The 56,510-nt window shown below is 68.2% G+C and carries 55 protein-coding genes and 1 pseudogene (2 of these 56 only partly in view); 26 read left to right on the top strand and 30 right to left on the bottom strand.

The genetic code is table 11. The annotated features are described in order from the left end of the window. From AC5Y5V_RS05610 to AC5Y5V_RS05600, 3 genes are all read right to left on the bottom strand, one after another. Positions 1-947 carry the 5' portion of a LuxR C-terminal-related transcriptional regulator gene (locus tag AC5Y5V_RS05610; RefSeq protein ID WP_499931794.1) on the bottom strand. The gene continues 172 nt to the left of window position 1, outside the view, so the window shows 947 of its 1,119 coding nt (coding positions 1-947); its start codon is at positions 945-947; its stop codon lies off the left edge, out of view. A gap of 68 nt (positions 948-1,015) precedes the next feature. Continuing rightward, complete coding sequence (locus tag AC5Y5V_RS05605) at positions 1,016-2,056, bottom strand: phosphotransferase family protein (protein WP_499931793.1); 1,041 nt, start codon at positions 2,054-2,056, stop codon at positions 1,016-1,018. After that, positions 2,053-2,988, bottom strand: coding sequence for a DUF7064 domain-containing protein (locus AC5Y5V_RS05600; protein ID WP_499931791.1), 936 nt, complete (start codon positions 2,986-2,988; stop codon positions 2,053-2,055). Before AC5Y5V_RS05600 ends, AC5Y5V_RS05605 begins: the two co-directional genes overlap by 4 nt. 261 nt (positions 2,989-3,249) lie before the next feature. Here AC5Y5V_RS05600 and AC5Y5V_RS05595 point away from each other — a divergent pair, with 261 nt between their 5' ends. Further along, the gene (locus tag AC5Y5V_RS05595) at positions 3,250-4,188 is read left to right on the top strand and encodes an alpha/beta hydrolase (protein ID WP_499931790.1); all 939 of its coding nucleotides are present in this window, start codon (positions 3,250-3,252) and stop codon (positions 4,186-4,188) included. Next, positions 4,185-4,982 (top strand): SDR family NAD(P)-dependent oxidoreductase, encoded by a 798-nt coding sequence (locus tag AC5Y5V_RS05590; RefSeq protein WP_499931789.1) that lies wholly within the window; start codon positions 4,185-4,187, stop codon positions 4,980-4,982. The genes AC5Y5V_RS05595 and AC5Y5V_RS05590 overlap by 4 nt, the downstream gene beginning before the upstream one ends. A gap of 16 nt (positions 4,983-4,998) precedes the next feature. On the opposite strand, the gene AC5Y5V_RS05585 is transcribed toward AC5Y5V_RS05590, so the two are convergent. The 4 genes from AC5Y5V_RS05585 to AC5Y5V_RS05570 all read right to left on the bottom strand — a co-directional run bounded on the left by AC5Y5V_RS05585 (position 4,999) and on the right by AC5Y5V_RS05570 (position 8,530). Next, positions 4,999-5,901 carry a 1,4-dihydroxy-2-naphthoyl-CoA synthase gene (locus AC5Y5V_RS05585; RefSeq protein ID WP_499931787.1) on the bottom strand — a complete coding sequence of 301 codons (903 nt, stop codon included), beginning with the start codon at positions 5,899-5,901 and terminating at the stop codon, positions 4,999-5,001. Continuing rightward, entirely contained in the window at positions 5,898-6,983 is a 1,086-nt protein-coding gene (locus AC5Y5V_RS05580) for a LuxR C-terminal-related transcriptional regulator (protein WP_499931786.1), read from the bottom strand. Before AC5Y5V_RS05580 ends, AC5Y5V_RS05585 begins: the two co-directional genes overlap by 4 nt. After that, a complete protein-coding gene (locus AC5Y5V_RS05575; protein ID WP_499931784.1) occupies positions 6,980-8,134 on the bottom strand; it encodes a LuxR C-terminal-related transcriptional regulator in 1,155 nt (384 codons plus the stop codon). Before AC5Y5V_RS05575 ends, AC5Y5V_RS05580 begins: the two co-directional genes overlap by 4 nt. A 222-nt stretch (positions 8,135-8,356) precedes the next feature. After that, on the bottom strand, positions 8,357-8,530 hold the full coding sequence (locus AC5Y5V_RS05570) for a hypothetical protein (protein WP_499931783.1): 174 nt from the start codon (positions 8,528-8,530) through the stop codon (positions 8,357-8,359). A 233-nt stretch (positions 8,531-8,763) separates the two neighbouring features. Between AC5Y5V_RS05570 and AC5Y5V_RS05565 the strand changes: the two genes are divergently transcribed. From AC5Y5V_RS05565 to AC5Y5V_RS05535, 7 genes are all read left to right on the top strand, one after another. Beyond that, on the top strand, positions 8,764-8,910 hold the full coding sequence (locus AC5Y5V_RS05565; RefSeq protein ID WP_499931781.1) for a hypothetical protein: 147 nt from the start codon (positions 8,764-8,766) through the stop codon (positions 8,908-8,910). A gap of 76 nt (positions 8,911-8,986) precedes the next feature. Beyond that, complete coding sequence (locus AC5Y5V_RS05560) at positions 8,987-9,967, top strand: quinone oxidoreductase family protein (protein WP_499931780.1); 981 nt, start codon at positions 8,987-8,989, stop codon at positions 9,965-9,967. Positions 9,968-10,050: 83 nt separating this feature from the next. Then, positions 10,051-10,797 (top strand): enoyl-CoA hydratase/isomerase family protein, encoded by a 747-nt coding sequence (locus AC5Y5V_RS05555; protein ID WP_499931965.1) that lies wholly within the window; start codon positions 10,051-10,053, stop codon positions 10,795-10,797. Positions 10,798-10,911: 114 nt separating this feature from the next. Further along, positions 10,912-12,594: an AMP-binding protein gene (locus tag AC5Y5V_RS05550; protein WP_499931778.1), complete on the top strand. Its 1,683-nt coding sequence runs from the start codon at positions 10,912-10,914 to the stop codon at positions 12,592-12,594. Further along, positions 12,594-13,781 carry an acyl-CoA dehydrogenase family protein gene (locus tag AC5Y5V_RS05545; protein ID WP_499931776.1) on the top strand — a complete coding sequence of 396 codons (1,188 nt, stop codon included), beginning with the start codon at positions 12,594-12,596 and terminating at the stop codon, positions 13,779-13,781. Before AC5Y5V_RS05550 ends, AC5Y5V_RS05545 begins: the two co-directional genes overlap by 1 nt. Positions 13,782-13,795: 14 nt before the next feature. Then, complete coding sequence (locus AC5Y5V_RS05540; RefSeq protein ID WP_499931774.1) at positions 13,796-14,542, top strand: CoA transferase subunit A; 747 nt, start codon at positions 13,796-13,798, stop codon at positions 14,540-14,542. Between the two features lie 40 nt (positions 14,543-14,582). Beyond that, entirely contained in the window at positions 14,583-15,233 is a 651-nt protein-coding gene (locus AC5Y5V_RS05535) for a CoA transferase subunit B (RefSeq protein WP_499931772.1), read from the top strand. Here AC5Y5V_RS05535 and AC5Y5V_RS05530 read toward each other — a convergent pair. From AC5Y5V_RS05530 to AC5Y5V_RS05500, 7 genes are all read right to left on the bottom strand, one after another. Continuing rightward, on the bottom strand, positions 15,223-15,984 hold the full coding sequence (locus AC5Y5V_RS05530) for a FadR/GntR family transcriptional regulator (protein ID WP_499931771.1): 762 nt from the start codon (positions 15,982-15,984) through the stop codon (positions 15,223-15,225). The two genes, AC5Y5V_RS05535 and AC5Y5V_RS05530, sit on opposite strands and share 11 nt — an antisense overlap. A gap of 92 nt (positions 15,985-16,076) precedes the next feature. Further along, the gene (locus AC5Y5V_RS05525; protein ID WP_499931769.1) at positions 16,077-16,550 is read right to left on the bottom strand and encodes a MaoC family dehydratase; all 474 of its coding nucleotides are present in this window, start codon (positions 16,548-16,550) and stop codon (positions 16,077-16,079) included. A 6-nt stretch (positions 16,551-16,556) separates the two neighbouring features. Beyond that, positions 16,557-17,450: an SDR family oxidoreductase gene (locus AC5Y5V_RS05520; RefSeq protein ID WP_499931768.1), complete on the bottom strand. Its 894-nt coding sequence runs from the start codon at positions 17,448-17,450 to the stop codon at positions 16,557-16,559. Further along, positions 17,447-18,580, bottom strand: coding sequence for an acyl-CoA dehydrogenase family protein (locus AC5Y5V_RS05515; RefSeq protein WP_499931963.1), 1,134 nt, complete (start codon positions 18,578-18,580; stop codon positions 17,447-17,449). The genes AC5Y5V_RS05520 and AC5Y5V_RS05515 overlap by 4 nt, the downstream gene beginning before the upstream one ends. Before the next feature lie 18 nt (positions 18,581-18,598). After that, positions 18,599-19,393, bottom strand: a complete 795-nt coding sequence (locus tag AC5Y5V_RS05510) for an enoyl-CoA hydratase-related protein (protein ID WP_499931766.1) — start codon at positions 19,391-19,393, stop codon at positions 18,599-18,601. A gap of 112 nt (positions 19,394-19,505) precedes the next feature. After that, entirely contained in the window at positions 19,506-21,350 is a 1,845-nt protein-coding gene (locus AC5Y5V_RS05505) for a 1-acyl-sn-glycerol-3-phosphate acyltransferase (RefSeq protein ID WP_499931764.1), read from the bottom strand. Beyond that, entirely contained in the window at positions 21,347-22,849 is a 1,503-nt protein-coding gene (locus AC5Y5V_RS05500) for an HAD-IB family hydrolase (RefSeq protein ID WP_499931763.1), read from the bottom strand. Before AC5Y5V_RS05500 ends, AC5Y5V_RS05505 begins: the two co-directional genes overlap by 4 nt. A gap of 334 nt (positions 22,850-23,183) precedes the next feature. On the opposite strand from AC5Y5V_RS05500, the gene AC5Y5V_RS05495 reads away from it, so the two are divergent. The 8 genes from AC5Y5V_RS05495 to AC5Y5V_RS05460 all read left to right on the top strand — a co-directional run bounded on the left by AC5Y5V_RS05495 (position 23,184) and on the right by AC5Y5V_RS05460 (position 32,118). Beyond that, positions 23,184-24,284 carry an NAD(P)-dependent alcohol dehydrogenase gene (locus AC5Y5V_RS05495; RefSeq protein WP_499931761.1) on the top strand — a complete coding sequence of 367 codons (1,101 nt, stop codon included), beginning with the start codon at positions 23,184-23,186 and terminating at the stop codon, positions 24,282-24,284. Between the two features lie 22 nt (positions 24,285-24,306). Further along, positions 24,307-25,305, top strand: coding sequence for an alpha/beta fold hydrolase (locus tag AC5Y5V_RS05490; RefSeq protein WP_499931760.1), 999 nt, complete (start codon positions 24,307-24,309; stop codon positions 25,303-25,305). Continuing rightward, positions 25,292-26,707, top strand: a complete 1,416-nt coding sequence (locus AC5Y5V_RS05485; RefSeq protein WP_499931758.1) for a wax ester/triacylglycerol synthase domain-containing protein — start codon at positions 25,292-25,294, stop codon at positions 26,705-26,707. Before AC5Y5V_RS05490 ends, AC5Y5V_RS05485 begins: the two co-directional genes overlap by 14 nt. 54 nt (positions 26,708-26,761) lie before the next feature. Then, a complete protein-coding gene (locus AC5Y5V_RS05480) occupies positions 26,762-27,091 on the top strand; it encodes a hypothetical protein (RefSeq protein ID WP_499931756.1) in 330 nt (109 codons plus the stop codon). A 101-nt stretch (positions 27,092-27,192) separates the two neighbouring features. Continuing rightward, positions 27,193-28,524 (top strand): cytochrome P450, encoded by a 1,332-nt coding sequence (locus AC5Y5V_RS05475; protein WP_499931755.1) that lies wholly within the window; start codon positions 27,193-27,195, stop codon positions 28,522-28,524. An 11-nt stretch (positions 28,525-28,535) separates the two neighbouring features. Further along, positions 28,536-29,996, top strand: coding sequence for an aldehyde dehydrogenase (locus AC5Y5V_RS05470; protein ID WP_499931753.1), 1,461 nt, complete (start codon positions 28,536-28,538; stop codon positions 29,994-29,996). 32 nt (positions 29,997-30,028) lie between these two features. After that, a complete protein-coding gene (locus AC5Y5V_RS05465) occupies positions 30,029-31,024 on the top strand; it encodes a PDR/VanB family oxidoreductase (protein ID WP_499931751.1) in 996 nt (331 codons plus the stop codon). Continuing rightward, a complete protein-coding gene (locus AC5Y5V_RS05460) occupies positions 31,021-32,118 on the top strand; it encodes a Rieske 2Fe-2S domain-containing protein (protein WP_499931750.1) in 1,098 nt (365 codons plus the stop codon). Before AC5Y5V_RS05465 ends, AC5Y5V_RS05460 begins: the two co-directional genes overlap by 4 nt. 10 nt (positions 32,119-32,128) lie before the next feature. On the opposite strand, the gene AC5Y5V_RS05455 is transcribed toward AC5Y5V_RS05460, so the two are convergent. Next, positions 32,129-32,527, bottom strand: coding sequence for an SCO2097 family morphological protein (locus tag AC5Y5V_RS05455; RefSeq protein WP_499931748.1), 399 nt, complete (start codon positions 32,525-32,527; stop codon positions 32,129-32,131). Positions 32,528-32,801: 274 nt separating this feature from the next. Between AC5Y5V_RS05455 and AC5Y5V_RS05450 the strand changes: the two genes are divergently transcribed. Together AC5Y5V_RS05450 and lppM are read left to right on the top strand one after the other, a co-directional pair. Then, positions 32,802-33,401, top strand: coding sequence for a GNAT family N-acetyltransferase (locus AC5Y5V_RS05450; protein ID WP_499931747.1), 600 nt, complete (start codon positions 32,802-32,804; stop codon positions 33,399-33,401). Between the two features lie 140 nt (positions 33,402-33,541). Then, positions 33,542-34,186 carry a lipoprotein LppM gene (gene lppM / locus AC5Y5V_RS05445; protein ID WP_499931961.1) on the top strand — a complete coding sequence of 215 codons (645 nt, stop codon included), beginning with the start codon at positions 33,542-33,544 and terminating at the stop codon, positions 34,184-34,186. A gap of 88 nt (positions 34,187-34,274) precedes the next feature. On the opposite strand, the gene AC5Y5V_RS05440 is transcribed toward lppM, so the two are convergent. After that, positions 34,275-35,171, bottom strand: a complete 897-nt coding sequence (locus AC5Y5V_RS05440) for a mycobacterial-type methylenetetrahydrofolate reductase (RefSeq protein WP_499931745.1) — start codon at positions 35,169-35,171, stop codon at positions 34,275-34,277. A 197-nt stretch (positions 35,172-35,368) separates the two neighbouring features. On the opposite strand from AC5Y5V_RS05440, the gene idsA2 reads away from it, so the two are divergent. Together idsA2 and AC5Y5V_RS05430 are read left to right on the top strand one after the other, a co-directional pair. Next, on the top strand, positions 35,369-36,418 hold the full coding sequence (gene idsA2, locus AC5Y5V_RS05435) for a bifunctional (2E,6E)-farnesyl/geranyl diphosphate synthase (RefSeq protein ID WP_499931959.1): 1,050 nt from the start codon (positions 35,369-35,371) through the stop codon (positions 36,416-36,418). Between the two features lie 4 nt (positions 36,419-36,422). Further along, positions 36,423-37,976, top strand: coding sequence for an alpha-(1->6)-mannopyranosyltransferase A (locus AC5Y5V_RS05430; RefSeq protein WP_499931744.1), 1,554 nt, complete (start codon positions 36,423-36,425; stop codon positions 37,974-37,976). Here AC5Y5V_RS05430 and AC5Y5V_RS05425 read toward each other — a convergent pair. Next, entirely contained in the window at positions 37,963-38,367 is a 405-nt protein-coding gene (locus AC5Y5V_RS05425; RefSeq protein WP_499931742.1) for an Rv2175c family DNA-binding protein, read from the bottom strand. The two genes, AC5Y5V_RS05430 and AC5Y5V_RS05425, sit on opposite strands and share 14 nt — an antisense overlap. Before the next feature lie 117 nt (positions 38,368-38,484). On the opposite strand from AC5Y5V_RS05425, the gene AC5Y5V_RS05420 reads away from it, so the two are divergent. Then, on the top strand, positions 38,485-39,756 hold the full coding sequence (locus tag AC5Y5V_RS05420) for a protein kinase domain-containing protein (RefSeq protein WP_499931957.1): 1,272 nt from the start codon (positions 38,485-38,487) through the stop codon (positions 39,754-39,756). Between the two features lie 72 nt (positions 39,757-39,828). Here AC5Y5V_RS05420 and AC5Y5V_RS05415 read toward each other — a convergent pair whose 3' ends face one another. The 3 genes from AC5Y5V_RS05415 to AC5Y5V_RS05405 form a co-directional block, all read right to left on the bottom strand. Then, the gene (locus AC5Y5V_RS05415; RefSeq protein WP_499931740.1) at positions 39,829-41,217 is read right to left on the bottom strand and encodes a class II 3-deoxy-7-phosphoheptulonate synthase; all 1,389 of its coding nucleotides are present in this window, start codon (positions 41,215-41,217) and stop codon (positions 39,829-39,831) included. Positions 41,218-41,250: 33 nt separating this feature from the next. Continuing rightward, the gene (locus AC5Y5V_RS05410; protein WP_499931738.1) at positions 41,251-41,736 is read right to left on the bottom strand and encodes a polyadenylate-specific 3'-exoribonuclease AS; all 486 of its coding nucleotides are present in this window, start codon (positions 41,734-41,736) and stop codon (positions 41,251-41,253) included. A 64-nt stretch (positions 41,737-41,800) separates the two neighbouring features. Then, positions 41,801-42,676, bottom strand: a complete 876-nt coding sequence (locus AC5Y5V_RS05405) for a hypothetical protein (RefSeq protein WP_499931736.1) — start codon at positions 42,674-42,676, stop codon at positions 41,801-41,803. Between the two features lie 92 nt (positions 42,677-42,768). On the opposite strand from AC5Y5V_RS05405, the gene AC5Y5V_RS05400 reads away from it, so the two are divergent. Then, complete coding sequence (locus tag AC5Y5V_RS05400) at positions 42,769-44,076, top strand: glycosyltransferase 87 family protein (protein ID WP_499931734.1); 1,308 nt, start codon at positions 42,769-42,771, stop codon at positions 44,074-44,076. A 7-nt stretch (positions 44,077-44,083) separates the two neighbouring features. On the opposite strand, the gene AC5Y5V_RS05395 is transcribed toward AC5Y5V_RS05400, so the two are convergent. The 5 genes from AC5Y5V_RS05395 to AC5Y5V_RS05375 all read right to left on the bottom strand — a co-directional run bounded on the left by AC5Y5V_RS05395 (position 44,084) and on the right by AC5Y5V_RS05375 (position 47,455). After that, positions 44,084-44,824, bottom strand: coding sequence for a lysophospholipid acyltransferase family protein (locus AC5Y5V_RS05395; RefSeq protein ID WP_499931732.1), 741 nt, complete (start codon positions 44,822-44,824; stop codon positions 44,084-44,086). 81 nt (positions 44,825-44,905) lie between these two features. Beyond that, positions 44,906-45,289 carry a hypothetical protein gene (locus AC5Y5V_RS05390; protein ID WP_499931730.1) on the bottom strand — a complete coding sequence of 128 codons (384 nt, stop codon included), beginning with the start codon at positions 45,287-45,289 and terminating at the stop codon, positions 44,906-44,908. Then, a complete protein-coding gene (locus tag AC5Y5V_RS05385) occupies positions 45,286-46,557 on the bottom strand; it encodes an ArsA family ATPase (protein WP_499931955.1) in 1,272 nt (423 codons plus the stop codon). The genes AC5Y5V_RS05390 and AC5Y5V_RS05385 overlap by 4 nt, the downstream gene beginning before the upstream one ends. After that, the gene (locus tag AC5Y5V_RS05380; protein ID WP_499931729.1) at positions 46,554-46,988 is read right to left on the bottom strand and encodes an SRPBCC family protein; all 435 of its coding nucleotides are present in this window, start codon (positions 46,986-46,988) and stop codon (positions 46,554-46,556) included. Before AC5Y5V_RS05380 ends, AC5Y5V_RS05385 begins: the two co-directional genes overlap by 4 nt. 77 nt (positions 46,989-47,065) lie before the next feature. Further along, positions 47,066-47,455 carry a polyketide cyclase / dehydrase and lipid transport gene (locus AC5Y5V_RS05375; protein WP_499931727.1) on the bottom strand — a complete coding sequence of 130 codons (390 nt, stop codon included), beginning with the start codon at positions 47,453-47,455 and terminating at the stop codon, positions 47,066-47,068. Between the two features lie 186 nt (positions 47,456-47,641). Between AC5Y5V_RS05375 and AC5Y5V_RS05370 the strand changes: the two genes are divergently transcribed. Beyond that, complete coding sequence (locus tag AC5Y5V_RS05370) at positions 47,642-49,444, top strand: AMP-dependent synthetase/ligase (protein WP_499931725.1); 1,803 nt, start codon at positions 47,642-47,644, stop codon at positions 49,442-49,444. A gap of 59 nt (positions 49,445-49,503) precedes the next feature. On the opposite strand, the gene pimB is transcribed toward AC5Y5V_RS05370, so the two are convergent. The 4 genes from pimB to AC5Y5V_RS05350 form a co-directional block, all read right to left on the bottom strand. Beyond that, positions 49,504-50,664: a GDP-mannose-dependent alpha-(1-6)-phosphatidylinositol monomannoside mannosyltransferase gene (gene pimB, locus AC5Y5V_RS05365; protein ID WP_499931723.1), complete on the bottom strand. Its 1,161-nt coding sequence runs from the start codon at positions 50,662-50,664 to the stop codon at positions 49,504-49,506. Between the two features lie 92 nt (positions 50,665-50,756). Continuing rightward, positions 50,757-51,548 carry a hypothetical protein gene (locus AC5Y5V_RS05360; protein ID WP_499931953.1) on the bottom strand — a complete coding sequence of 264 codons (792 nt, stop codon included), beginning with the start codon at positions 51,546-51,548 and terminating at the stop codon, positions 50,757-50,759. Positions 51,549-51,576: 28 nt separating this feature from the next. After that, positions 51,577-52,671 carry a peptidoglycan hydrolase RipC gene (gene ripC, locus AC5Y5V_RS05355; RefSeq protein ID WP_499931721.1) on the bottom strand — a complete coding sequence of 365 codons (1,095 nt, stop codon included), beginning with the start codon at positions 52,669-52,671 and terminating at the stop codon, positions 51,577-51,579. Between the two features lie 236 nt (positions 52,672-52,907). Then, positions 52,908-53,162: a hypothetical protein gene (locus AC5Y5V_RS05350; protein ID WP_499931719.1), complete on the bottom strand. Its 255-nt coding sequence runs from the start codon at positions 53,160-53,162 to the stop codon at positions 52,908-52,910. Here AC5Y5V_RS05350 and AC5Y5V_RS05345 point away from each other — a divergent pair. Next, positions 53,143-55,113: pseudogene (locus tag AC5Y5V_RS05345) on the top strand (DEDD exonuclease domain-containing protein); the annotation flags it as partial. The gene AC5Y5V_RS05350 and the pseudogene AC5Y5V_RS05345 sit on opposite strands and share 20 nt — an antisense overlap. Here the strand turns inward: AC5Y5V_RS05345 and trpD are convergent. Continuing rightward, positions 55,051-56,118, bottom strand: a complete 1,068-nt coding sequence (trpD, locus tag AC5Y5V_RS05340) for an anthranilate phosphoribosyltransferase (RefSeq protein WP_499931951.1) — start codon at positions 56,116-56,118, stop codon at positions 55,051-55,053. The pseudogene AC5Y5V_RS05345 and the gene trpD sit on opposite strands and share 63 nt — an antisense overlap. Positions 56,119-56,312: 194 nt before the next feature. Between trpD and ctaE the strand changes: the two genes are divergently transcribed. Then, positions 56,313-56,510, top strand: partial view of an aa3-type cytochrome oxidase subunit III gene (ctaE, locus tag AC5Y5V_RS05335; protein ID WP_499931717.1) — the 5' end (the start) only. 414 nt of this gene lie beyond the right edge of the window; the window shows 198 of its 612 coding nt (coding positions 1-198); it begins with the start codon at positions 56,313-56,315; the stop codon falls past the right edge of the window.

Below are 56,510 nucleotides of genomic sequence, written 5' to 3'. Positions count from 1 at the left end.
TCACGTGCGGTCAACACATCCCGTATCGAACGCGCCACCCGGATAGTCGTTCGCGACGGCGCCAAATTCGCACTGCTTTCGTCGGCTGAGGCGTCCAAGGTGAACGTGTGAGCGCCCTGGGCGGTCTCACCGCAGTCGTTTGCCGCCAGGCGCAGCGCCGACCCGATGGACTCCAACCGTTCCACCGCACGCGCCCGGCTGAACGCCAGCTGCAGGCCGCGGGCAAACGATGCCAACGCCTCACAATCGGCAGCGTCAGTGTCACGGCCTTGCAGATAACGGTCGGCATGCAGGAGTCCGACGACCTGGTTGCCGGCGATGACGGGTGCGGCGGCGTAGGAGGTCGACCGCGAAGCATCCGCAATCGGCCGGTGCACCCGCAACTCATGTTGGACGTCAGTAACGTTCATCGCTTCCTTGCGGCGTGCGATCTCCGTCTCGAACAGACCAGGCACCAGTGGCTGCGGCTGCTCCTGTCCAATCCGGTTGATTTCGTGCGCCCATTGCGGATTGCCGGTCACGTACACCGATTGCGATATCCACAAGCCGTCGACGATTCGAGAAAAGATCGCCCGATCGAAGCCGAGTTCGGCGACCAACTGCGGGGCCAGGTCCATCAGATCCGGAAGAGCGCACGGCGCCGCCTCCAACCTGGCCAGCGCATCCCGGATCCGGCGCGATACGGCACATGCCTCCTGCAGCGATCCGTCGGCGCTGGTCAGTGCGCGCAGTGTCGCGAGCAGCTCGGCAGCGGCGGGTTGGTCGCTGAGCGCGTCGGCGATGGCCGACCAAGCATCGTCAACGATCGCCCGGGCATCGGCGACCCGTGGTTGCCAGCACGGATCGTCCGGATCTGCGATCGACCGCAGTCCATCGAGGACCGCATGCAGCCGTGCGTCCGCCTCGTGGCGTGACGGCGCTGCGGCGCGGCCCGTTGGGTGATCCACACCATAACTGTAGGCGAGGCCGCAACCCCCGTTGCGGGTTTGACGGCCGCGCGAGGACGGTGCGTCCGCTATCGCGATCCACCGACGGTGCAGCCGGCCGCAGCCGCGCAGCGGACCCCGGCGCGCAGAAACGACGCGACGAACTCCGGATCACGGAAGTAGGGGTCCCCGCCCGCCGTCTCGGCCCGCCGGCGGCCGTATTCGTAGAGTGCCGCAAGCTTGAACTGCGCCATGGCCGAATACCATTCGATGTTGCCGGGCGCAGTCCCGCTCCGCCGGCAGTAGCGGTCAAGCAGCTCGGCGCGGCTGGGATAACCCGGCTCCAGCACAGCCACACCCATGGCCGCCGTCGGCGTCAGCTCGTCACCGGGGGCCGGATACGACGACAGGAAATAGCCCAGGTCGAACAGGGGGTCGCCGATCGTCGCAAGCTCCCAGTCCAGCACGGCGGCGACCCGCCCAGAGGCGCTGATCATCAGGTTGCCCAGCCGAAAATCGTTGTGCACCAGAGACGCGGCGGATTCTGCCGGAGTGTGCCGGACGAGCCAGTCCGCCAACCGCTCGAACGCGGCGGGCAGCCGGCCGCCGGCGTCTTGGACAAGTGCCCGCACGCGGCGCAGGTGGCGCGCGTTGAAGCCGTCGGGCTTACCGAAGTCGGCCAATCCGATTGCGGCCCAGTCGACCGCGTGCAGGTCGGCCAGCGTGTCGATCGCCGACTCGGCGATCTGGCGTCTGACAGCCGGATCGTTCAGCGGCTCGGGTGTCACCTCGGTGATGACGACGGCATCGACGAACTCGGTCACCACCACTGGGACGTCCAGGATCTCCCCCGGCTCGGCCACCGCGAGGACCCGCGGTACCGGTACCGGAGTGGATGCGAGCGCGGTCAGCAGGCGGGCCTCCCGCACGACGTCGTGAGCGCCGGTCGGCAGCGGCGGAGGTGGCGGTCGGCGGACCACAACCCTGCGATCGCCGTCGGACACCACATAGGTCAGGTTGGAATGACCGTCCCCGACGGCGTGAGCGCGCACCGTCGGCCCGCATTCCGCACGGTCCGCCAGGAAGCGGCCCAGCCGAGCCAACTCGCCCGGCGACCACTCCCACGTCACCGCCAGCTCCCCGACTCGACCAGGTGCTCTAGATAGGAACCGACCCAGTGCGTTTCGAACTGGCCCGCGCCCGGCTCACCGTCGATCGTGGCGCGGCACGCGGCTTCCCGGATGACGGTGAGCATCGGGTCGTGGCTGGGCAGCTCGACCACCCCGAACGCTTCGAGTTCGACGCGTGTGCGCCCACCGGCGACATCGATCAACGTGGCCTGCAGGCGTTGTTGGCGCATCTGGCCGTCGTATTCAGCGTGATGATCGATGCTGCGCACCGCGACGGCGACACCGTCGCGCGCGACATATCCACCAAACCCCCACTCACCCTTCGCTATCCAGATCCAGCCGTTGACGGCGACTCCGGCGGGCGTGTACGCGACGAACCACTTCCAGTGCTGCGGCACGCCCCAGTCGCGCACTCCCCACGAGTGGTCCCGGTGCCCGGGGCAGTCCAACTCGACGCGGCGATCGCCCGCGTGGACGAAGCCCCGAACCCGCCCGCTCTGCTCGAACCGATTCTCGGCGAACCATCGCGGCAGCCCGTCCGGGTTCGCGTGATAGCTGAAGGCGTCGTGTAACCCGCTGAATTCGAACTCGATGGCCACGTCGTCACGGCGGTAGCCGAGGACACACGATTGCAGCGGCTCCGGCTGTCGCAATGTCAGTCCGTCGAATTCGAAACGGTCCAGGTCGGCATCGTCGGCAATCCGTCCCGAATTCACGTGCAGCGCCAGCGGATCGGGTTGAGCCCCCCACACGACGACGTTGTAGCCCGCGCGACCGCGCTCGGTGAGGTAGAGGTAGACCTGCACGCCCAAGTCCTCTTCCGGCACGACCATTTCCCAGAACAGGCTGTCGCGCATCCGCTTGCCCGGTGCGGGGCGGTGGCGCAAATCGTCGGCTGCGCCGAGAGTCGCCACGATATTGCCGACAGTCATGTCCTCACTCTTCTCCGGGAAACCGCGCAATCGCGCTGGCGGCCAAGGCCATTGGATGGCCACGACGCCACGGCTCACAACTGTGGCGTCGCCGCCAGACGCTCATAATATAATGGTCAGACCAAAAATTCAAGACGCGGAACACGAGCGCCGGGAGCGCCGAAATTGGCTTGACTATTCGGTCTGACCATTTTAATGTTTGTCTGTGTCACTGGTCTTGCTTCCACGGGTTCGCGGGCGCCGCCAACCGGGCGGACCCTCATGATGGACGTCGAGTCGCTGACCTACCGCTGCGCGGACGACCGGGAACTCGTCGGCTATCGCTGGCTGCCTCAGGATGGCGGCCCGCCCGCGGGCGTCGTCGCGCTGGTGCACGGCATGGGCGAGCACATCCGCCGATACGACCACGTTGCCGACGCACTCACCTCGCACGGGTTCGTGGTTTACGGTCACGACCACCGCGGACACGGCGCATCGCTGGGGCCCACCGATGAGCCCGGTCGCCTGGGACCCAATGGGTGGCCGGCGCTGGTCGAAGACCTGGCTCTCGTGATCGCGCGGGCGCGCTCCGACTACCCCGGCCGGCCGGTGGCTCTGCTCGCGCACAGCATGGGTTCGTTTGCCGCTCAGCAATTTCTGCTCGATCACGGCACCGATGTGGATGGGGTCGCCCTTACCGGAACCGCGGCGGTGGACCTTCTGGAACCGGCCCTGGACCTGTCCGCCGAGCTGGAGCTGTCGGCCTTCAATGCCGGATTCGCGCCGGCACGGACGGACTTCGACTGGCTCTCCCGTGACGAGTCGATCGTCGACGCCTACATCGCCGACCCGTTGTGCGGCTTCGGCCTCGACACCGACTCGCTGACAGGGATGTTCGCCGGCGCGCGCCGAGCGGCCGACCCGGCGCAGGTGGCACGCCTCCCCCGCACTCTGCCGATGTACCTCGCGGTGGGATCGCAGGACCCGGTCAATGCCGGGCTCACGCTGCTGTGGGCGCTGGTGGACCGCTACCGGGCCGCCGGCCTCGACGACATCACGGTGCGCGTCTACGAACAGGCCCGCCACGAGATCCTCAACGAGACCAACCGCGGCGAGGTGATCGACGACCTGGTGCGGTGGCTGCAGCGCGTGTCGGCGCCCGGCGTGGTTCACGCCACCGAAACTCCATTGCAAGCCAAAACCGTAAGGACACAACGATGACCGATGACCGCCCCGGGACGCCCGCGCCCAAGAACCTGGACGCATCGACAGCGCTGATAGTCGGCGGGACGGCCGGCATCGGACTGGCGTCGGCGCGCGCCCTGGCGGATGCCGGGGTGCCGCGGATCGTGATCGTCGGCCGCAATGCCGAACGCGGCGAGCTTGCCGCGAAGTCGGTGGGCGAACTCGGCGCGGCCGCACACTTTCTGCCAGGTGACGCAACCGATCCCGCTTCCGCGGCCGCCGTCGCGGCAGAGGCCGAGCGAATCCTGTCGGGCATCGACATCCTGATGTGCACCACCGCCGCCGATGTCCGGCCCGAACTGTTCGTCAACATCCCCGCCGCCGAAATCGGCCGCATCATCACCCAACTGGCCCTGCCTTCGATGCATATGGCGAGCGCCGTGCTGCCGGGCATGCGTGAGCGGCGCGGCGGGGTGATCGTGAACGTGGCGTCGGATGCGGCCAAGACTGCCACCCCCGGCGAGGCGGTCATCGGTGCCGCGAAGGCCGCGATCGTGATGTTCACCCGGACGATCGCCATCGAGGAGAAGCGCTACGGCATCCGCGCCAACGCGCTGACCCCGTCGCTGGTCCACGGCACCGCATCGACCGAGCGCATCACCGCCGACGGGTTCAGCGGCAAACTGTTCGCCCGGGCCGCGCAGCAGGCTCAGCTCGGCGTGCCGACTGCCGACGATATCGCCGCTCTGACGGTGTTCCTGTGCGGGGCGGGAGCGGCACGCCTTACGGGACAGGCGATCAGCGTCAACGGCGGCATCTCCGCGGCGTAGCCGCCTTTACCGGGCCTTAGAAATACCTGGGGAACGGCGTCCAGTCCGGTGGCCGCTTCTGCAGAAACGCGTCGCGGCCCTCGACCGCCTCGTCGGTCATGTACGCCAGGCGGGTTGCCTCGCCGGCGAACAACTGCTGGCCCACCAGCCCGTCGTCGAGCAGGTTGAACGCATACTTCAACATTCGCTGGGCCTGAGGCGATTTCGCGTTGATTTCGGCCGCCCACTGCAGGCCCACCGCTTCGAGTTCGGCGTGGTCGACGACCTCGTTGACCGCCCCCATGCGATGCATCTGCTCCGCCGTGTAGGGCCGCCCCAAGAAGAAGATCTCGCGGGCGAATTTCTGACCCACCTGACGGGCCAGATACGCACTGCCGTAACTCCCGTCGAAGCTTCCGACGTCGGCGTCGGTCTGCTTGAAACGGGCATGTTCGCGGCTGGCCAAGGTGAGGTCACAGGTCGAGTGGAGGCTGTGCCCGCCACCCGCGGCCCACCCGTTGACCAGGCAGACGACCACCTTGGGCATGAACCGGATCAGTCGCTGCACCTCGAGGATGTGCAGCCGTCCGCCGCGTGCCGCATCGACCGTGTCCGCGGTGTCGCCGGAGGCGTACTGGTAACCGCTGCGGCCACGAATGCGCTGGTCACCACCTGAGCAGAACGCCCAACCACCATCCTTGGGCGATGGCCCGTTCCCGGTCAGCAGGACGACCCCGACATCGGGCGACATCCGCGCGTGATCGAGCGCACGATACAACTCGTCGACGGAGTGCGGGCGGAACGCGTTGCGGACCTCGGGCCGGTTGAAGGCCACCCGTACGGTGGGTTGGGTGACGTGGCGGTGATAGGTGATGTCGGTCAGGTCGGCGAATCCATCCACCAACCGCCATGCCGATGGATCAAAGGGATTGTCGCTCATGGCGTCCGGTGGTGGCGCCGCCTTGACGCGGTTTTGGCCTCGTCCATGTAGAGGGCGATGGCCTCCGAGCGGTTGATGGCGCCGACCTTGCGCAGGATCCGTTTCACATGAGTCTTGACGGTTTCGACGGTGATGACCAGTTGGTCCGCGATCTCGGCGTTGGAGGCGCCCATCACCAACCGTTCGAATACTTGGCGTTCCCGGTGCGACAAGGTGGCCGCCAAGTCGGAGTCCGCCGCAATGTTCGGCGTCTCGACGGGAGTGTCGTATTCGACATCGAAAGTTATCGCCGCCGCCGCGATCCGGTCCGCTTCCTCGGTGAGCCGCGCCGCCGCCCGGGCAATCGAGGTCCGTTGTTGCTGCACGCGTTCGGTATTCAGCATTCTTTCGTGCAGCAGCGAATATGCCGACGCGAACGAGTCGAGCACGTCGACATCGCCGTCGGACACCCCGTCCTCGCCGTGCCGGCCGACGTGAATCAACGCGACCACCCGCGATTTCGCGATGACGGGGGCGACGAGGTAGTGCACCGAGCCGAGCAACTCGCGGTAGCCGGCCGACGCGGGCAGATCGGAGTCGTTGGTGCGGGTGGTGTCACGCAGGCGAATGCAGGCACGCTCGGCCGCACATTCACGACGCGGAATCGCGGTGGGCCCGCCGTGCGCGGATTCCTCGACGACGAAGCCGTCGTCTTCGACATAGGAGAGCAGGGCGCTGTCGAATCCGAGCACGTCGCACAGTTCCGTACAGGCTTGGCGGCCAAGCCCCTGCATCGATCCGGCCTTCTTCATGCGACGGACACCGGCGGTCAGCGACCGCACCACGTCGACATGGTCACCGGCCCTCAACTGACGCGCTTCGACCTGCGCCTGCAGGAAGTCCGTCAGGAGACCGCGTTCGCCCCGCGGCTCGGAATCGCCACGGGCGTCGGGCTTTCGGCTGACCAGCCGCTCCGTGGTGGCGGCCGACATGGCGATCGCCTCGTCCAGGGTCGTCGCGTCGCCGGATCGGGGAATGCCGAACTCGGCACACAGATCCGTGTCGAGTTGGTTGAGCCGGGCCACCATCGCCCGAGTGCTCATCGTGACGCTCCCGCGTTGGTGCCGGCGATGCCGGCATAGGTCGCGACGGCGGCGGCCCGGCTGGACGTATTAAGCTTCTTGGCGATGTGTTTCAGGTGCGACTTCACCGTTCCTTCGGAGATCACCAGGCTGCGGGCGATCTGGCCGTTGGTGGCCCCAGTCGCGACGTGCGACATGATCTCGTGCTCGCGAGACGTCAATTCTGCGGCCCCGGGTTGGTCGCGATGACGGTAGGCGTCGTGTCGCGGTCGCGACGGCCCGTCCGGCAATGCCCACAGCGGCGATCGGCCCGACCGGCCGAGTAGGTCGTCGACGTTGGCGCACAGGGTGTCGACTTCGACCCGCTGCTGGGCGGCCTTCTCTTCGAGTGCCGCGGTCTCGAACGCGACGGACAGGCACTCGGCGAAAGCCTCCAGTTGCTCCAGATGCTCCATAGTGACGATTCCGTGGGGCTCCGGACGGTCGGTGTGGATGATTCCGATCACCCTGCCCTGGACGGTGATTGGCGCGCCGATATAGCCGAAGCACCCCGAGGCCTCCATGATCTCCCGGAAAACACGTTTGTCGTCGCGCGGCGACGGCGCGAACACGCCGCACCGCTTGCGGACGAGTTCCGTCTCCAACGGAGCCTCCGCCAGCTGGATCTGGCGGTCCGATATGTACTCGAGGAGAGAGCGGGAATGGGGATCGGCCGCCTCGTCTTCGATATACAGGTGTCGCGGCAGCCACAGCGAACCACGGACGGTGGAGATCATGGTCCGCGCGAACGCGAACTCCCGGCTCAGCACGGCCGCGGCGGCCTGGATCATCTTGTGGGGCGGCAGGCCCCGGAGGTATCCCAGCGCGTGGCGGATCTCGGACATGGTCCTGACCCGGCGGGCGAGATCGTGGTCGAGGAGCTCGCACTGCAATCGCAGAACCGACACCAGAATTTCAGCGGTTGCGGCCCAGTCCTCCGTCGGATCGGAGGGCAGCGCGATCCGTTGCTCGAGCCGCTCCCGCAGGCGGGCCAACTGGTGTCCGAGCGCGGCCGGCGTGAATTCGGGGGGCGGCACTTTGAGATGCTCCGCGGCCGCAGCAACGGTTGCCTCCGCGCGGGCGACCACCTCGCGATCCTCGGCTATCGAGGCTATGAGCACTCGTGAGTCCATCTCCACTCCTCCACCCATTCGGGAGCGTCCACCAGAATCGGTCATACCATTGAACCAAACTATAGATCAGATGTAAGGCACGCCACAATGGGGTCGATGAAAGTCGGCGATCACACGGGAACGGGAGGATCTCGAATCTGGGGGCGGCCACGGCAGGGCCACGCGGGCGTCAAGCGCCTGCGGCACGAATTCCGTTGCCCGACAGCAAAATACCTCGACGGGTCACAACCAGCGAGCGATCTGCTGGTGGACGGCCTCGTCGGTGCCGACGACTTCTTGGGTGATGACACGGGCCGGCGAAAACCTTGTCGCAACCCATCGGCCGGCGATGACGTCCACCCGCAGTAGGCAACCGTCTTGAGCCATCACATGCCCTGTTGCGTGCGGCCGGATCATGACGCTCTCCTCGGGAATAGCCCTGTTCACTAGATGCAATCACCGCAGGTCAACGAGGTCAGCACCCCAAAGGGGATGACTTGCTCGTCCAAAAGGGGGATACGCGCGCCGGCGATCGCCCGATATTCCCCCTTCGGGGGACCAAATACGTCTCCTTTGGGTGCTGACCACCACTGACCTGCGGTGATTGCATGTGGCATCGCAATTACAACCGCCCAGAAAGTGAGCCAACAGTGTTCGCAAGCATCGCCACGTTGATCGGAATGTTGATGATGGTCCTGTTCCCCGTGCTTATCCCGGCGGTGATCACGGCAGTTCACGCCGCGGTCGGCTGGCGCCGCAACAGGACGCTCGTGACGGCCGGGGCGGGGGCCGGATAGCGCCCGCCGAGCAGTGACGTTCCTTGCGCAGCCTAATGGGCCAATGGTCTAATGGTCAGGCCACAGGAGGTCTTTCTTGCACGCTGTGATCATGGAAGAGTTCGGCCCCGCCGCCGTCTTGCGGCCGGGCGAGTTCCCCAATCCGACGGCGCGGCCGGGCTGGGTGACCGTGGCGTTGCGCGCCAGCGCGCTCAACTGGCACGACGTCCTGGTCCGCCAGGGCCGCTACCGCTCGCCGCTGCCGCACGTCATCGGCGCCGACGGCGCCGGTGTGCGCACCGACAACGGCGAGCAGGTGGTGCTGCTGCCGTCGCTGAACTGGGGCGACGGCGACGACGCGCCCGCCAGCGGCTGGGAGATCCTGGGCGACTACACCGCCGGCACCTACGCCGAACTCGTCAGCGTGCCCGCCGAGTGCGTCGCCCCCAAGCCCGCCGGCTTCAGCTGGGCGGAAGCCGCGGCCCTGCCGCTGGTCGGCCTCACTACATACCGGGCCCTTTTTGTCCGAGGGCGGCTTCGGGCCGGCGAATCGATGCTCGTCATCGGCGCGGGCGGCGGCATCGCCACGATGGCGATCGCACTTGCCGTCGCCGCCGGCGCCCGCATCACGGTCACGTCGTCGTCGGTCGAGACGATCGAACGCGCCGTGGCCGCCGGAGCGTACGCCGGTGTACTGCACGGCGAGTCGGACTGGCCCGAGCAGGCCCGGGCGGCGTCACCGCGCGGCCGCGGATTCGACCTCGTCCTGGACCCGGTCGGCCGGTGGGGCGAGTCGGTGCGCGCCCTGCGGCCGGGTGGCCGGCTGGTGGTGTTGGGCGCCAACGCCGCACAGACCGCCCAACTGGACATCCGCAGCTTCTATTTCGGCCAGTTCGATCTGCTCGGCACAACCATGGGCAGCGGCAGGGATTTCGCCGGCCTGCTCAACATGCTGGATCGGTGCTCGGTGCGCGCTCCGGCGATCGACCGGGTGTTCGCGCTGGACGAGGCGGCGCAAGCGCACGAATACCTCGAGCGCGGACGCGTCTTCGGCAAATGCGTGCTGACACACGAATAGGAGGCGCCGTGAACCACTCCCCCGAACTGGTGACCTACCGCCTCGAGGAGGCCGCCCCGACCGACCCTGACGACGGTCCGGCGCTGGCCGCCTACCTGACACTGGATGACCCCGAGCGGCGCAACGCTCTGTCCGACGCCCTGCTCGATCAACTCGAAGCCCTGCTGCGGCGCGCGGCGTCGGACCCGCAGGTGAGGGTCATCGTGCTGACGTCGTCACATCCGCGGGTCTTCTCCTCGGGCGGCAACCTCGACGCCTTCGCCGACGATCGCGCGACCATCGCCAAGTACGCCGGCCTGGCCCGTTTCCCCGCCCTGTTCCGGACGCTGACGGGCATCGGGAAACCGGTCGTCTGCGCCGCCAACGGCGACGTGCTGGCCGGCGCGCTGGGCCTCGCGCTGGCGTGCGACCTCGTCATCGCCAAGGCCTCGGTCCGGCTGGGCTGCCCCGAGATCAACGTCGGCGCCTTTCCATTCATGATCTCGGCGTTGATCTTTCGCGCGACGGGCCGTCTGGTCGCCAACGAACTGATGATGACCGGCCGGCTGATCACCGCTACCGAGGCGGCCGCCGCCGGGTTGGTGAACAAGGTCGTTCCCGACGGGGAGTTCGACGACGTCCTGCGCCAATGGGTTGCAGACATCGCCGCCAAATCGCCGCTGTTGCTCGGCATGGGCAAGCGGGCGCTCGCGGCGACCCGTGACCTGTCGCTGGACGCGGCGCTGGACTACCTGCAGGCGCAGCTCGCCTTGGCCTTCACCACCGAAGACCTGGCCGAAGGGGTGCGGGCCTTCAAGGAGAAGCGGGCCCCCCGGTGGCGCAATGCGTGAAGATTTCGCCGTCCGGAGTTATTGCCCTTTTCGGTCTGACCATTATATGATTCGGAGGGTTACGCCTCCTCGCCCCTGCCGCAGGGCGGATCCCCAGAACCGAGGAACTGCGCGATGAAACCGAGTCCGCACACGGTCCGTTACGGCCCGCAAGAAATCGACGAGTACTACCGCGCGGGGCTGTGGAGCACCGACACCTTCCACGACTTGCTCCTCCGGCGCGTCCAAGAAAGCCCCGACAAGGTTTTCGCCACCGACGGAATCCGGTCGCTGACCTATCGGCAACTGTTCGACTCCGGGCAGCGGTTGGCCGTCGGACTGCACCGCCGCGGGTTTCGGCGCGGCGACACCGCCGCCGTGCAGCTGCCCAACTGGGTGGAGTTCATCCAAGTTCTGACCGCGTTGTCGCGGCTCGGCGTCGTCATGGTCCCGATCATGCCGATCTACCGGCGCGAAGACGTCAGCTACGTGCTGTCCAACTCCGGCGCGCGGGCCGTGTTCACGCCGGCGAACTTCGGCAAGTTCGGCTACCTGGACATGTATCGCGCTCTGCGCGAAGAGCATCCGGAGCTCACGATCGTCGTCGCCCGGCCCGAAGGCGCCGCCGACGACGTGCTCACCCTGGAACAGCTGGAAGCCGGCATCGACGATGACGGAGCGCGCGCGGAACTGGGCGCACCGCCCGACGCGGACGATCCGTTCGTCATCGTCTACACCTCCGGGACCACCTCGCGGTCCAAGGGGTGCGTGCACACGTTCAACACCTACTGCGCGGGCTCGCGCGCACTGATCGCCCCATTCGGCTACACGTCGGACGACGTCCAGTTCGGCCCCTCCCCCGTCGCCCACACCACCGGTCTGGTCACCAGCGTGCTGCTGCCCCTGCTGACCGGAGCATCGACGCACCTGATGGCCAAGTGGGATCCGGCCAGCGGGATCGAGGAGATCCGGCGCTTCGGCTGCACCGCGGCCGTCACCGCCCCTACCTTTTTGCACACGTTGCTGTCCGAATACGACGCCGAACGCCACGACCTGTCCTCGTTGCGCATGTGGACCTGCGCCGGCGCGCCCATCCCTGCCGCGGTCGTCGAGCGCGCCGCCGCGAAGCTGCCCAACGTCAAGGTTCTCAGCCTTTATGGGCGCAGCGAAAACCTGGTTACCACAACCTGTTCGGTCACCGACGACGTGTCCCGCGCCCTGACCTCCGACGGCACCGCGGTCCCCGGGTCAGAGGTCAGGATCGTCGGCCCGGACGGCACCGAAGTGCCGCGGGGTGTCGAGGGCGACATCGCCTACCGCGGTCCCGCTCACATGATCGAGTATTTGGCCAACCCCGCCGAGACCGAAGCCCTCTTCACCGACAGCGGCTTCTCCAAGTCCGGCGACCTGGGCACGATGACTGACGACGGATATGTGCGGGTTACCGGCCGGACCAAGGACATCGTCATTCGCGGCGGCATGAACATCAGCGTCCGGGAGATCGAAGACCATCTGGCCCATCATCCGCAGCTGCACGCCTCGTCCGTCGTGGGTATGCCCGACGAGCGCCTCGGCGAGAAGGTGTGCTGCTTCGTGGTCGCCGCGCCCGGCCGCACCCCCCCGACCGTCGACGACATCCGCGAGTTTCTGCTGGAGAAGGGCATGCCGATCCAGAAGACACCCGAACGCGTCGTCGTCGTCGACTCCCTGCCGATGACAGCCACCGGAAAGGTACTCAAGCACGAGTTGCGCAAAGACATCGAACGCCGCGTCCAGGAGGAATCCGCTCAGGCGCACGAAGTGGCGGTCACCCCCTGATGGAGCTGAAAGACAGTGCCGCGGAAGCCCAATTCCGCGCCGAGGCCCGCGCCTGGCTGCGGGACACGCTGCCCCAACTCGGCGGACCCGAACCCGCGCGCCTCGAAGACAAACTCGACTACTGGCGCAACTGGCAACGGCGGCTCTACGACGCCGGGTACGCCGGCCTGTCCTGGCCGAAGCAGTACGGCGGGGGTGGGGCGGATGCCAAGCTGCGGGCGGTCTTCAACGAGGAACTCGATCGCGCGGGCGCCCCCGAGCGGCTGAACATCATCGGCGAGGACTTTGCCGGGCCCACGATCATCGAGTTCGGCACGCCCGCCCAGCAGCAGCGCTACCTCCCCGCGATCCTCGACGGAGACGAGATCTGGTGCCAGCTGTTCTCCGAACCGGAAGCGGGTTCGGACCTGGCGTCGTTGCGGACTACGGCCACCAAGGTGGACGGCGGATGGCGAATCCAGGGCCAGAAGATTTGGACCAGCCGCGCCCAACTGGCCGCCCACGCGATCCTGCTCGCCCGCACCGGCGGCGGACCACGCCATCGCGGGATCACCTATTTCCTGTTGGCCATGGACAGCCCCGGTGTCGAGGTCCGTCCCCTGGCGCACATGCTGGGCGAATCCGAATTCAACGAGGTATTCCTCGACGCGGTGTTCATACCCGATGACCACGTCGTCGGGGAGGTCGACGGCGGCTGGCGGGTCGCGATGGGCACGCTGGCCTTTGAGCGGGTCGCCATCGCCACCGGCCGGGTCAACACGACCGGCGCCGTCAACGACCTGATCCGCCAAATCGCGGGCTGCACAACAGATGACGGGACCCCGTTGGGTGCCGACGCGCTGGTGCGACAACGGATCGCCGACCTCTACGGGCGGGCCCTGATGCACTACCTGATCGGGCAGCGGGTCATCACCGGCGCCGCCGGCGACGGGCCACCGGGCCCGGTCACCTCGATCGGGAAGCTGTTCTTCTGTCCGCTGGTGGAGGACATCGCCGATTTCGGGTTGGAGCTCGACGAGATGGGCGGACAGTTCGCGCTCGACGAGAAGGGGTCCACGGATCCGTCCGCGTCGCAGCGGTGGCTGCGGCTGGCGTATCAGGCGCGCGGCACCGCCATCGCCGGCGGCTCGACATTCATTCAGCGCAACATCGTCGCCGAGCGCATCCTCGGCATGCCCAAGAGCTGAGGAGGCTGGTGACGATGGACAAGGTCGTGGGGACGGCCGCCGACGCTGTCGCCGACGTGGCCGACGGGTCGTCGCTGGCGGTCGGCGGGTTCGGGCTGTGCGGCATCCCCCAGGCGCTGATCGAGGCGCTGCTCGAACTCGGGGCCCGCGACCTCGAGACGGTGTCGAACAACCTGGGCGTGGACGGGATCGGTCTGGGAGTGTTGTTGCAACACAAGCGCATCCGCCGGACGGTCAACTCCTACGTCGGGGAGAACAAGGAATTCGCCCGCCAATACCTCGCCGGTGAGCTGGAGCTGGAGCTGACCCCGCAGGGCACGCTGGCCGAACGGCTGCGCGCGGGCGGGGCCGGGATCCCCGCGTTCTACACGCCCGCGGGGGTCGGGACCCAGGTGGCCGACGGCGGCCTGGCGTGGCGGTATCACGCGGACGGGACGGTGGCGGTTGCCTCGCCGCCGAAGGAAACCCGCGAATTCGACGGGGTCACTTACGTTCTCGAGCGAGCCATCCGCACCGACTTCGCCCTGGTGCACGCCTTCAAAGGCGACCGGCACGGCAACCTCGTCTACCACGCGGCGGCCGCCAACTTCAACCCGGACTGCGCCGTGGCGGGCCGGGTCACCATCGCGCAGGTGGAGCATCTGGTCGAACCAGGCGAGATCGACCCCGCGCAGGTGCACACCCCCGGGATCTTCGTGCAGCGGGTGGTGCATGTGCCCAACCCGGCCAAGCAGATCGAAAAGGAGACGGTGCGGCGATGAGGTGGGGGCATGTCCCGCTTGCGGGGGAGAGTGGCGCCAGATGACTTGGACTCGAGACGAGTTGGCCGCGCGGGTGGCCGCCGAACTGCACGACGGGCAGTACGTCAACCTCGGCATCGGGTTGCCCACCCTGATCCCGAGCCACATCCCGGCCGACATCACGGTCGTCTTGCATTCGGAGAACGGAATTCTCGGCGTGGGGCCCTACCCGCGGCGCGAGGACCTCGACGCCGACCTGATCAACGCCGGCAAAGAGACGGTCACCACGTTGCCGGGCGCGGCGTTCTTCTGCTCGTCGTCCTCGTTCGGGGTGATTCGCGGCGGACATCTGGACATCGCGGTGCTGGGTGCGATGCAGGTTTCGGCCGCGGGCGACCTGGCCAACTGGACGGTCCCCGGCAAGATGATCAAGGGCATGGGCGGGGCGATGGACCTGGTGCACGGCGTGGAGAAGGTCTTCGTGATGATGGAGCACACCGCGAAGGACGGCAGCGCGAAGATCGTTGAGCACTGCACGCTGCCCCTGACCGGCAAGCGCTGCGTCAAGCGCATCTTCACCGATCTCGCCGTCATCGACGTCACCGACGACGGTCTGCGCCTGATCGAGACCGCACCCGGCGTCAGCATCGACGAGGTCGTGGCGAAAACCGAACCGCCGCTTGTACTTCCCGCCGCGCCGCTCAGTCGTTGACGGTGATCTCGTTACGCTCGTCGACGGCCAGCGCGGCCTTCGCGTAGCTGTGCACGTGGCGCTGCATGCGCCGACTGGCCGCCTCGGCGTCGCGGTTGCGGATCGCTGTCGTGATCGACCGGTGCGCGCGCAGGGTGACACTTCGCACGTTGTCGTCGACGAACGACGCATTCTCCGTCCCGGCGTAGATCGCCTGCGACAGGGCCGTCATGAAGCCGATCAACAGTTCGTTGTGGCTGGCTTTGGCCACCCCCACGTGCCAATCGAGATTGGCCTGCAGGAACGCCGACAGGTCCGCGTCGGGATTCGCGATGTCGGTGTTGGCGCGATCCAGCACCGCCAGGTCTTCGTCGGTGCGTTTGCGCGCGGCCAGCTCGGCGCAGAACGGCTCCAACGCCTCGCGCGTCTCCATCAGGTCGGCCAGCTTGATCTGCTGACCCCTGATCAGCAGGCTCACCGAGCTCGCCATCGACTTGGTCGTCGGGCGCTGCACGATCGCGCCGCCGGCCCGGCCCGTCCGTACCCGGACCAGGTTTTGGACCTCCAGGATCCGCAACGCCTCGCGCACTGTCGCGCGGCTCATCTGCGTCTGCTTCACGAGTTCGCGCTCCGCGGGAAGTGCGAAACCCTCCGCCAGTTCACCGCTGAGTATCCGCTCACGCAGCTCGCGCGCCAGCACGTCGGACGCCTTGGGGACATCCACGGGCTTGAGTAAGACATTCGAACGTGTTGGAGCCGACTCCGTCTCCATCACCCCTCCGTCCAGCCACGCTTTTGGTGTAAAGGCTTAATGGTAAGGCCTATTCTACGGTTATCCTATTATCCGCGGCCAGACACGGCGGACTAGAAAACCATTCGGGCTATGAGTTCGGCCACGGCGGCCGGCTTCGCCGAGCCGTCGAGCTCCACCGTATGACGCACGGTCAGGTCGACGGTGCCCTCGTTCACCTTCTCGGCGCCCACCAGCTCGGACCGGACCCGCACCCGTGCGCCGGCCGGAACGGGCGCCAGGAACCGTACCCTGTTGAGTCCATAGTTGATGCCCATTTTCGCGTTCTCTACCCGGTAATTGGCCTTGCTCAGCGCCGGAATCAGGGACAGCGTCAGGAAGCCGTGCGCGATCGTGGACTGATACGGCGTCTCGGTCCGGGCCCGCTCGACATCGACGTGAATCCACTGATGATCGCCGGTGGCGTCGGCGAATGCCTCGATGCGGTCCTGATCGACGGTCACCCACTCCGACACGCCGAAGTCAGCGCCGACGGCGTCGACGGCTTCCTCGATCGAGGAGATTATTCGCGCACCATCTGTCGCCATGGCCGGCTAGACCGACCGGTCGGACTTGGCCGCGGCCGAGGCGGCCTTGCTGAGTTCGCGCGCCTGCGTCCAATCGTCGTCGCTCATCGCCGACAGGCCGGCGAACGTGTTGGGCCCGGCGAGCCGCTGGGCCCCGTCCATCGCGATCGTTTCACCGGTCAGGTAGTCACAGGCGTCGGAGAACGCGAAGATCGTCAAGTTGGCCAATTCGTCGATGGTGCCCGCCCGGCCCAACGGAATCTGATCGGACTGGGTCGCCCCGACCGCGCTCTTCTGTGTCGGATTGAGCATCTCCCACGCGTAGTCGGTCGGAATCGGCCCGGGCGCAAGCGCGTTGAGACGAATTCCGTAGCGGCCCCACTCGACGGCCAACGACATCGTCATCGCATGTACCGCGGCCTTCGCCATCGCCGAAGGCACGACGAAGGCCGAGCCGCTCCACACCCAGGTGGTCAGGTTCGACAACACCGATCCGCGCAGGCCCTCGTCGATCCAGCGCCTGCCGACGGCCAGAGTCGTGTTGAACGAGCCCGTCATCACCGTCGAGGTGACGGCGTCGAACGCGCGCGGGCTCAAACTCGCCGTAGGCGCAATGAAATTCGCGGCGGCATTGTTCAACAACCCGGTCAGCGGGCCGTGCCGATTCCAGATCTCAGCGACGGCGTCGTTGACCGCGTCGAAGTCTCGAACGTTGACCGGCTGATAGTGGACGCTGCCGGGCCGGCCGACGGAAATCTCCGCGGCCGCCTCTGCGAGAACCGTCTCCCGCCGCCCCCACAGGTGTACCCGGGCGCCGTGGGCGACCAGGCGGGAAGCCACTCCGCGGCCCAGGCCGGTGCCGCCTCCCGTGATCAGGATGCGCTTGCCGTCCAGCACCTTCGAATCGAATATGCGTGTCATAGTCCCAGACTCTTGCCGATGATGTCGCGCTGAATCTCGTTGGCGCCGCCGTAAATCGGTGGGGCCAGCGCCTTGCGCACCTGGGCTTCCATTCCGAATTCGACGGTGTACCCGTTGCCGCCCATCAGCTGCACACCTTCCAGGGCAGCGGTTTTGGCCACCTCGGTGCATTTGAGCTTGGCGATCGAGCCCTCCCGCGCAAGCTGATGCTCCTGTCCGGCATCGATCTGAGCCGCCACCTGGTAGACGTATGCGCGGCAGCATTCGATCTCGGCGACCAGGTCCGCAAGCCGGTGCCGCACGGCCTGAAAGCTACCGACCGTGCGGCCGAACGCTTCGCGGCTGCCCACGTAGGCGATGGTGTCCTGCAGCGAGCGGCGCGCCGCACCCAGCGACATCGCCGCGATGATGAGCCGTTCGACGTTCAGCCCGCGCATCAGCCGGTGCCAGGCGTCGCCGATCCCGCCGACGACGTTGGCGACGGGAACGGCGACGTCGGTGAAATAGACGTCGTTGACGGTGTGACCGTCCATGGTCTGGATCGCTTTAATGTCCAGTCCGGGCGTCGAAGTCGACAGGTACAACAACGTCAGGCCGTGGTGTTTCCCCACATTGGGGTCGGTGCGGGTGAGTACCAGCAGGTGATCGGCCAGATGCGCTGCCGTGATCCACGTCTTTTGGCCGTTGACGATGAACCGGTCGCCGTCGCGGACCGCGCGGGTTCGGACGGCACCGAGGTCGGAGCCGGCGCCGGGTTCGGACAACGCGATCGCCTCGAACCGCCCCGCACACAGATTCCCCAGTACCTCGGCTTTCTGCGGCTCCGCACCGTGCCGCAGATAGGTCTGGGCGGCGGTCAGGCCGGTGCCGTAGGCATGGATGGGCGCCTGACCGCGCGCCGTCTCCTCGAGGAAGATGCACTCTTCGACCATGCCCGCGCCGCCGCCGCCGTATTGCGCGGGTATCGACACGCCCAGCCAGCCGAGGCCTGCGAGTCGCCGCAACAGGTCCGGGCTGTTCGATAGCCGCCCACCCTCGGTCAGTTGCGCGCGTTGCTCGGCGGTGCCACAGGTCTCGGCGCAGAAATTCTCGATGGCGCTGGCGAACTCGCGCTGTTCCGCCGTGAACATCCCGCTCGGCGACATGGCTCAGTTGCCCCGGTACGCCGCGAATTCCGGGCTGCGCTTTTCGTTGAACGCGGTGATCCCCTCCTGCGCTTCGGGTGTCTCGCCGAACATCTTCAGCGTCGAGTAGGCCATCTGGCCGACAGACGCGAACTGCTCGGTGTCGGTGTTGAACGATTGCTTGAGGACCTTCAACGAGGTCGGCGACAGCAGCAGGATTTCGTCGGCCCAGGCGCGTACCTCGGACTTGAGCTGGTCGGCCGGTACCACCTTGTTGACCAGACCCCAGTCGTAGGCCTGCTGTGCGGAATACCGGCGGCACAGGAACCAGATCTCGCGCGCCCGCTTCTCACCGACCACGCGCGCCAGGTAGCCGGTGCCGAAGCCGGCGTCGAATGAGCCGACCCGAGGACCGTTCTGGCCGAACACCGCGGTTTCGGCGGCGACCGTCAAGTCGCACAAGACATGCAGGACATGGCCGCCGCCGATCGCGAACCCGTTGACGGCGGCGATCACCGGCTTTGGCACGTCACGGATGACCCGGTGCAGCGTGTCCACCTCGAACAGGCCGGTTTCCGACGGCCCGTAGTCGCCGGTCTCGGCGCGCTGCTTCTGGTCGCCCCCGGTGCAGAAGGCCTTCTCGCCAGCACCGGTCAAACAGATCACGCCGACTTCCGCACTCCCCCAAGCCATTTTGAACGCCCGGATCAACTCGTCGAGAGTACGAGCCCGAAACGCGTTGTACCGCTCGGGTCGATTGATCGTGATCCAGGCCAGACCACTGTCGACCTCGTAGGTGATGTCAGTGAAGTCGGTCATCGGGCTGCCTCTCCTCGTTGAAAGCGGATGAACGTTGAAACCATGATTTATGGTCTTACCATATTACCAATAACTCGGTGGGGTGGCTACACCCCCGGGCAAGCACACCCGGTCACGCCGGACTGAAATCCCTGCGCATTTGCGCTAGTTCGCCGATCGACCGCTGCAGGTCGTCCAGCTCGGCGACGAGGGCCGCCCGGCCCGCCAAGACCGCAGAGGTGTCGGGAGCATCCAACAGTCCGCGGTGCCGCGCGAGCTTCAACGCCGTGGCGAACATCTCCCCGGAGACCGATTCCTCGGTGATGCGGTGCTGCAGTGACCACTGCCGGGCCAGGCGCAGACACCGCTCTAGCAGCATCTGCTCGTCGACTTTGCGTCCCGCACCGAGGCCGACCAGCTCCTCGGCCATCACCCGGTAGGCGTCGATGAACGGCCTGAGTACGAGATGCGCTACCAGCAAATCATTTTCGTGCAGAGCCCGCACGGCCTCTTCGATGTCGAGCGGCGCCGCTGGGTCGATGCCGTGTCCGGTCATGATCGCGAACTCGTCCCACAGCTCGTCCGCGAAGCCCTCGCGTCCGGCGAAGAAGAAGTCGAACTTGAGCAGCTCGCGCACCTGCAACGCCTTCTCCCAACCGGTGCGCTTGGTGGCTCCCGGAGTTCGCACGATGTCCAGCAAGGCCAGTTCCGCGATCGCCCGCATCACCAGCACGTGCACCGCGCTGTTGCGGTAGACCGCGACGATCAGGTGCTGGTCGGCGCCGATCCCCCACACCGTCGCCGGCCCCTCGGCGTAACACGTCAGCACGCCGGAGCCCACCAGGTCGTGCAACGTCTGCGACACCGTCGCCCGGTCGGTGAGATCGGCACCTCCGGCGACGGGCCAGCCGCGGGCGCGCAGGTAGCGGGCCAGCGGCGCGGCGGTGGCGCACACCTCGTCCAGTGTCAGGGCCCGGTCCTCGCCGAGCATCGCCACGCACACTGCCGCCGTTGCGGTCACCGGGGTGGCCTGGTTGAGCCGGTGGCAGATCTCCAAAGCGATGCGCTCCACCACCTGCCGATCGGACAGCCCCTCGGCGCGCAACGCAGCCATCCGCTCATACAGCGGCATCGGCGTCCCGAAATCAATGTAGATGCGCCCCAGGCGATGCCGTAGCCCGCGCGCATAGCTGAGCAACCAGCGCACGTTCTCCGGCTTCTTCGGAAGCCCCCGCGACTCCTCGGTCATCAATTTGACTTCGTGCAGCGGCAACTGGTCGAAGAGGATGGAGACGGGCACGGCCAGCGTCTGCTCGGACCGCACGGATTCCACCGCGTCGGTGACATACCGCAACAGCCCGTACCGCGGCGGACGCAATTTTCCACTGCGCGTCCGGCCGCCCTCGATCGACCACACCAGGTTGCGGCCGCTGGCCACCATCTGGCCGACGACCGCCCGCAGGGCCAGCCGGTACACCGGCAAGTCCCCCGTCGAGCGCCGCACCGGGATGAACCCGTTGCGCCGCGCCAACGTGCCCAGCGGGAAAAAGTTCAGGTTGGCGCCGCCCAGGCCGAACGTCGGCGAAATGCCCTCCCGCGCAAGGCGTGGCGGAAACGAGAACTGGTCCAGGTAGGACCGGTGGGAGATCAGGAAGATGAGGGCGTGGTCGCGATCCAGCGCCCGCAGGCGGGCCAGGTCGTCGTCGGCGGCGACGACCTGAAAACCGCGCACCATCCACGCGGAGATCGCGTGCCACGCGCGTACCACGCCGGGCACATGAGATGCCGCCATCTCGCGCACGAAGCCGGCCGCCTCGGCCCGCACGTCGTGCACATCGCGGCCCGACTGCAACGCCAACTGTGCTGTGGCCCCGAGGAACCCCTCCGAACTCAGCAGCGCATCGGCCTCGCCATCGGGCTGCGCGGCGGCGGAACCGCGATGGAATAACCGGGCGAGCCGATCCACCGCCGCCGTCATGACCGTGCCTCGGCGATGGACTCCGACCACTTCTTCCCGGCCGCGACACCGGGCCAGTCGTCGAGCGTAGCCACGTACAACTGGCGCATCCGCGACACCCAGATGCCGATATCGGCGCGCGTCCAATTCGAAGTCGGAAGCGGTTCGTGCACAACGACTTCGATGGTGCCTTCCTGGGCGACCTTCGCGTTGCGCCACATGATTTCGCCTGCATTGCGGATGACGATCGGCACGATCGGCACGCCGGCGTCCCGGGCGAGGTGAAAGCCGCCCTTCTTGAATTCTCCGACGCGGGGGCTCAGCGATCGGGTGCCTTCGGGCGCCATGACGATCGAAACACCGGCCCGCAGCTTCGCGACGGCGGGCTGCATCGCCGAGATGGCCTTGGACGTGTTCGAGCGGTCCACGAATGCCACGTCGGCCAACTCGAGGAGCTGCCCCAGCACCGGAATCTGTTTCACCTCCGCCTTCGCCACGACGCTGAAGCCCCGCCGGACAACCCGCGAGGTCACCATCGCGTCGATCAGCGTGCTCTGGTGATTGATGAAGAACACCGCGGGCCGATGCGCGGTGTTCCGCTCACCGAGGACGTCGATCCGGATGTTCCCCAATTGCCCACCCAGACGGCCGAACACGGAGGTGGCCATGTCTACCCCGCCGCGCCGGTCCAGGGTCAGTACCCCGGCGACCGCGCCCGCGCCCACCGCCGCGGCGAAGCCGCCGAACAACGCCGATGTGCGCGCCAGCGCCACCGGGTGCATCCGGCTTCGCTTGCCGGAAAACCGCACGACCCGCCAACCGCACTCGGCGGCTCGTCGGGCCAACTCCGGCGCCGGGTTGACCGGATGCGGAAACCCGACGCCGTCGAGGAACGGGACATCCTCCGCGCCGTTGGCATACGCATGGCTGCTTTTCAGGGGGATTCGGTGGCGCCTCGCGAATTCCCTTACCGCGGCCAGCTTGCCCTCGCCCCACGGCGGCCGCCCGACGATGCCGCCGGTGAGCACACCATGGTCGGCCTCGAGGTCCGTGCACAGGATGTGGTCGATGCCGAGTTCGCGCGCCATGGGCTGTGCCTGCATCCGCGTCGCCGAGGTGGCGATGACGACGGTGTGCCCGCGGTTCTGGTGGGCGCGCACCAACCGCCAGGCCCCATGGAAGAGCGCGCCGGCGATCTGCTGCGCGAACAACTGCTCCCCGAGCTCCATCAGGTCGTCCTCGGTGCGCCCCACCCAGCCCCGGATGCCCTGTAACAGAAGATCTTTGAAGTCCGGTTCGGCGAGCGTCCCGCCGAGCGCGGCACGCAGGGTACGGACGAACTCGTCGGGCCCGAGTTCGAAATTGCGCGCCCGGTGCGCGTAGAGCGCGCCAGCCGAGTAGCCCTGGATCAGGGTCCCGTCGAAGTCGAAGAACGCGGCGACCCTTTTACCGCCCGGGCCGGTCTTGATTTGCTCGATCAGCTCGTCGATCGTGATCACCGGCGGGGTGGTACCGGTCATCGGATCCTCACTTCGTTGCTGGTGATCCACAAGCCCGGCCCCGGCGCCACACGTCGCGTGCCGCGAGGGGGTGGGAGGAGGGAGCGGCGGGGCGCCGGGGCGGGTAACTTGTGGCCGTCACCAAGGCTGCGACCATCGCACCATGACGACCATCTCACTATGCGGAGTCGATCCGGCCCCGGCCAATAGTCTCGCGACGAAATACCCCTTCTGCGGGGTACAGAACTGCCCGATGTGGTGACGCGGCCGCACCTGAGACTCAGCCACACTCGCAACACCGGGCAATCCGGGCGTTCGCGCGTGGAGCAGGACGCTGACAGAAAAGGGGCAGCAGATGCAGATCTCAGCCGCCGTCGTGCCGGAGGTGGGCGCGCCGTTCACCCTGGCCGAGGTCGACCTTCAAGAGCCGGCGCCGGACGAGGTCGTGGTGCAGATCGCCGGCGTCGGCGTGTGCCACACGGACATCGCGGTCAAGGAAGGACACCTGCCGTTTCCGTTGCCGGGCGTCCTTGGCCACGAGGGCAGCGGGACCGTGGTCAGGATCGGCGCCGGCGTCACGACGGTCGCCGTCGGCGATCCCGTGGCGGTCAGCTTCAACAGCTGCGGCAATTGCCCCCGCTGCACGATGGGGGAGCCCGCGTACTGCTTCGACTTCCTCGGATACAACTTCGGTGGAGCGCGCCCCGACGGGTCCACCGGGTTGGCTTCCGCCGGAGCAAAACTCGCGGGCAACTTTTTCGGTCAGTCGTCCCTGGCCACCCACGCGTTGGCGCACGAGCGCAACGTGGTCAAGCTGCCCGCGGATGTACCGATCGAACTGGTGGGGCCACTCGGCTGCGGCATCCAGACCGGTGCGGGTGCCGTGTTCAACTCCCTCGACGTTCGGACCGGATCGACGGTGGTGGTCGCCGGTGCGGGCGCGGTGGGTCTGTCCGCGGTAATGGCCGCAGCGGTGCGCGACGCGTCGACGATCATCGCGGTCGATCTGCACCAGAGCCGGCGGGAACTGGCCCTGGAACTCGGCGCCACCCACACCATCGACCCGCAGGCCGGCCCGGTTGACGAGCAGATCCGTGAAATCGTGCCAGCGGGCGCAGATTACGCCATCGACACTACCGCGGTGACCCCCGTCGTCGAACAGCTGCTGTCATCGCTGGGGGTACGTGGCATGCTCGGGTTGATCGGCGTGCCGGCCGACCCGCAGGCCATCTTCTCTGTCGGGCTGTTCCAGCCGCCCCTGCTCGGACTGACGATCCGGGGCATCGTCGAAGGCGACGCCGATCCGCAGACCTTCATTCCCTACCTGCTCGATCTGTACCGCAGCGGCAAATTCCCCTTCGACAAGCTGATCACCACGATGCCGCTGGAGAAGATCAACGAGGCCGTCGACGCGCAACTTCGCGGCGAGGTCCTCAAGGTCGTACTGACGCCCTGACGCGGGATCGCAAACGACTGCTATGGCGAACAACCCACGCCGACGGGCGACGACCGTGACCACCGCGCTGGTGGCCACCGGTGCGGTGACCGCGGGAGCCGCACGCGCACAACGCAACCGGGCCGCGCCGCGCGCGGCGATCTCCGGCCTGGAGCTGACTCCCGGCCACCGCGCCGGCACGGGAACGCCCTTGCTGTTGCTGCACGGGATCGGCGCGATCTGGCGGGCGTGGTCACCCGTCCTGCCGCATCTGGAACCTCATCATGAGGTCATCGCGCCGACGCTGCATGGGCACGCCGGCGGGCCGCCCCTGGATCCGCATGTCGCGCCGTCGGTTCGGGCCCTGGTCGACGCCGTCGAGGAGGAACTCGACCGGCAGGGCCTGGACGAGGTCCATATCGCGGGCAACTCCCTCGGCGGGTGGATCGGCATCGAGCTGGCCCGAAGGGGGCGGGCCAGATCCCTGGTTCTGCTCAGCCCCGCCGGGGCCTGGCGGTCACCGCGCCGCCTGCGGGTGACCGCGCACGGCGTCAGGTTCTCCCTGGGCGCGCTGGCCCGGCACTCCGCGCAGGCGGAAGCGCTCGTCCAACGCCGGGTGCTGCGCTGGGCGATGCTCGCCGGTCAGGTCGCCCACCCTCACCGGGTGCCGCCGGAAACGTTGGTGACGTATGTCCAGGCCGCCGGGCTCTCGCCCGTCGTCGAACCGCTGTTGCGGGTGCTGCACCGGTCCCCCGTCGAACCACTGCCCGCCGACCGGGCCTACCCGGTGCGGCTGGTCTGGGCCGAGCGGGATCTTGTCCTGCCGTTCAAGCATTTCGGCTCGCCGATGCTCGACCGGCTACCAGGGGCCGAGCTGATCCGACTCGACGGCGTGGGCCATGTTCCGATGTCCGACGCCCCGGCTCGCGTCGCCGAACTGATCCTGGAAGTAACCCGTGCCGCCGACAATGCGCGCGACGCGGGCGATGCGGGCAACGCGGCACCACCGGCACAGGGAGGCGCTCACGATGTCCCGCGATGACGCTGACGAGCTGGCGTCCTGGGGCGGCGGGCAAGACCTCAGCGCCTGGGAAGCCCTGATGTGGCGCACCGATGGCGACCATCGCACGCGTTCGACGGGAGTCATGGTCGAGTTGCTCGACACCGAGCCGGACTGGGATCGCTTGGTGGCTGCCCATGAGCGCTTCACCCGACGGGTCCCGCGGCTGCGGGAACGCGTCGTCGAGCCGGTGCTGTCGCTCGTGGCACCGGCCTGGTCGCCCGACCCGCATTTCGACCTGGAGTACCACCTGCAGCGCGTACAGCTGCCCGGCACCGGGTCGATGGCCGAACTGCACCTGCTGGCCGCCCAATTCGCGGCCCGCCCACTCGATCCCGAGCGACCGCCGTGGGAGGCCCTGCTGGTCCTCGGCCTCACCGGCGGCCGGGCCGCCTACCTGTTCAAGCCGCATCACAGTCTGAGCGACGGGATCGGCCTGCTGCAATTGCTCGACCTCACGCACGGTCACAGCCGCGAGCCGGGGCCTTCCGACGACCGGCCGCTGCCGCCGCCGCGCCGGACTGAATCACCCGAAGGACTGCTGATAAACCGATTGGCCGGTAAGGCGCTCAACGCGCCCGCAGGGGTACTGCGGGAAGCGGCGAGCGCCGCCGGCCGGTTCGCGAGCGACCCCATCGGCGCCGCCGGCGACGCGGTCAAATTCGCGATGTCGTTGCGGCGGGTACTGAGTCCGCCGGACGCGCCGCACTCCCCCGCCCTGGCCGGCGGCGGATCCGGATATCGGTTGGACACCTTTGACGTGGCGCTCGACGACCTCAAAGCCGCGGCCCGGGCGGCCGGCGGATCGGTGAACGACGCATTTCTGGCCGGCCTGCTCGGCGGAGTCCGGCGCTATCACGAAAAGTTTTCCGTCACGGTCGATTCCATACCGGTCGCGATCCCGGTCAGCCTGCGCACCGACGCAGATCCCATGGGCGCCAACAAGTTCGCCGGTGCGCGCTTCGTGGCGCCGGTCGGCGAGCCGGATCCCCGGGCGCGCATCGCCACCATCCACCGCTTCGTCGCCGACGCTCGCATGGAGCCCGCGCTGGGGTTCCTCGACCTGCTGGCGCCGGTGCTGAGCCGCCTCCCGGAACTGGTGCTCACCCGCATTGCGGGCCAGATGACCGGCCTTTCGGACCTGCAGGCCTCTAACCTCGGGGCGATCGCCCGCCCGCTGTACCTGGCCGGCGCGCGCGTGACGCGCATCTACCCGATGGGACCGCGCCCCGGTATCCCGGCCATGGTGGCGATGGTCACCTACGAAAGAACCTGTTGCATCGCAGTCAACTTCGATCCCGAGGCCATCGACGACCCCGAGGCGTTCGCAACCTGCCTACGCGAGGGTATCGACGAGGTAGTCGCAATCGGACGCGACAACTGAGGTGTGGCCTCCCGCCACGACAGCAACCGACAACCATCTGAAAGGGACAGAGTCATGAAATTCGATGACGTCGTCGACATCCTCGACCAATCGGTCGGCGGGCCCGATGCCGACGTTGCCTCGCACGGTCCGTTCTGGCGGGAAGTCTCGCGTGACACCTTTGTCGCGATGAGAGTAGGCGGCCGGCCGCTCGTCATCCTGGGTGACGGCGCGAACTCCAACCTGGTGCTGTCGCTGCGCGGTCAGGCGCCGTTCGGTTCGGACCTCGACGACCCACCGGTCGGCGCCGTGACCCCGAGCATGCCGGCCTATCTCGATCCGGTGCCGGCGGATCAAATCAGCGCCATCGAGCAGTGGATCGACGCGGGATGTCCGGGGGATTGACCCCCGATTACCCCCAAAGTGGGACCGATGACCCCCCTTCGTGGTGACGCAGAAAAACCCGCCTGCCACAAGACTTGAGTCACCTGCGAAAGGGGACCACAGTGACCACCACCCCGGAAACCGAGACACCTATCCTGCCTGGGGAAATCGCCCAGCAGATCGTGCTTCCCGAGGGCCATTCCGATCTCACCCGGCTGCACGAGGCCTACAAATGGCTACGCGACAACATGCCGCTGGCCAAGGCCGTCGTGGACGGTTACGACCCGATCTGGCTGGTCAGCAAGCACGCCGACATTCAGGAACTGGAGAGTGTGTCGGAGGTCTTCACCGCCGGGGGCGGCACCGACACCCCCGGCACGCACAACCCGATCCTGCAGAACACGGCCGGTGACGAGTTCACCAAGCAGCTCCTCGGCGGCAGCCTGCGCATCCTCGACGCGCTGCCCTACATCGACCCGCCCGAACACACCCAGGCCAAGAACATGGCGTTCGGCTATTTCAAGCCACCCTCGGTCAAGAAGATGGAAGACCAGATCCGCGGGCTCGCCCGGGAATCCGTGGACAAGCTCAAGCAGCTTTCTGCCCGCGGTGAGATCGACCTGGTCGACGACTGGGCGCTGGGCTTCCCTCTGCACGTGATCATGACGCTGGTGGGGGTGCCGCCTGAGGACGAGCCGCGGATGATGGCCCTGACCCAGGAGTTCTTCGGCACCGCCGATCCCGAGCACCAGCGCGAGGACGTCGAGCCGCTCAGCCCGGAGGCGATGGCCCAGCAGTGGGCGGCCACCATCCAGGACTTCTTCGGCTATTTCGACGTTCTGGCCGAAGACCGCCGGGCCAACCCGCGCGACGACCTGGCCACGGTGGTTGCCTGCGCCAAACTTCCCGACGGTGAGTACTGGCCCAAATCCTTTGTCTACGGCTGGTATACGGCCATCTTCACCGCCGGTCACGACACCACCTCGGCGACGCTGGCCGGCACCCTGCAGCAGCTGGCCCTGCATCCCGACATCCTGGCGCGGGTGAAGGCGGACCTGAGCCTGATACCCAACCTCATCCAGGAGGGTTTGCGGTACGTGGCACCGGTCAAGCACTTCATGCGCCGCGCCCTGACGGACTACACGCTGCACGGGCAGACGATCAAAGCCGGCGACCGCCTGATGCCCTTGTTCCAGTCGGGCTGCCGCGACGAGGACGTGTTCGACGACCCCGACAAGTTCGACATCGACCGCAAGCCCAACAACCATCTCGCATTCGGCTTCGGTGCGCACACCTGTGTCGGCCAGCACCTGGCGAAGCTCGAGCTGAACGTGATGTTCCAGGAACTGCTGCCCCGCCTGGAGTCCATCGAGGTGCTCGGGTCCGGCAGCGTGACGCAGACGAACTTCGTCGGCGGCCTCAAGCACCTGCCCGCGAAGCTCACCATTTCTTGAGCGGAAGATTAATGACCACAATCGATTACCCGCAGCTGTACATCGGCGGTACCTGGACCGCTCCCGCAGGACACGACACCATCGAGGTGCATTCCGCGACCACCGAGGATCAGATCGGATCGGTCCCCCGGGGCAGCAAGGCCGATATCGACGCCGCCGTCGCGGCAGCCAGATCGGCATTCGACTCCCCGGATGGCTGGGCCGGTTGGGAACCCAAGGAGCGCGCCGACGTCTTGGAGCGCTTCGCGGTGGAACTCGAAGCCCGCGGCGGGGAGACCGCGCGTCGCGTGTCGATGCAAAACGGGATGCCGATATGGCTCGCACAGCAATTCGAGGCCGGGTTCCCGCCGCTGCTACTGCGCTACTACAGCGACCTAATGACCAGCGCTCCGGCAGAGGAATCGCGGCCCGGCATGCTGGGCGGCACCTCGCTGGTGTCCAAGCAGCCCATCGGCGTCGTAGGCGCGATCGTGCCCTGGAATGTCCCGCAAGGGATTTCATTCCTGAAACTGGCGCCCGCGCTGGCGTCGGGGTGTTCCGTAGTGCTGAAACCGGCCGAGGAAACCGTGCTCGACGCGTTTCTGATGGCCGAGGCCGCGGCGGCGGCCGGCCTGCCGGAGGGTGTGCTCAACGTCGTTCCAGGTGACCGGGAGGTCGGCGCCTACCTCGTCGAGCACCCCGGTGTCGACAAGGTCTCGTTCACCGGCTCGACCGCGGCCGGCCGCTGGATCGCAGAGACATGTGGACGCCTGCTGCGCCCGGTGACCCTCGAACTTGGCGGCAAATCCGCGGCGATCGTGCTCGACGACGCCGATCTGGCCGCCTCCATGGAGCAGTTCTTCGGAGTCACCCTGCTCAACAACGGCCAGATCTGCTGGCTGAACACCCGGGTGCTGGCCCCGCGCAGCCGATACGCCGAAATCGTGGACACCATTACCGATCTGGCGCGCTCGTTGAAGGTGGGCGACCCGCTCGACCCGGAGACCAAGCTCGGTCCGTTAGTGTCCGAGCGGCAGCGCGAACGCGTCGAAAGTTACATCGCCAAAGGCAAAAGCGAAGGCGCCCGGATGACAACGGGCGGCGCGCGGCCCGCCGGATTTGACCGCGGCTGGTTCCTTGAGCCCACCATCTTCGCCGACCTGGACAACAACGCCACGGTGTCGCGCGAAGAAATCTTCGGCCCGGTGCTGTCCCTGATCCCCTACTCCGACGAGCAGGAAGCCGTGGCGATCGCCAACGACAGCGTCTACGGCCTCGGCGGCAGCGTTTGGTCATCGGATCCCGAACGCGCAGCCAACGTTGCCCGACGCGTTCGCTCCGGCACCGTCGGTGTCAACCACTACGTCAACGATCCGGTCGCTCCGTTCGGCGGAATCAAGCAGAGCGGAATGGGCCGCGAGCTCGGACCGGAGGGGCTGCATCCGTTCCAGGTGTCCAAAACCATCTACCTGCCTCCCCCGCCGGCGGGCTGATCGGGCGCACCACGCGGATCGGAGTGCCAACCATGTCAGCGGCCGCAGTCGCCATCCCCACCGCCAACGTTCACGAATTCGCCACCGATCTGGTCGTCCGGCACCGCAGCACGCCCGCCGACGGTGTGGTGGTGCTCGATCTCGCCCATCCAGAGAATGAGGACCTGCCGCGTTGGGGACCGGGCGCCCACATCGACTTGATCCTCGGCGACGGCCTGACGCGCCAGTATTCGCTGTGCGGCGACCCGCGCGAGTCGGGGGTCTGGCGCATCGGGGTGCTGCTCGATCCCAACTCGCGCGGCGGCTCGCGCTACGTTCACGACAACCTCACACAGGGCGCCGCGGTGCGCGTGCGTGGCCCGCGCAATCACTTTCCGTTGGTCGACGCGCCGCACTACCGCTTCATCGCCGGAGGGATCGGTATCACCCCGATCATGGCGATGATCGAGGCGGCCGAACGCGCGGGCCACGACTGGACACTGCTCTATGGTGGACGGACCCGGGCGTCGATGGCATTCTCCGAAGACCTCGTCCAGCGGTACCCCGACCGCGTCACGGTGTGGCCACAGGACGAGCGCGGACTGCTCGACCTGGAAACTCTGTTCAAGAACCCCGAAGACGACACGCTTGTGTACTGCTGCGGCCCCGAGGCGCTGCTGTCGGCGGTCGAGCAGCACAGCGCCCACTGGCCGCCGGGAATTCTGCACATCGAGCGGTTCGCCGCCAAGGCGCCGAGCGCCGAAACGGGCGCGGGGGCCGTCGAACGGTTCGAGGTCGTGTGCCAGCGCTCCGGGGTCAGTTTCGAGATAACCCCGGACCGGTCCATCCTGGAAGTCCTTGAGGAAGAGGGCGTCCCGATCCTGGGCAGCTGCTATGAGGGCGTCTGCGGGACCTGCGAAGCCCGGGTGCTCGAGGGCACTCCGGAACACCGCGACTCCGTGCTGTCTGAAGCCGAGCGCGCCGCCGGCGAAGTCATGTTGGTCTGTGTCTCACGCTCGTGCACCGAAAGGCTGGTGCTGGACCTGTGAAGAGCGTCAAGACCAACTACCCGAAGAAGTGCTGGTATGTCGCGGCCACCAGCGAGGAGGTCGCGCACGCGCCGTTGGGCCGGCGCCTGCTGGGCGAGGACGTTGTGCTGTGGCGCGCCGCCGGCGGCGGCGTCAGTGCATTCGTAAACCGGTGCGCACACCGGGCTTTTCCGTTGTCGCACAGCAGCATCGAGGGCGATCGGCTGGTGTGCGGCTATCACGGGTGCACCTACGACACCGACGGCAGGTGCGTCCACATCCCGTCACAGCCTCAAGTCCCCTCCGGGATGAAGGTGGGCGTCTTCCCCGTCCTCGAGCAACCGCCGTTCGTCTGGATCTGGCTGGGACCGCCCGGGGCCGCGGCCGGCAGCCAACCGCCGCGCACACCGTGGATCAACGACGCGGCCTGGGCAACCTTCGCCAGCAACTGGCGGATAAGCGCCAACTACATGATGGTTCACGAGCACTACCTGGACTTCAGCTACGCGCCCATACTCCATCGGCGCGACGTCCCCCCGGAGATCGCGAGCATGCCCGCGTTCAACGACGTCGAGGTCACGGAAACCACCGTGGCCTACACCCGGCACTTGCCGGAGGCACGCCTGACGGACTGGGAGGCCGATGCCACCGGACTCGACCGGGACCGCCGCTACAAGCGCCGCGAGAGCGGAACCTTCATCTCCCCCGCGATGCACCGCCAATTCTGGGAAATTTCCACCGGAGACGCACAGCCGTACACGACCACCCGCACGCATGCCCTCACGCCCGAGAACGAGACATCCACGCACGTGTTCATGCAGGCCTCACGCAACTACCACACCGGCCGCGACGAGGTGACCAACCGATTGAGGTCGTTTCTGGCCGGTGTCGGCGAACGCGACACCGCCATCCTGGAAATGGCGGCCAACCACTCCGGCTACGACCGATGGCGAGGCGGGGTCGAATTCCAGGCGGACGCGGCGGCGGTGCGTGCCCGGCGCATCGTCGGGGTGATGTTGGCCAAAGAAGCGGGTCAAGCCGCGCTGCGCCCCGGATTGGCACCAAACACCCGCAGCGACGCGCTGAGTCCGCGCCGTTCCGTGGCGCGAAGCTGAGCCTTCCGCGCTACTCGTCGAAGCGCCGGCGGAAGCGATCTTCCATCCGGCTGGTGAACGAGCCGCTGCCCTTATTGCGGCGCTGCCGCGACGCTCCGGGGGCCGACCCCGTGTCCGGCCGCCCCGACAACCGCGGGGCGGTGACGGCGAACACCACGCCGCCGAACATCACGATGAAACCGAAAACGCTGAGAATCGGGAAGCTCCCGATCATCGTGGCCTTGAACGCGACGCCGGAAACCAGCATCGCCAGGCCGACAACGAATAACGCCGACCCCTGCAGGCGCCGCCGCGCGCTCGGGGCGCGGAACCCGCCGCCACGCACACTCGACGCGAACTTGGGGTCCTCGGCATAGAGAGCGCTCTCGATCTGATCGAGCATTCGTTGCTCATGATCGGAGAGTGGCATTCGTCCCTCCTTGCCGACAGGCTGACACTCATCTATCGATAGCACGAAGCTGCCCCTTATGAGGGCAACTAACTTCGATGATACGAGGTGTATCTGTGCCGTACCACTGGTTCGCAGGCGATTCTATCCCGGTTGCGCCACAGCGCAGACGCGGGCGGGGACGGCTATCGGCACGACCGCCCGTCGATCGGTGACCGTCCCGTCAGATAATGACCGCGACGGTGGGCCCGATACTGGCCCATGAGCATCACCCGCATGAGGAGGGCAACGCGAGTTGGCGATATTCCTCATCGACCTGTCGCCGATCGACATGGAGCGCCGTCTGCACGACGCCCTGGGCGTCTACGTCGACGCGATGCGATACCCGCGGGGCACCGAGAACCAGCGCGCGGCGATGTGGCTGGAGCACCTGCGCCGACCCGGCTGGAAGGCGGTGGCCGCCATAGAAGTGGGCGCCGAGGCGTTCACGCCCGAACCGACACCGGACCTCGGGGACGCACCGTTGCTGGGCGTGGCCTACGGCTACCCGGGGGCGCCCGGTCAGTGGTGGCAGCAGCAGGTCGTCCTGGGCCTCGAGCGCGGCGGACGGCCCGCCCAGGAGATCACCCAGCTGATGACCAGCTATTTCGAGCTGACCGAACTGCACATCCATCCACGTTCCCAGGGGCACGGCCTCGGCGAGGCCCTGGCGCGGCGACTGCTCGCCAATCGCGGCGAACGCAATGTCCTACTCTCCACCCCGGAAACCAACGGTGAGGCCAATCGCGCCTGGCGGCTCTACCGGCGGCTGGGCTTCACGGACATCATCCGGCACTACCACTTCGCCGGCGACCCCCGCGCCTTCGCGATCCTGGGCCGCGCGCTGCCGCTTTAAGCCGCTCGGTGAGCGGCTCGACGCTCCACACCGGACGGTTCGACGACGACGTCGGGCGGGTCTGGCACGATGACCTGGTGCGCGTCAGGTCCACTTCGCCCGCGACCCGAGTTCGCCGGCGCCGCTTGCTGGTCTTCGCGATGCTGTTGGTGCTGGTCCCCTTGGCCACCGGTTGCCTGCGCGTCCGCGCCTCGATCACCATTTCCCCTGATGACCTGGTGTCCGGGGAGATCATCGCCGCCGCTAAACCCAAGAACCCCAAGGACACCGGGCCCCAGCTGGACAGCAATCTGCCGTTCAGCAACAAGGTCGCGGTCTCGAACTACGACAGCGACGGCTACGTGGGGTCGCAGGCGGTCTTCTCCGATCTGACCTTCGCCGAGGTTCCCCAGCTGGCGCACATGAACCACGACGCGGCGGGGGTAAACCTCTCGCTGCGCCGAAACGGCAACCTGGTGCTCCTGGAAGGCCGCGCCGACCTCACCTCGGTCACCGACCCGGACGCGGACGTCGAACTGACCGTCTCCTTTCCGGGCGTCGTGACCTCGACAAACGGAGATCGCATCGAGCCCGAAGTGGTGCAGTGGAAGCTCAAACCGGGCGTGGTGAGCACCATGAGCGCCCAGGCCCGCTACACCGACCCCAACACGCGGTCCTTCACCGGGGCGGGCGTATGGCTGGGCATCGCGTCGTTCGCCGTCGCAGGGGTCGTGGCGCTGCTGGCCTGGATCAGCCGGGACCGCTCCGAGCGGTTTTCCACACCGCGCGACCAGCACTCGGCCTAGACCCGCGCGCGGTCACCCCGAAGTCGGTATACACCGCTCTGCTGAAGTCACAGATGGCTAGCGTGACTTCGTGGCGCTCCTAGCCCCTCTAGCCCGCCTGGGCGGGCGACCAGTGGTCGAGCATCGCGGCGAACGTCTCGAAGGCCGGCCGTGACACCCCGTACGTCGCCTCGAAATGGATGCTCAGCGGAAAACCGAGCTCGCCCACGCCGTCGACCACGCGCTTGTACAGATCGAGCATCAGCCCGCGTTTCTCGGCGGGTTCGCTGCCGGCCAGACGTTTGACGAACGCCTGCTCCTCGGCCACCGCGGGGTTGCCCGGATCCTGGATCAGCCAGTTGATCAGCCCGACGCGGTCCTCGACCTTGGGCACGAAACCGAACGACAGCAGGATCTCCGGCCGATGGTCGGTGTTCTTGGCGAACTCGGTCAGAAAGCCCACGATGGCGTCGGAATACAACAGCTGGGTCATGCCGTAGGTGGCGCCCTGCTTGCATTTGAAGTCGAGCCTGCCGTGTTCGCCTTCGCGGGTCGGGATCACGATCACGCCGCGGTTGGCAACCAGGTCGCGATAGATCGACAGGGCATCGGTAGGCGCCACGCCGGATCCCTCACCGTCGTTCATCGTGCGCGGGACGCCGACGAAGACCACACCCTCCATGCCGGCCGCGGACAGGTCGGTGAGCCGCCCGCGCAACGATTCCTCGTCCATGAAGGCGGTGACCTGCGTGCACAGGCCGCGCATCCCGGGCAGTTGCGGCTTGATGATCGACCAGAACTCGAGCACATCCAGCTTGGCCTGCATTGGGACCGGCCGGTCGTCGTCCTCGGCGATCATCCCCGGGATCATCACGTGCCGAATCCGGCCGTCGAGCCCGGTGTCGGCCGAGAACTGCACCACTTTGCGCGCGTCTTCGGCCGCCCGCTCGTGGCCCGCGTCCACGTTCGGCGGCACCAGCTCGAGCGCGATGGTGTTCAGGGTCACAGGGCTCCCTTAGGTCGTTGGCGGGGTCGTCGGCGGCGGGCCCTTGCCCAACCCTGCGCCCCAACCCGACAGCATAAGGGCGGAGTCTGCGCGCTTGACGAATACACTTGTCGGGCCAGGTACCGGACGAGCACAGCCGAGCAGAAAGGGGCGCCGCGCTGAGCCTCAACGCATCGCAAGCAGCGGCAACCATCGAGCTGGCCGGCGCCATCACCGACCAATTGCGGCACTATCTGCGCACGCGCCGCGCCGGAGCCGCCTACCTGGGCAGCGACCACGGCGACCTGGTCGCCGCGCTGGAGGATTTCGTGCTGACGGGGGGCAAGCGGCTGCGGCCCGTCTTCGCCTACTGGGGCTGGCGCGCCGTGGCCACGACAGACCCCGATCCCGATGTGCTGCTGCTGTTTTCGGCGCTGGAGCTGCTGCACGCCTCGGCGCTGGTGCACGACGACGTGATCGACGCGTCGGCGACCCGACGTGGCAGGCCGACGACGCACATGCGCTTCGCATCGCTGCACCGCGACCGCGGCTGGCGCGGCTCGCCGCAGCAGTTCGGGATCTCGGCCGCGATCCTGGTCGGCGACCTGGCGCACGCCTGGGCCGACGACATAGTCCTGGCCGCCGCCCTGTCCCCCGACGCCCAACGTCGCGTCCAGCAGGTCTGGGCCGACATCCGCACGGAGGTGCTCGGCGGGCAGTACCTCGACATCGTCGGCGAGGCCTCGGCGTCCGAGTCGATCGAGGCGGCCATGACCGTGGCCACCTACAAGACCGCCTGCTACACCGTGACGCGACCGCTGCAACTGGGCGCGGCGGCCGCCGCCGACCGGCCCGACGTCGCGGCCGCCTTCGGCCGGTTCGGCACCGACCTGGGTGTGGCGTTTCAGCTGCGCGACGACGTGCTCGGCGTGTTCGGCGACCCCGCCATCACCGGCAAGCCGTCGGGTGACGACCTCAGATCCGGCAAGCGCACCGTGCTGGTGGCCGAGGCGATGGAATTGGCTGACAACTCGGACCCCGCGGCGGCGGAGCTGTTACGCAGTTCGATCGGCACCCGGCTGACGGACGCGCAGGTGGGCGAGCTGCGCGACGTGATCGAGGCGGTGGGCGCACTGGCCGCCGCGGAGCGCCGGATCGCCACGCTGACCGAGCGTGCGCTGGCGACCTTGGCGGCCGCGCCCGTGGACGAGTACGCCAAGGCGGGGCTGTCCGACCTGGCCAACATGGCCACGAACCGATCCGCCTGAGCCGATGAGCACCGAAACCGACACCTCGGCCGCGGATTCGTCGGCGTCGAAAAACTCTCCCGTTCAATACCTTTCACGCTTGCGCGGGTTCGCGGGGACGCCCGAGGCGGGGCCGGCCAAGCTGGGCCTGCTCGGCTCGCTGCTGATCACCGCGGGCGGGCTGGGCGCGGGCAGCACCCGCCAGCACGACCCGCTGCTGGAGTCGATCCACATGTCCTGGCTGCGCTTCGGCCACGGGCTCGTGTTGTCGTCCATTCTGCTGTGGACCGGCGTGGGACTGATGCTGATCGCCTGGGTGCGACTGGGCCGTCGGGTGCTGGCGGGAAAGACCACCGAGTTCGTGATGCGGGCGACCACCGCCTTCTGGCTGGCGCCCCTGCTGGTCTCGGTCCCCGTCTTCAGCCGCGACACCTACTCGTATCTGGCCCAGGGCGCCCTGTTGCGCGACGGGCTGGATCCGTATGCCGTGGGACCCGTCGGCAACCCGAACTCGCTGCTGGACGACGTGAGCCCGATCTGGACGATCACCACCGCGCCCTACGGCCCGGCGTTCATCCTGGTCGCCAAGTTCGTCACCATCCTCGTCGGCAACAACGTGGTGGCCGGCACGATGCTGCTGCGGCTATGCATGCTACCGGGCCTCGTCCTGCTGGTCTGGGCCACACCCCGGTTGGCCCGCCATCTCGGGGCGGACGGCCCGACCGCCCTGTGGATCTGCGTTCTCAATCCCCTGGTGCTCATCCATCTGATGGGCGGGGTGCACAACGAAATGCTGATGGTCGGCCTCATGACGGCCGGTATCGCGCTGACCTTCGCGGGCCGCAACGTCGCGGGAATGGCGGTGCTCACGATCGCGATCGCCGTCAAGGCGACCGCCGGCATCGCGTTACCCTTCCTGGTCTGGGTGTGGGCGCGCCACCTGCGGGAACGCCGCGGATACCGGCCGGTCGTGGCTTTCCTGGCGGCGACCGCTGCGTCGTTGCTGATCTTCGCCGCGGTGTTCGCCGTGCTGTCCGCCGCGGCCGGCGTCGGCCTGGGCTGGCTGACGGCGCTGGCCGGTTCGGTGAAGATCATCAACTGGCTGACGGTGCCGACCGCGGTGGCCAACGTCGCCCACGCCCTGTTCAGCGGATTCTTCGCCATCGACTTCTACAGCACGCTGCGCACGGCCCGGTTCGTCGGCATCGCGATCATCGGGGTCTCGCTGCCGCTGCTGTGGTGGCGGTTCCGGCGCGACGACCGGTCCGTCATGACCGGCATCGCGTGGTCGATGCTGATCGTGGTCTTGTTCGTGCCTGCCGCGCTGCCCTGGTACTACTCGTGGCCGCTGGCGATCGTCGCATCGCTGGCCCAATCGGGGCGCGCGATGGCCGTCATCGCCGGCGTTTCGGCGTGGGTGATGCTGATCTTCAAACCCGACGGCTCACACGGCATGTATTCGTGGGTGCATTTCCTGCTGGCCACCGCGTGCGCGCTGGCCGCCTGGTATGTGCTGAAGCGAACGCCCGACGCGCGAGTGACGGAGGCGGCCGGTACGCCCGCTGCTAATACGCCATAGCCTGGGCGCGCCGCACGACCTCCCGGGCCTGATGCGCGTGCAGGGCGTCGACGGGACGGGCGTTGGAGATGGCGTCGCGACTGCCGTCGCGGGTGACCGTCAGCGACGGGTCGGGAGTGAACAGCCAGCGCACGATCTCGGTGTCGCGGTAACCGCCGTCGTGCAGGATCGTCAACAGGCCCGGCAGGCTCTTGACCACGTGGCCGGAGGTCGTGAAGAACACCTGCGGCACCACCACGCCGCCGCCACGCCGTACCGCGACCAGATGACCTTCCCGCAGCTGCTGTTGCACCTTGCTGACCGGCACCCCGAGCAGCTGGGCCACTCTGTGCAGGTCGTAGGTTGGCTCGTCGGGATCCAATACGTCGTCGCCGGCCGGAATGCTGCCCACTTCGCCAGTCTAAGGCCTGGTATGCGGCCGGCGAGGCGGGATTTCGCGGCTACTTTCTCCACGCCCGACCGCCACCCCTACGATGACCCCGTGGCGCGAGCAGGCCCGGTGGACCCTCTGGAAGGCACGTACCTGGACGGTCGCTACCTCGTGCACGCCAAGATCGCCAGTGGCGGCACCTCGACGGTCTATCGCGGCGTCGACGTCCGCCTCGACCGGCCCGTCGCGGTGAAGGTGATGGACCCCCGCTATTCCGGCGACGATCAGTTCCTCACCCGCTTCCGACTCGAGGCCCGCACGGTCGCCAAGCTGAAGCACCCCGGGCTGGTCGCGGTGTACGACCAAGGTCTGGACGGCCGGCATCCGTTCCTGGTGATGGAGCTGATCGAGGGCGGCACCCTGCGCGAGCTGCTGAATGAACGCGGCCCGATGCCGCCGCACGCCGTGGCCGCCGTGCTACGCCCGGTGCTGGGCGGGCTGGCCACCGCACACCAGGCCGGACTGGTCCATCGCGACGTCAAGCCGGAAAACGTGCTGATCAGCGACGACGGCGAGGTAAAGATCGCCGATTTCGGCCTGGTCCGCGCCGTCGCGGCCGCGGGCATCACCTCCGCCAGCGTCATCCTGGGCACGGCGGCCTACCTGTCGCCGGAGCAGGTCCGCGACGGCAGCGCCGGGCTGCGCAGCGACGTGTACTCGGTCGGAATCCTCACGTACGAGCTGCTGACCGGGTGCACCCCGTTCACCGGCGACACGCCGCTGACGCTGGCCTACCAGCGCCTGGACCACGACGTGCCGCGGGCCAGCGCGGTGATCGACGGTGTGCCACTGGAATTCGACGAGCTGGTGGCCCGCGCGACCGCCCGCGACCCCGCCGACCGGTACGCCGACGCGCTCGAGATGGGCGCCGATCTGGAAGAGATCGCCGAGGAGCTCGCGCTGCCGGCTTTCCGGGTGCCCGCGCCGCGCAACTCCGCTCAGCATCGGTCGGCGGCGCTGCATCACAGCCGGATGGCCGCGCGGCGCGACGACCCGCCGCCGGTGCCGGCCGCGTCGTCACCGCCTGGGCCGCCCGTGGCGTCCGTGCCGTCGGTGCCGCCTGTGCCGCCTGTGCCGCCGCCGTCGGGCAAGCCGCACAGCACCCGCGCCCTGACCCGCGAGGACTGGCCCGAGCCACAACGCCCCACCGAGCCCGAGCTGGGGCCCGGTGACTACGAGTTCGACCCGCTGTCAGGCGAATTCGGCGGCATCGCGCTCAGCGAGTTCATCTGGGTGCGACAGCACGCCCGGCGCATGGTGCTGATCTGGGTGGCGATCGTCGTCGCGATCACCGGGCTGGTCGCGACGGCGGGCTGGACGATCGGCAGCAACCTGAGCGGGCTGCTCTAGGTAGCGCGAGCAGACGCAAAAGCCCCCAAAACGGGGGGCGTTTTGGGGTGCTTTTGTGTCTGCTCGCCAGGGTCAGTCGCGCAGCATCTCCGCGACCAGGAACGCCAACTCGAGGGACTGCTGGGTGTTCAGGCGCGGGTCGCACGCCGTCTCGTACCGGCCGGCCAGGTCGGCGTCCGAGATGTCCTGCGCGCCACCGAGGCATTCGGTGACGTTTTCGCCGGTGATCTCGACGTGGATGCCGCCCGGGTGAGTGCCCAGCGCGCGATGCACCTCGAAGAAGCCCTGCACCTCGTCGACGATGCGGTCGAAGTGCCGCGTCTTGTAGCCCGTCGACGACTCGTGGGTGTTGCCGTGCATCGGGTCGCACTGCCAGATCACCTGGTGGCCGGTGGCCTGGACCTTCTCGATGATCGGCGGGAGCACGTCGCGCACCTTGTTGTTGCCCAGCCGGCTCACCAGGGTCAGCCGGCCCGGCTTGTTCTGCGGGTCGAGCCGTTCGACGTACTCGACGGCGACCTCCGGGGTCATCGTCGGGCCGATTTTGACGCCGATCGGGTTGGCGATCACCTCGGCGAACGCGACGTGCGCGCCATCGAGCTGGCGGGTCCGCTCACCGATCCACACCGTGTGCGCCGACAGGTCGTACAGCTGCGGCTCACCGTCCAACGCGTCCGACAACCGCAGCATGGAGCGCTCGTAGTCCAACACCAGAGCCTCGTGGCTGGCGTAGATCTCGGCGGTTTGCAGGTTGCGGTCCTCCACCCCGCAGGCGCTCATGAACCGCAGCGCGCGGTCGATCTCGGCGGCCAGCGCCTCGTAGCGCGCCCCGGCGGGCGAGGTCCGGACGAACTCGCGGTTCCAGTCGTGCGCCAGATGCAGCGACGAGAAGCCCGACGACGTGAGCGCGCGCACCAGATTCATTGCGGCGCTGGCGTTCGCGTAGGCCCGCACCAGACGTGACGGGTCGTGCGCGCGCGCCGCGGCGTCCGGAGCGAAGCCGTTGATCATGTCGCCGCGGTAGGACTTCAGGCCCAGCGCGTCGATGTCGGCGGACCGCGGCTTGGCGTACTGGCCGGCGATGCGGGCCACCTTGACCACCGGCAGGCTGGCGCCGTAGGTGAGCACCACGGCCATCTGCAGCAGGGCGCGGATATTGCCCCGGATGTGCGGTTCGGTGTTGTCGGTGAAGGTCTCCGCGCAGTCGCCGCCCTGCAGCAGGAACGCCTCGCCCCTGGCGACCTGGGCCAGCTGCCCCTGCAGCCGAACGATTTCCGACGGCACGGTGACCGGCGGGACGCTTTCCAGCACCGTGCGCATCGCCGCGGCCTGGTCGGGGTCCCACGAGGGTTGTTGCGCCGCCGGCTGGGCCAGCGCGGCGTCCAGCCGGGCACGCAGGTCGGCCGGCAGCGGCGGCAGCGGCGGCAGCTGGTCGATCGGTATGTCGACTGTCCAGTTCATCGGTCCATGGTAGCCGGGGCTCGCGATCGCTGATCAGGGCGAACGAGCGGTGATGATCCGGTATCGCCGCAACTGATCCCGCGCGTCCACCAGGGCGTCATGGGCGTCGCGCGAGCGCGGCGGCATCCGCGGGCTCCCGCGGTCCTCCCACAGCTGCCGCAGATCCCGCGTGAAGCGGGGTATCGCCCGGGGTAGTTCGGGCATGGTGCCCCACAGCTGGCACAGCACGACGTGGTCGTATGCCCCCACCCAGGCCCACAGTTCGATCGGTTCGCCGCTCCCGACACGCAGGAACTCCTCCAAGTCCGCGCGGATCTGCCGCCGCGAGCGCCACAGCTGCGACGACGGCGGCGGCAGCTTGGGCAGCACGTTGGCGCGCACCCAGTTGCCGGCCCGCTCGGGGTCGAATTCGGTGGAGACCGCGTAGTACTCGCGGCCGTCCTCGGCGACCACCCCGATGGAGATCAGTTCGATGGTGCGGCCGTCCTCGATGAATTCGGTGTCATAGAAGTACCGCACGACCGCAGCCTAGTGGGCGAGCGACTCGGGCGAGCAGACACAAAAGCACCCGAAACCGGCCGTTTCAGGGTGCTTTTGTGTCTGCTCGCCAGGGAAAGTCCGCCTCGGGTGGCGGCGCGGCATGCACCTCGTGATCCAGCTGGGCGTCGACGGCCCGCTCGTCGGGCAGGCGCGGAGTGCCGGCGATCAAGCACTGCACCCACAGCTTGGCCTGCACCACCGGGCGGCGCCACCGGCGCTCCCGCTCAAGCGCGCGCCGCATCTTGTCCGGTCGGCTGGTGTAGCGCCACCGGGCCCACGGGGCGTGCGGCCGCGATAGCCGGACCGCGCCGATCACCAGCAGCACCACGATGAACATGCCCAGCAGGCCGGTCCACACCTTCCCCTTGATCAGCACCACCACGGCCAGCGGCAGCGTCAGCACCAGCCCGCCGATCACGCAGGCGTGCAGCACTTTCGAATCGCTGCCGTGCCAGATCGGGAAGAGGAACATCAGCGGGTGCAGACCAAGGATCAACAACCCGGCCACCGCGACGGCCGCGAACACGGCGTCCACCGAGGTGCGGCCGTCCTCCTCCCAGTACACGTCGGACAGGTGCAGGATCAGCGCGTATTCGTCGAGCACCAACGCGGCGCCGATGCCGAACAGGACCGCCGTAACGGTGAAATCGGATACCTGTCCGACCACGGACAGCGACACCATCGTCAGCCCGGAGATCATCACCAGGATCACCCCGAACGTGACGTGGTGGATGTGCAGCGAGCCGATGTGCACGTTCCGCGGCTGCCACCAGCGCGGCGGCACCCCGGAGTCGGCGCGGTGACGGATGAACCGCACGAACGACCGCGTGACGAAGAAGGTCAGGATGAAGGCGATCAGGCAGCACAGCAGCGGCAGGCGGCCGCGGTCGACGATGTCATGATGCAGCCAGCGGAGCACCCCAAAAAAGCTACGCCCACACCTCGACACGGGGTGGCAGCCGCGCTGGTCGGGCAATCACGTGCCAACTAACCATTAGGCTTAGCTGCGACATGAGTAACTGGCAGGCGCCCAGCACCGGGAACGTGGGCTCCCCTGGTAGCGGCGGCCGCGGGCGGGTGTTGGTGTTTTGCCTGCTCTGGCTGCTGGCCGCCGCGGCGCTGGGGTACGTGGCCTGGACGGCCCTGTTCGGACACATCCCGTACCGCATCGACATCGACGTTTATCAGATGGGCGGCCGAGCCTGGCTGGACGGACGTCCGCTATACAAGGGCGATGTGCTGTTCCCCACACCTATCGGCCTGAACCTGCCGTTCACCTATCCGCCGCTGGCGGCCATCGCGTTCTGCCCGTTCGCGTGGTTGCACATGCCGGCGGCCAGCGTCGCGATCACGGCGCTGACGCTGGTGTTGCTGATCGTCTCGACGATGATCGTGCTGACCCGCCTGGATGTCTGGGCCAGCCCGAAGCTGCTGCCCGGGCCCGCCTGGCTGCGCCGGTTGTGGCTGACGACGCTGATCGTGGCGGCCGCGACGCTGTGGGTCGAACCCGTCGCCTCGAACTTCGCCTTCGGCCAGATCAACGTCGTGCTGATGACGCTGGTGATCGCCGACTGCATGCCACGCCGCACGCCGTGGCCGCGCGGGCTGCTGCTGGGCCTGGGGATCGCGCTGAAACTCACGCCTGCGGTCTTCCTGCTGTACTTCCTGATGCGGCGCGACACCCGTTCGGCGCTGACCGCGCTGGCGTCCTTCGCCGGCGCGACGCTGGCCGGTTTCGCGCTGGCGTGGAGCGACTCGTGGGAGTACTGGACGCACACGATGCCCAACACCCAGCGGATCGGCGACGCGGCGTTGAACACCGACCAGAACATCGCGGGCGCCCTGGCCCGGCTGGGGCTCGGCGAGAACGAACGCTTCCTGCTGTGGGCGGGCGCGTGCGTGCTGGTGCTCGGCCTGACGGTGTGGGCCATGCAGCGCGTGCTGCGGGCCGGGGAGCCGGCGCTGGCGCTGATCTGCGTCGCCCTGTTCGGGCTGGTCGTTTCGCCGGTCTCGTGGTCACACCATTGGGTGTGGGTGCTGCCGACCCTGCTGGTGACGGGGATATTGGCGTGGCGGCGCCGCAATGCCGCGCTGGCGGTGCTCACCCTCGTCGGGCTGGCGTTGATGAGGTGGACGCCGATCGACCTGATGCCCCAACACCACGAGGCGAGCGCGAACTGGTGGCGTCAGCTGTTCGGGATGTCCTACGTGTGGTGGGCGTTGGCGGTCATCGTGGCCGCCGGCCTGACGGTCAGCGCCCGCAAGACGCCCCAGGAGGCGACGACACCCGGGCTCACGCCCGTCGTAGCGGCCGGTTGACCCGCCTCTAGCCCGCAGCCGTCTCGGGAATCCGCACGGCCTCGCTGCCATTTTCGGTGCTGCCCTTTTCGGTCGAGCCCGTGTCCTTCAGGGTCGCCGCGTAGATGTCGACGTACTCCTGGCCGGACAGGCCCATCAGTTCGTAGATCACCTCGTCGGTGACGGCGCGCTCGATGAAGCGGTTGCCGGCCAGGCCCTCGAAGCGGGAGAAGTCCATCGGCTTACCGAACCGGACGGTGACCCGCCCGAAGCGCCACATCTTGCTGCCGGGCGGGTTGACGACGTTGGTGCCGATCATCGCCACCGGGATCACCGGGACGCCCGATTCCAGCGCGAGCCGCGCCAGCCCGGTCTTGCCCTTGTAGAGCCGGCCGTCGGGCGAGCGGGTGCCCTCTGGATACATGCCGAGCAACTTGCCCTGCCCCAGCAGGCGCTGGGCGGTGTCCAGCGCGGCCTGGGCGGCGTCGGCGTCACTGCGGTCGATCGGCACCTGGCCGGCCACGGTGTAGAACCAGCGGGTGAACCAGCCCTTCAGGCCGGTGCCGGTGAAGTATTCGGCCTTCGCCAGGAACGTGATGCGGCGGCGCACGACGAGCGGGAGGTAGAAACTGTCCGCGACCGCGAGATGGTTACTCGCGAGTATCGCCGGTCCGGAATTCGGAACGTGTTCCAGGCCTTCGACTTTCGGCCGACCGAGCAGAGACAGTAACGGGCCCATGAAGATGTACTTGAATAGCCAGTACCACATGGCCCTCCCTCTCGCCCGCACCCGATGGTGTCCAACTGTACCCATGTGCGACGACAGGGACCACCTCGGAGCAGGGCCGGCTCACTCCTCGACGGTGACGTGGATTGGCTGGTAACGCGTCTTCACGGTGGGCTCGTGCGGCCCGCTCCCGTTGGTGGTGACGCCGCCGGACGGATCGTCGGGCGGCGGCCCGTCGGTTCGGTCGATGTCGTCGACTATGGCGCGAATCACGTCCAACAGCGCGACGCTGTGGTCGGCGATGACGGTCACCAGCGGGTGCTGTTCGCCGTTGACCAGCGCGGCGAGCGCACACACCGGGCACCACACCTGCTGGCACTTGCCGGGCTCTTTGCCGAGGCCGGCGGCGAGCGCGGCCGTAGACCGCACGGTCGGGTCGATCCTGTTCAGCAGCGCCTGCGCGAGCCTGCGCAGCTCCGGACCGATCTCGGGATGCGTCCCAGTCACTTCGGCCACACCTCCGGATCTGGTCGGAATCGAATTGTCAGCTCACTGCCCCGCAGATGTGCGTCCAGCACCGTACACCGCCGCAGAACAGACGCCAAACGAACTCTGCGCCGCAGTCCACCCGAACTGATGATCAGGTCGTCGTCGACGCGGCCCAGCGTCAGCGCCCCGGGATCGAGCTGGGGCAAGGCCACCCGCATGCGGTACACGGACTCAAGCCCCGACCCCGATTCCAAGTCCACAATAGGACGCAGCGGGCCCGGGGGTGCGCCTCCGCCACGCCGACGGGCGCCATCGAGCAGCTCACCCAGCGCCTTCGGGCCGATCGGCTCGCCGGCCAGATGCGGCGTCAGCACCAGCGCCACGTCACCGATGGTGGCGTCGAGTTCGGCCAGCACGGAACGCTGTTCGGAGATGCGTTCGGCGTACCAGTAGAACGCCGGGTGGTCGGGCAGATTGCGATACTCGTAGGACTCGTCGCGCACCAGCACCTGATTGACGATCAACTCCTCGACGCGAACCCCCATCAGCGCCAACGACCCCAGCGTCCGGGTCGCCTCGGCGGCCACCACCCGCTCGGGCGTCAACACCAGGTGCGCGCCCACCAGATCGCCGTCGGTCAGCAACTCGCCGAGCCCCTCGACGCTGGCGCTGATGCGCTCCAGCAGGTCGACGACGGCGGCCGTGCGGGCGTCGTCGGCGCCGACCGACAGCCTGCGGTGCCGCGGCCAGGCGCGCTCCACGTAGAGGGCGAACGTGGCGGGCAGGGTCAACATCCGCAGCGCGTCCGCGGTCGAGGCGCAGTCGACGACGATCCGGTCCCAGCGCCCGGCTATCGCGAGCTCACCCACGGCGTGCAGACCCAGCACCTCCTGGACGCCCGGCAGCGCCGAAAGTTCCTCGGGGGCAATGCTACTCAGATCGGACTCGGGAAATCGGCCGTCCAGCGCGTCCACCACGTCGCGCCACCGCGCCTCGAGCAGGGCCAGGGTGTCTAGCGCCAGGGCGTCCAGGAAGCCGCCCGCGTCGTTTCGCCCCGAATCGAGATCGGCCAGCACCCGCACGGGTTCGCCCGAACCGGTGGGCGGGACGGGGACGCCGAGCACGTCGCCCAGTGAGTGGGCCTGGTCGGTGGACACCAGCAGGACCCGTCGGCCCTCGCTCGCGTCACGGACGGCGGTGGCCGACGCCAGAGTGGACTTTCCTACGCCACCCTTGCCGACGAACAGACTGATCCGGGCCGGGGCGGGCGCATCGGATTCACTCAGCCCTCGACTCGTTTCTTCAGATCCTTCAAAGCGGTGTCGGTCAGTCTGCGCTCGGCCTTGCGTTTGAGCATTCCGATCATCGGGACGGCCAGATCGACGGCGAGCGCGTAGGTGACCTCAGTGCCAGAGTCCTTGGCCGCCAAGTGATACGAGCCTTCCAACGACTTCAGCAGCGAGCTGGAAACCAGGCTCCAGCTCAGCGACTTGCGGTCGTCCGGCCAGGTGTAGGACATGACCAGGGTGTCCTTGATGACGCCGGCGTCCATCACGAACCGGACGACCTTCGGGTAGCCGTCCTCGCCGCGCTGCTGCACTTCGGCCTCTTTGTACTCCGAAATCCAGTCGGGATAGGTGTCGATGTCGGCGATCACCTCCAGCACCGTGGCCGGATCGGCGTCGATGAAGATCTTCTGCGTCGTCTTTTCCGCCACCTGGCTACTTCCCTCTCTCCGCACGCGGGGGCGACCAGAGCCGAAACGGTACTGTCGTCCGCCAAACGCTGACCCGGTTAAACTACCGGAGAAACCCCGACGGGACGCGAGCGTTCGAGGGTTGTCTTCACCTCGAAAGCCATTTTTTTCCCGGCCACCCGGCGCTTATGCGTCATCTTGGCCAGGTTCATCTTGGCCAGCTCATAGGCCGCCGCACCCGACGGTTCGGCGTGCAGAAAATAGTGCAGCACCACCCCGTCCAGCGACGGCTCCAGCCAAACCTCCATGGTGCCGGTCAACGGGCCGCCGACCGACCACCGGATGCCCTTCTCGGCGCGGTCCTCGACGACTTCCAGACGTAGGTCGGGCCACCACCGGCGCCAGCTGGACCGGTCGGCGACCGCGGCACCGACGTGCGCGCCGTCGGCGGCGACAAACGTCTGGTCCGCGATCTGGATGCTGCTCACCGCTTCAGCTTTGCACACCGTTTCCGCGGCCCCGAACCGCGGGATTCCTTCGGCGGTCCCGGCTTCGCCTCGCCTCCGCCGGCCCCGGCGGCCAGCTCCCGCGAGCCTCGCCGAACCGCCGGATTAGGCTGGGCGTCAGCAAGCCGGCACTCGGCAACATCACACGAGGTCAAGCGAGGTTATGCAGTGCGTGAGTTAAGTGTCCCTGCCAGCTTTTCTGTCGAGGAGCACGACAACGTCGCGGCGATGGTCTTCGAGCATGAGCGCAAGGATCCCGACTTCGCGATCTACCAACGCCTGGTCGACGGCAAGTGGACCGACGTTTCCTGCGCCGAGGCCGCCGACCAGATCCGTTCTGCGGCACTCGGATTGATCGCACTGGGGGTCCAGGCCGGCGACCGCGTGTCCATCTTTTCGGCCACCCGCTACGAGTGGGCGATCATCGACCTGGCGATCCTGTCCATCGGCGCGGTCACCGTGCCGATCTACGAGACGTCGTCGGCCGAGCAGGTGCGCTGGGTGCTGCAGAACTCGGGGGCCGTGGTGGCCTTCGCCGAGACGGACGCGCACGCCGCGATGGTCGCCGAGCTCAGCGGGGAGCTGCCCGAGCTGCGTCGGGTGCTACACATCAACGGCTCGGGTCCCAAGGCGCTCGACCAGCTCGCGGAGGAGGGCGCGTCGGTCGATGCAGGCGAGCTGACCGCGCGGCTCGAGGGGCTGCGTTCCAGCGACGCGGCGACGCTGATCTACACCTCCGGCACCACCGGGCGGCCCAAGGGCTGCCAGCTGACCCACGCCAACCTCCTGCACGAGATTCGCGGCACCCAGGACTGCCTGCCGACGCTGCTGCGCCAGGGGCAGCGACTGTTGGTGTTCCTGCCGTTGGCCCACGTATTGGCCCGGGCCCTGACCCTGTCCGCGTTTGCCAGCAAGGTCACCGTCGGCTTCACCAGCGACATCAAGAACCTGCTGCCGATGTTTGCGGTGTTCAAGCCGACGGTGGTGGTGTCCGTCCCGCGAGTGTTCGAGAAGGTGTACAACACCGCCGAGCAAAATGCCTCCAACGACGGCAAGGGGCCGATCTTCAAGGCGGCCGCGCAGACCGCGGTCGACTACAGCCGGGCGCAGGACAAGGGTGGGCCGGGGCTGGTGCTGCGTGCCAAGCACGCGCTGTTCGACCGGTTGGTGTACGGCAAGCTGCGCGCGGCGCTGGGCGGCGACTGCACGGCGGCCGTCTCCGGCGGCGCGCCTCTGGGCGCCCGGCTGGGTCACTTCTTCCGCGGGGTGGGAGTGACCGTCTACGAGGGCTACGGCCTGACCGAGACCAGCGCGGCGATCACCGTGAACCAGATCGACGCGCAGAAGGTCGGCACCGTCGGGAAGCTGGTGCCAGGCAACAGCCTGCGCCTCGCCGACGACAAGGAGGTGTTGGTACGCGGCGGCGTGGTCTTCGGCGGCTACTGGCAGAACGAGCAGGCCACCGAGGAGGCGTTCGACGACGGCTGGTTCAAGACGGGCGATCTCGGCTCCGTCGACGAGGACGGCTTCCTGAGCATCACCGGCCGCAAGAAGGAGCTCATCGTCACCGCCGGGGGCAAGAACGTCGCGCCCGCCGTGCTGGAGGACGAGCTGCGGTCCCATCCGCTAATCAGCCAGGCGATGGTCGTCGGGGACAACAAGCCGTTCATCGGCGCGCTGATCACCATCGACCCGGAGGCGTTCGAAGGCTGGAAGCATCGCCACAGTAAGTCCGCCGGCGCGTCGGTGGGTGATCTGGCCACCGATCCCGACCTGGAAGCCGAGGTGGACATGGCCGTCAAGCACGCAAACAAGCAGGTCTCCCACGCGGAGTCGATCCGCAAGTTCCGGATTCTTCCCGTCGACTTCACCGAGGACACCGGCGAGCTGACACCGACGATGAAGGTCAAGCGCAATGTGGTGGCCGAGAAGTTCGCGTCTGACATCGAGGCCATCTACACCAAGGAGTAGCGCGATCGCGAGCGCGGCGCAGCCGGGCGAAGCGGGTCGCCGCCATCAGGCCCGCGGCTCTAGACGTTCTCGCGCCGACCGTCGCGCAGCAGGTCCGCCAAGCGGCTGGCCAGGGTGTCCCAGCGCCACGCCGACGTGACCCACTGGCGTCCGGCGGCGCCCATCGCGGCGGCGCGGTCGCGGTCGGTGAGCAGCTCGGCGACGGCGTCGGCGACCTGATCGACCGAGCGGCCGTCGACCACCAGCCCGGTCTCGTTGTCCCGCACCGCTTCCGGGGCCCCACCGGAGCGCCCGGCGATTACCGGCACCCCGCTGGCCGAGGCTTCGAGGAAGACGATGCCCAGCCCCTCAACGTCCATTCCGGCGCCGCGGGTGCGGCACGGCATCGCGAACACGTCGGCCAGCGCGTGGTGAGCGGGCAGCTCGGGGCCGGGCACGCCGCCGGTGAACGTCACCTGGTCGGCCACCCCGCACTCCTGCGCCAGCTTGCGCAGCGCGTCCAAGTACGGGCCGCCGCCGACGATCACCAGCGCGGCGTCGGCGATGCGCCGCCGGATCGATGGCAGCGCCTTGATCAGGACGTCCTGGCCCTTGCGCGGCACCAGCCTTGACAGGCAGACCACTGTGGGCCGGTCTCCCAGGCCGTAGCGCGCGCGCAACTCGGCGCGGGCGGCCGGATCGGGCCGGAAGCGGTCGGCGTCCACCCCGGGCGGCAGGTATTCCAGCGACGCCGCGGGCCCGAAGGCCGGCGCGAACCGAGACCGCGTGTACCGGCTGACGAAGGTGACGACATCCGTCTCGTCGCCGATGCGGCGCAGCACCGACCGGGCGACGGGCAGCATGGACCATCCCACCTCGTGACCATGGGTGCTGGCCAGCACGCGGGTCGCCCCGGCCTGACGGGCTCGGCCCGCGAGCAGGGCCAACGGCGCCGCCGCGCCGAACCACACCGTGTCGATCCCCTCGTCGGCGATCAGTCGACGCATCCGGGTGTCGACCGTCGGCACGGGCAGCATCAGCGTGCTGGGATGACGCACCACCCGGTAGCCGACGTCGCCGGCCAGGTCGTCGAACACGTCGGCGCCCTTCCATTGCGGCGCGTACACCGTCATGGCGTGCGACCCGGTGGCCACCAGCCGACTGACGAACTCCCCCAGGTAGGACTGGATGCCGCCGCGGCGGGGCGGAAAGTCGTTGGTCACCAGCAGGACCCGGCTCATGCGGGTGAGGCTAGCTTCCGGTGCGCGAGCAGACGCAAAAGCCCCCGTTTCGACCCGTTTGGGGACTTTTGCGTCTGCTCGCCGGGGTGCAGCTAGCCCCGCAGCCACCGCTGCCAGCCGGCCAGCAACCCCGCCGTGTCGGTCCCGAGCACGTCGCGGACAGCGGTGGCCAGGTCGGCGTGCCCCACTCCGCAGGCGGCCAGGTAGAACGCGCGCAACGCCGGAGCCCCGTAGGTGTCGGCGACGAACCGCGCGAACCACCAGGCGCGGTCGTAGGCCAGCGAGCGCTGCGGCCCGGCCGCGTCCAGGTCGGTGTCCGACGGCAACTGCGCCGCCACCGTCGTCGGCGCGTCGGCGGGCGGCGCAGTCCGCGGCCGGGCCACGAAGTCGGCGACCCCTTCGGTCAGCCAGCGCGGTGCGTCCAGGGCAGTGTCCCCGCGCGCCGCATAGTGAAAAAGCTCGTGTGCCAGCACTATTCGCAGCGCTGCGGCACTCATGTTGGCGGCGCCGGGTGCGAACACCATCCGCGGGTTGACGGCCGCCCGGCGCGCCGGGTCGACACGGTCCACGACCGTCACCGCTGCGATATCCGCCCACTGCGAGGCCGGGCCGCCGCCGGCCGCGGCGCGAAACTGCTCGTCGGAGCCGGCGGCCACCACGGTGACCTCACGCGGCCAGCCGGCTCCCCAGAAGGCGTCCACCTTGTCGACGGCGGCACCGATGTCCGACGCGATGCGCGAGAGCAGGCTCCCCGTATGCGGGCCGCCGAGGTCGACGAGCCGGACGGCGCGGTCGCCGACGATCAGGAGCCCGGGGTGATCCGCCGGGGCCAGCGCCACGGCCGCGGCCGTGACCAGCTCGGCAACCAGCACACAGGCCAGCAGAAGCGGTGCCGGCCGTGCGGCGAGGCGTCTAGTAGCGGCGCGCGTCGTAGATCGGGCCGGAGGAGTTCATCGGTACCACCCGCACCGGCACGCCGTAGGTGGAGGAATGGATCATCATCCCGTCGCCGACGTAGATGCCGGCGTGTGACGCGTCCGAGTAGAACGTCAGCACGTCGCCGGGCTGCAGATCCGACAGGTTCACCGGTTGACCGCCGTGTGCCAGCGCCTGGCTGGAGTGCGGCAACGAGATGCCGGCCTGCTGGAACGCCCACATCACCAACCCGGAGCAGTCGAACCCGCCCGGCGAGGCACCGCCCCACACGTACGACGACCCGACCTGCGTCAGCGCCGCCTGCACGACGGTGGCGCGATCCCCACTGGGAGCCGGCAGTCCGGGAACCAGCCCGCCTGGCGGCGGCGCGTCACCGGGAGGCGGCGCGTCAGGCGGCGGCGCGCCGGGCGGCAATGCCTCGGGAGGGGGGCCCCCCGGGGCCGCGGCGGGCGCCTGGCCGGGAGGATTGGCGAAAACGGTGCGCTGCGTGGGTGTCAACGAGAAGTACTGCGACTTCACGACGGCGATCTGTACCTGCAGCTGACTTTGCTTGGACTGCAGGCTGGCCCGCACCGCGGCGGCCTGCTCGGCCGCGCTCTTGGCCTCGGCGGCGGACTTCGCGGACGCCTCTTCGGCCCGGGCGGCCTGCTGGCCGGCGGCCCGGAAGCTGGCCATCTGCGCCCTCATCTCACCCGACAGCACGCGCTGCACCGACAGCCTGTCGATCAGCTGCTGCGGCGAGTCCGAGGTCAGGATGGCGTGCATCCCGTCGGTGCGTCCGCCCATGTACGTGGCGGCGGCGAGCCGGTTGACGGCGCCCTGGTAGGTGCCGAGGCGGTCCTTGGCGGCCTGCGCGGCGGCCTGGTCCTCCGCGTGCTTCTTTTCCGCCGTCTGCAAGACGGCCAGCTTCTTGTTCAAGTCGAGTTGCGCGGTGTGCATGGCTTCGGTCGTCTGCTCGGCCTGCCGTGATAACTCGTTGAGTTTCGCCACCGGATCGACGGCCGGGTCGGCCGCCGCGCTAGTAGCAACAACACCGGAGAAGACGATGAAGCCCGCGAGCGCACCGACCATGGGACGCGATATGACACGCGCAATCGGATGCTTACAGATGAGCCTCAAAATGTTGCTTCCTTAAACTGCCATCGACGCGTGTCGCAGCCGAGCTGGTTTAGGTCTCAAACAGGTTACGAAACGATATCGACGTTTGTCCAAAGGGGTTCATTAAGAAAATAGGAAGATTTATGTCATTTTCTTAGGACGCCAACTGGCCGACCCTCCCTAGCCAGGAGTTATGGCGCACAGGGCAATTAAGCGACGCCGGATCCCCGATTGCCTCGGATCGGCACCAAACGCAGCCTCGGCGCCAATCCGGCCTCGGCGAGCACCTCCAGTGCGGCGCGCTCGTCGTAGAGCAAAGTTTCCGGGACCCCGAGTAACACACTGACGACGCAGTCGCGGCATGCCGCACCCCGCACCGCGCAGTCGTCACAGTCGATCACCACCGGCGCCCCCGGTTCTGGCGCCGGGCAGCCCTGGCTTGTGATGCACGTCCTGTCTGTCATCGAGCGGTCCTCTCGGTCGGCCTCCGTCGAGTTCTTCCGCACGCTAACCGCGGCCACCGACAGGTTTTGCGAATCGGGCTGTCGGTGGGACCTGTCGGTGGGTCCGCTTAACGTCGCAGCCGTGGGATTGACCGGCGCGACCCAGCTGAGCTTCGCCGATATCCGTACACCCGACGAAACGCCGCTACGCGACACCACTTTCGTCGTGGTAGACCTCGAGACCACCGGGGGTCGGGCCACCAGCACGCCGGGCAAGCCCGAAGCGCTCCCCGACGCCATCACCGAGATCGGCGCGGTCAAGGTCCGCGGCGGTGTCGTGCTCGGCGAATTCGGCACCCTGGTGGACCCGCAGCGCAGCATCCCGCCGCAGATCGTGCAGCTCACCGGCATCACCACGGCCATGGTGTGCGACGCGCCGACGATCGACGCGGTGCTGCCGATGTTCCTGGAATTCGCCGGCGGTTCGGTGCTGGTCGCCCATAACGCGGGGTTCGACATCGGGTTCCTGCGGGCCGCCGCACAGCGCTGCGAGATCGCCTGGCCGCGGCCGCACGTGCTGTGCACCGTCCGGCTGGCCCGCCGGGTGCTCAGCCGCGAGGAGGCCCCCAGCGTGCGGTTGGCCGCCCTGGCGCGGCTCTTCGCTGTCGCCGCCCAGCCCACCCACCGCGCCCTCGACGACGCGCGGGCCACCGTCGACGTGTTGCACGCGCTGATCGAGCGGGTCGGCAACCAGGGCGTCCACACCTACGCCGACCTGCGCACCTACCTGCCCAACGTGACGCCGGCCCAGCGCCGCAAGCGAGTGCTCGCCGAGGGCCTGCCGCACGCGCCCGGGGTCTACCTGTTCCGCGGGCCGGCGGGCGAGGTGCTCTACATCGGCACTGCCGTGGACCTGCGGCGCCGGGTGAGCCAGTACTTCAACGGCACGGACCCGCGGGGCCGGATGAAGGAGATGGTCGGGCTGGCCGACACCGTCGACCACGTCGAGTGCGCCCACTCGCTGGAGGCCGGCGTACGGGAACTGCGGATGCTTGCCGCGCACGCCCCGCCGTACAACAGGCGGTCGAGGTTCCCGCAGCGCTGGTGGTGGGTGGTGCTGTCCGACGAGGCGTTTCCGCGTTTGTCCGTGGTCCGGTCGCCGCGGCACGACCGTGCCGTCGGCCCGTTTCGGTCGCGCACCGACGCCGCGCAGACCGCCGCCCTGCTGGCGCGGTTCACCGGGGTGCGCACCTGCACCACCCGGCTGGGCAGGTCGGCGCTGCACGGGCCCGCCTGCCCGGAGGTCGAGGTGTCGCCCTGCCCCGCCGCCCGCGACGCGACGGCCACGCAGTATGCCGCCGCGGTGGCACGCGCCGCCGCATTGATCGACGGCGTGGACAACGCCCCGCTGGCCGCCGCCGTCCAGGAGGTCACCCGGCTGGCCGGGCTGTGCCACTACGAGCGCGCCGCGCGACTGCGCGACCTGACCGCCACCGCGATCGAGGCCCTCTGGCGCGGCCAGCGCCTGCGCGCCCTGGCCGAGCTGCCCGAGCTGGTCGCCGCCGAGCCCGCCGGACCCGACGGTCAGGACGGCTATCAGCTCGCCGTCATCCGGCACGGCCAGCTCGCCGCGGCCGGCACCGCCAGACGCGGGGTCCCGCCGATGCCCGTCGTCGACGCCATTTCTGCGGGCGCCCAGACGATCTTGCCGTCGGCGGCCCCGCTGGGCGGGGCGCTGGTCGAGGAGACCGCTCTGATCGCGCGCTGGCTGGGCACCCCCGGCGTGCGCATCGTGCGGGTCGCCGGCGTCAACGACGCCGGATGGGCCACCCCCTCGGGGTCCGCGGGCGCCTGGGCCGAGTGGGCGGCGACGGCACGCTCCGCGCGGCTGGCGGCCGACCAGGCCGAGTCAGACCTGCTGGCCGAACCGCACCCAACGCGCGAGCAGCTGTTCGGCCGCACCACTGTCGATGGCCGCGGCGGCCCGGGCCAGCCCGTCCTCCCACGCCGGCAACCATTCAGCGCGGCTGGATAGCCCGGCATGAGCGACGATCGCGCCGGCGGCATTGAGCACCACGGCATCGCGCACGGGGCCCTTGGCCCCGCCGAGCACCGCGCGCACCTCCGCGGCGTTGGCCTGCGCGTCGCCGCCCAGGAGCTCGTCGAGCTCGGCGCGGGCGAACCCGAATCCCGCCGGATCGAAGGTCAGCCGGTCCACGGTGCCCGCCTGCACGCGCCAGATGGTGCTGGTGGTCGTCGTGGTCAGCTCGTCGAGCCCGTCGTCGCCGTGCACGACCAGCACGCTGGAGCGGCGCGCGGCGAACACCCCGGCCATCACCTCGGCGAGCTCGCCGAACGCGCAGCCGATCAACCCAGCCCGCGGCCAGGCCGGATTGGTAAGTGGCCCAAGGAGATTGAATACGGTAGGCACCCCGATCTCGCGACGCACCGCGGAGGCGTGCCGGTAGGAGGGGTGAAACACCGGGGCGAAACAGAAGCCGATCCCGACCTTGGCGAGGCTGCGCGCCACCTGCTCGGGCCCGAGGTCGATGCGCACGCCGAGCGCCTCCAGCGTGTCCGCGCCGCCGGACAGCGACGACGCCGCCCGGTTGCCATGCTTGACCACCGGGACGCCCGCGGCGGCAACCACGATCGACGCCATGGTGGACAGGTTGACCGTGTTGGCGCCGTCGCCGCCGGTGCCGACGATGTCGACGGTGTCGCCGACCTCCGCGCGGATCGCATCGAGCGGCATCTGCCGCGCGTGGCTGAGCATGACGTCGGACAGCTCGCTGACCTCCGCCGCGGTCGGCACCTTCATCTTCATCGCAACGGCGAACGCAGCGATCTGGGCCGGGCTCGCGTTGCCAGTCATGATCTGGTCCATCGCCCAGGCGGCCTGACCGCGGGCCAGGTTCTGCCGGTCGGTCAATCGGGCCAGGACCTGTGGCCACGACGGCGCCGACCCGCCCGGAATCGCGGGAGTTCCCCGGGGCGACGGGGGCTTGGGTGATGCCCCAGATGACTCGGCCACGCGCCGATGGTCCCACGCTGACCAACCGCCTCCCAAAGCGCGCCGAGGAGGGTGTGAGCGCGACACGCGAAATTGATTTGCACGAAATTTCTGACCCGGGTGGTCTCAAACAACTACAAAGCGTCATACTTGCGGATGTGACCAGCGCTGTGGGGACTTCCGGTACCGCGATCACGTCGCGTATTCATTCGCTGAATCGGCCCAACATGGTGAGTGTTGGCACCATAGTGTGGCTTTCCAGTGAACTGATGTTCTTTGCTGGGCTGTTCGCGATGTACTTCACGGCGCGCGCCCAGTCCGGCGGGAAGTGGCCGCCGCCGCCGACCGAGCTGAAT

The sequence above is a fragment of the Mycobacterium sp. NGS68 genome, assembly GCF_059812195.1.
Note: the sequence above shows the minus strand (reverse complement) of the source record. Positions and strands in the feature narration are given on the sequence as shown.

Bases quoted from the DNA above. Each gene is read 5' to 3' on its own strand.
- AC5Y5V_RS05490 (WP_499931760.1), top strand. From the start codon at position 24,307: ATGGCGAACAACCCACGCCGACGGGCGACGACCGTGACCACCGCGCTG.
- AC5Y5V_RS05550 (WP_499931778.1), top strand. From the start codon at position 10,912: ATGAAACCGAGTCCGCACACGGTCCGTTACGGCCCGCAAGAAATCGAC.
- AC5Y5V_RS05510 (WP_499931766.1), bottom strand. From the start codon at position 19,393: ATGACCGACTTCACTGACATCACCTACGAGGTCGACAGTGGTCTGGCC.
- AC5Y5V_RS05415 (WP_499931740.1), bottom strand. From the start codon at position 41,217: ATGAACTGGACAGTCGACATACCGATCGACCAGCTGCCGCCGCTGCCG.
- AC5Y5V_RS05505 (WP_499931764.1), bottom strand. From the start codon at position 21,350: ATGACGGCGGCGGTGGATCGGCTCGCCCGGTTATTCCATCGCGGTTCC.
- AC5Y5V_RS05400 (WP_499931734.1), top strand. From the start codon at position 42,769: ATGAGTAACTGGCAGGCGCCCAGCACCGGGAACGTGGGCTCCCCTGGT.
- AC5Y5V_RS05455 (WP_499931748.1), bottom strand. From the start codon at position 32,527: ATGCCACTCTCCGATCATGAGCAACGAATGCTCGATCAGATCGAGAGC.
- AC5Y5V_RS05350 (WP_499931719.1), bottom strand. From the start codon at position 53,162: ATGACAGACAGGACGTGCATCACAAGCCAGGGCTGCCCGGCGCCAGAA.
- AC5Y5V_RS05535 (WP_499931772.1), top strand. From the start codon at position 14,583: ATGACTTGGACTCGAGACGAGTTGGCCGCGCGGGTGGCCGCCGAACTG.
- AC5Y5V_RS05525 (WP_499931769.1), bottom strand. From the start codon at position 16,550: ATGGCGACAGATGGTGCGCGAATAATCTCCTCGATCGAGGAAGCCGTC.
- AC5Y5V_RS05485 (WP_499931758.1), top strand. From the start codon at position 25,292: ATGTCCCGCGATGACGCTGACGAGCTGGCGTCCTGGGGCGGCGGGCAA.
- AC5Y5V_RS05480 (WP_499931756.1), top strand. From the start codon at position 26,762: ATGAAATTCGATGACGTCGTCGACATCCTCGACCAATCGGTCGGCGGG.
- AC5Y5V_RS05520 (WP_499931768.1), bottom strand. From the start codon at position 17,450: ATGACACGCATATTCGATTCGAAGGTGCTGGACGGCAAGCGCATCCTG.
- AC5Y5V_RS05500 (WP_499931763.1), bottom strand. From the start codon at position 22,849: ATGACCGGTACCACCCCGCCGGTGATCACGATCGACGAGCTGATCGAG.
- AC5Y5V_RS05530 (WP_499931771.1), bottom strand. From the start codon at position 15,984: ATGGAGACGGAGTCGGCTCCAACACGTTCGAATGTCTTACTCAAGCCC.
- AC5Y5V_RS05570 (WP_499931783.1), bottom strand. From the start codon at position 8,530: ATGATCCGGCCGCACGCAACAGGGCATGTGATGGCTCAAGACGGTTGC.
- AC5Y5V_RS05470 (WP_499931753.1), top strand. From the start codon at position 28,536: ATGACCACAATCGATTACCCGCAGCTGTACATCGGCGGTACCTGGACC.
- lppM (WP_499931961.1), top strand. From the start codon at position 33,542: ATGCTGTTGGTGCTGGTCCCCTTGGCCACCGGTTGCCTGCGCGTCCGC.
- AC5Y5V_RS05395 (WP_499931732.1), bottom strand. From the start codon at position 44,824: ATGTGGTACTGGCTATTCAAGTACATCTTCATGGGCCCGTTACTGTCT.
- AC5Y5V_RS05590 (WP_499931789.1), top strand. From the start codon at position 4,185: ATGACCGATGACCGCCCCGGGACGCCCGCGCCCAAGAACCTGGACGCA.
- AC5Y5V_RS05430 (WP_499931744.1), top strand. From the start codon at position 36,423: ATGAGCACCGAAACCGACACCTCGGCCGCGGATTCGTCGGCGTCGAAA.
- AC5Y5V_RS05545 (WP_499931776.1), top strand. From the start codon at position 12,594: ATGGAGCTGAAAGACAGTGCCGCGGAAGCCCAATTCCGCGCCGAGGCC.
- AC5Y5V_RS05495 (WP_499931761.1), top strand. From the start codon at position 23,184: ATGCAGATCTCAGCCGCCGTCGTGCCGGAGGTGGGCGCGCCGTTCACC.
- AC5Y5V_RS05465 (WP_499931751.1), top strand. From the start codon at position 30,029: ATGTCAGCGGCCGCAGTCGCCATCCCCACCGCCAACGTTCACGAATTC.
- AC5Y5V_RS05575 (WP_499931784.1), bottom strand. From the start codon at position 8,134: ATGGACTCACGAGTGCTCATAGCCTCGATAGCCGAGGATCGCGAGGTG.
- ripC (WP_499931721.1), bottom strand. From the start codon at position 52,671: ATGGTCGGTGCGCTCGCGGGCTTCATCGTCTTCTCCGGTGTTGTTGCT.
- pimB (WP_499931723.1), bottom strand. From the start codon at position 50,664: ATGAGCCGGGTCCTGCTGGTGACCAACGACTTTCCGCCCCGCCGCGGC.
- AC5Y5V_RS05600 (WP_499931791.1), bottom strand. From the start codon at position 2,988: ATGACTGTCGGCAATATCGTGGCGACTCTCGGCGCAGCCGACGATTTG.
- AC5Y5V_RS05580 (WP_499931786.1), bottom strand. From the start codon at position 6,983: ATGAGCACTCGGGCGATGGTGGCCCGGCTCAACCAACTCGACACGGAT.
- AC5Y5V_RS05515 (WP_499931963.1), bottom strand. From the start codon at position 18,580: ATGTTCACGGCGGAACAGCGCGAGTTCGCCAGCGCCATCGAGAATTTC.
- AC5Y5V_RS05540 (WP_499931774.1), top strand. From the start codon at position 13,796: ATGGACAAGGTCGTGGGGACGGCCGCCGACGCTGTCGCCGACGTGGCC.
- AC5Y5V_RS05595 (WP_499931790.1), top strand. From the start codon at position 3,250: ATGATGGACGTCGAGTCGCTGACCTACCGCTGCGCGGACGACCGGGAA.
- AC5Y5V_RS05585 (WP_499931787.1), bottom strand. From the start codon at position 5,901: ATGAGCGACAATCCCTTTGATCCATCGGCATGGCGGTTGGTGGATGGA.